The organism is Actinacidiphila alni, assembly GCF_900112845.1.
Taxonomy (GTDB): Bacteria; Actinomycetota; Actinomycetes; order Streptomycetales; family Streptomycetaceae; genus Actinacidiphila; species Actinacidiphila alni.
Window position 1 is genome coordinate 457,893 of sequence record NZ_FONG01000002.1, and the last position, 54,732, is coordinate 512,624.

Consider the following 54,732-nt stretch of genomic DNA (forward strand, 5'->3'; position numbering starts at 1 on the left):
GCACTGGAGGCGTCGCCTAGTCCGGTCTATGGCGCCGCACTGCTAATGCGGTTTGGGTCTTACCGCCCATCGAGGGTTCAAATCCCTCCGCCTCCGCCACCACCCCAGGGAGCCCATGCCGACAGGCATGGGCTCCCTGCGTCGTTTCCCCAGGTCACACGGCCTCCCCCTTATGGATTTCACCTCCCGCCGCACCTCATGTAATGTTGTTCCCGCAACGCCGACCGGCCCAAAACCCCGCGACGCGCTCGCACTCGTAGCTCAACGGATAGAGCATCTGACTACGGATCAGAAGGTTGCAGGTTCGAATCCTGCCGAGTGCACATCCTGCAAAGGCCCCCAGATCTTCCGGGGGCCTTTCGCGTGTTCGCGTGTCTGTGTCCGTATGGCGTGGGGGTCAGCCGCGGCGGGTGAGGACGAAGCGGGTGATCAGGGCCAGGAGGACGCCGGCGACGATGAGGTAGAGGCCGAGGCGGTCCTCGGGGACGTTGGGGGTCCATATGCGCCAGTCGGACGACGAGTAGGTGTCGGCGGCCAGGTAGTCGCTGTAGACCTTGTGGGTTTTGGTGTTGCGGTCCCTTGCCCACAGCAGGGCGCCCAGGGCGACGCTCGTCGCGGACACCGAGTACAGGGCGACGGCGAAGCGCGGGGTGGTGCCGGCCACGGGGTCTCCTCACGTTGACGGTTCTGTGTTGACGGTACAAGTTGTTGGCCCCTGGGCGCTGTTGAGGCGGGCGCGGGTGGGCCGGGGCGGGGCGCGAAATCGGTGGAGGCGGGGCGGGGGGCCGGGTTAGCGTGCTGGTGACCGGGCTTTCCGGGGAGGGTCCGAGGGAGAAGGAGACAGGCCGTTGCACCGCAAGTGAGGTCATCCGGGCGCTGATTGGTTGCGCGTGCGTGCCGTGGACGGCGTGCCGCGCTGTTTTTCGCTGCGGTTTTCTCACGGGAGACGGTGTTCGTCTGTGTCCAGGAACTGGGTGGTCGCGGTCGCGTGGCCGCCGGTCGTCCGTTGTCAGCAGTGCGGTGGCCTTCCCACCGGCTTTCTCCACGGCCTTCCCCATGGCTTCCCCGCGCGCAAGGCGCGCCGGGTGCGCGTCGACCGGCCCGCGTGGCAGTCGCCGTACGGTCCGCCGTCCGCGCGCCGGGCGGGCCGGGGACGCTGGGCGCCCGTGCCGGGGGTGACCGGCGCCCGCGCCGTCGTCCGGCGCGGGTTCCTGTGCGGGAGGTGCGAGAGCTGACGGGGCCGTCGGCCCGGGGATGCCCCGGGCCGGCGGGCCCCCGCGGCCTCAGCGCGGCGCCGCCGCCTCCAGGTCGGCGACGCTGCCCGACATGATCGTCCGGATGTGCGCGGTGAGGTGCTCGGCGGGCCAGTCCCACCAGGCCACCGCCAGCAGTCGGGCGACGTCCTCCTCGTCGTAACGAGTCCTGAGCAGGCGGGCCGGATTGCCGCCGACGACGCCGTAGTCGGGTACGTCGGCGGTCACCAGGGCGCCGGCGCCGATGATCGCGCCGTGCCCGATACGGACGCCGGGCAGCACAGTGGCGCCGTGCCCGAACCACACGTCGTTGCCGACGACGGTGTCGCCGCGCGAGGGCAGGCCGGTGAGCAGGTCGAAGTGCGCGGACCAGGAGCCGCCCATGGTGGGGAACGGGAAGGTGGACGGGCCGTCCATACGGTGGTTGGCGCCGTTCATGACGAAGCGGGTGCCCGTGCCCAGCGCGCAGAATTTGCCGATGACCAGCTTCTCCGGGCCGTAGTGGTAGAGCACATTGCGCGTCTCGAACGCGGTCGGGTCGTCGGGGTCGTCGTAGTACGAGAACTCCCCGACCTCGATCAGCGGCGACGTCACCAGCGGCTTGAGCAGTACGACGCGCGGCTGGTCGGGCATCGGACGGAGGACCGTCGGGTCGGCGGGCACGGGGGCGGGCGCGGGTACGGGCACGGCGGTGGTCCTCGTCGGTCGGGGGCGCGAACCGTCCATGATCGCGGGGCGGCGCGGATCGGGACACCGGTTTACCTCCGGCGGCGACCGGGTGACCGGACGTCCGCGTCGTGGTCGTTGTCAGTGCCGGGCCGTAGCTTCGGCGGACAGGGCCCCGCCTGCCGGGGCGCGCACGACCGGACAGGACGGGACGGGTACGCGATGAAGCTGCTTCTCACCTCCGCGGGGGTCAAGAATCCGAGCATCCGGGCCGCGCTGGAGGATCTGCTGGGCAAACCCGTCGCCGAGTCGACCGCGCTGTGCGTGCCGACCGCGGCGTACGCCATGCGCGGCGGGGCTGCGACGGCGTGGCGCCAGATCACCGGGCGGGCCAGTACCCCCATGTGCGAGCTGGAGTGGAAATCGCTCGGTGTGCTGGAACTGACGGCGCTGCCGAGCGCCGGCGAGGAGGTGTGGCGGCCCGCGGTCGAGGAGGCCGACGCGCTGCTGGTCGGCGGGGGCGATCCGCTCTATCTGGCGTACTGGATGAAGCGGTCGGGACTGGCGGATCTCCTGCCGTCGCTGAGCGCCGGCACCGTCTACCTGGGGGTGAGCGCCGGCAGCATGGTGATGGCGCCGCGCATCGGCGAGGATTTCGTGGAGTGGCGGCCGTCCCCGGACGCGGACGACGGCACGCTCGGCGTCGTCGACTTCGCGCTCTTCCCGCACCTGGACCACGAGATGCTGCCGGAGAACACGATGGCCGACGCGGAGAAGTGGGCGGCCCGGCTGGCGGCGCCGGCGTACGCCATCGACGACGAGACCGCCGTGACGGTGGTGGACGGCCGGGTCGAGGTCGTCTCCGAGGGGCACTGGCGGCAGTTCACCCCCTGAGCCCCGACGGCCCGACCGGCCCGGACGCCGGGTTCAGACCCGGGCGGTCGTGAAGGCCAGGAGCACGGCCGCGGTGCGGTGCGGGTCCTCGATCGGCGGGGTGTGCCCGGTGCGCGGGAGATAGGTGACGGTCGCGGACGGGACGGCGCTGTACGCGGCGGCGGAGGAGGGGCGCCAACGGCGGTCCTGGGCACCGAAGACGACGTGCAGCGGTGTGCCGAGGGGGATGAGGCGGTCCGGGAGCGGGCGCTCGGCCAGATACGCGGTCGACGCCCGCATCGCCGTGGCGACGGCCGGGAAATCCGCGGTGCGCAGCTCGTCGATGAGGCGCTGCGGTATCGCGAACCCGGTACGGAAGGCGCTGCTCGCGAAGTGCCGGAGCACGTCGTCGCCGGGCGGCCACGCGGCCGGATCGAGCCCTGCGGTCTCCGGGCCCGTGAAGGCGTCCAGGCTCGGGCCGGTGTTCACCAGAACGAGCGCGCCCACCAGGGCCGGGCGTTCCTCCGCGAGGGCGGTGGCCACATAGCCGCCGCTGCTGTGGCCGACCACGGTGACGCGTCCGACGCCGAGCCGGTCCAGGGCCGCACCGACCCTGCGGGCCTGCTCGGGCACCGAGTAGTCGCCGTCCGCCGGCGCCGCGGAACCGCCGTGGCCCGGCAGGTCCACGCGGACGACCCGGTGGCATCCGGTCAGCAGCGGCACCATCGCGTCCCACACCCCGAGCGAGGACGCCGAGCCGTGGATCAGCAGCAGCGGCGGCGCGTCCCGCGGGCCGTCCTGGCGTACGCGCAGGCCGCCGCCCGGCAGCGGCAGGACAGTGTCGTCGGGCGTACGGTCGGCGGCTTCCGCGGCGCCGGCATGGGTGTCGGTGTCGGTGTCGTGCTCGTCTCGTGGCGTCATACGGCCACTGTCGGGGGCGGCCGGCTTCCGTGGCTTGGACGAATGTTCCGCGCGCGCCGCCGCGCGTAGCATTTCGGGCATGCGCTCCACCGCTGGTGCAGAGGTCGCCCCGGCCGGGCGCCCGGCCGCGTGGGAGGTCGTACGGCCGCGGCGGCCCGGGCCGGTGGCCGGTGTGGACATGACCGGCTTCCGGGTGCCCGGCGGTCTCGGCGGCGGACCGGCCGACAAACGGGTGGACACCGCTTCCGACGGGCTCCTCGGCGGGCTCGCGGGCGGGCTCCGGGCGGTGCCGCATCCGGCCGTGACGCTGCTGCTCACCTTCGGCGACAGTCTTCCCGTCGTGGACGACGGGACCGGTCCACGGCGGTACGGCAGCCTGGTCGCCGGGCCCGGGTTCGGCGCCGGGGGCGCGGTCCGGGCGTGGGGCGCGGACCTGGCGTGCGTCCAGATCCGGCTGTCCCCGCTGGTCGCCCGTGCCGTGCTGGGCGTCTCCCCGGCCGAACTGGGCGGCGCGATGGTGACCCTGGACGAGGTGTGGGGTCCGGCGGCGGCCCGGGTGCGCGAACGGCTGGGCGCGGCCACGACCTGGGAGGACCGCTTCGCGGTCGTCGACGCGGTGCTCGCCGCCGGGACGGACACCCGGACAGACGCCTGGAAAGGCGCCCCGACCGACGCGCGGACGGCCGCCCTTGCCGATGCCCGGACGGCCGCCCGGTCGGCCCCGCGCGGCGTCGATCCGGAAGTCGCCCGCGCCTGGCACCGTATCCGGACCGCCCGCGGCCTGGTCCGGGTCGACGGTCTGGCGGCCGAGGTCGGCTGGAGCCGCAAGCGGCTGTGGTCCCGCTTCCAGGACCAGCTCGGGGTGGCGCCGAAACGCGCCGCGCGGCTGGTCCGCTTCGATCACGCCGTGCACCGGCTCGTCGCGGGCGACGGCCCCGCGCGTGTCGCCGCCGAGACGGGCTACGCAGATCAGTCGCACCTGCACCGCGAGGTGATGACCTTCACCGGCCTGACGCCGGCCGCTGCCGCGGCCGAACCCTTCCTGACGATCGACGACGTCGCGTGGCCGCGCCGGCCGCTTCCGCTCCGGTCGTCACGGTGACCGTCAACTCCCTTCCTTGAGCCGGGCATTGAGCCGCGCCGCCTGCCGCGTCAGATGGTCGCGTTCCGCCAGGTGCGTGGCTTTGCGGGCTGCCTCCGCGTACAGCCGGGCCGCCGTCGCCGTATCGCCGTCGCGTTCGTGCAGATACGCGGAGACGGCCGCGTACCGGGGCAGGCCGGTGTCGTCGAGGGCGGCCAGGGCGGCGAGTCCGGCGCGCGGGCCGTCCGCCTCGCCGACGGCGACGGCCCGGTTGAGCCGTACGACCGGGCTGTCCGTCAGCCGGGTCAGCTCGTCGTACCACTCCACGATCTGCACCCAGTCCGTCTCGTCGGCGGTGGGCGCGTCGGCGTGCAGGGCCGCGATGGCCGCCTGGGCCTGGAACTCGCCCAACTCGTCGCGGGCCAGGGCGGCCTGGAGGATGCCGACGCCCTCCGCGATCATCGTGGTGTCCCACAGGCTCCGGTCCTGTTCGGCGAGCGGCACGATGGCGCCGTCGGCGGAGGTCCGGCCCGCGCGGCGGGCGTGGTGCAGCAGCATCAGGGCGAGCAGACCGGCGACCTCGGGGTGGTCGACGGCGGCGGCGAGCTGCCGGGTGAGGCGGATCGCCTCGGCCGCGAGGTCGATGTCGCCGGAGTAGCCCTCGTTGAAGACGAGGTAGAGGACGCGCAGCACCGTGGCGACGTCGCCGGGCCGGTCGAACCGTATGCCGGAGACCGTCTTCTTGGCGCGGCTGATGCGCTGGGCCATCGTCGCCTCGGGCACGAGGTAGGCCGCCGCGATCTGACGGGTGGTCAGGCCGCCGACCGCGCGCAGCGTCAGCGCGACCGCCGACGACGGCGTCAACGACGGGTGCGCGCACAGGAAGTAGAGCTGGAGCGTGTCGTCCACGCCGGGCGCGGGGCCGGCCTCCGGCTGCTCCTCGACCAGCTCCTCCCGCCGCCGGCGGGCCGCCTCGGAGCGTGCCGCGTCCAGGAATTTGCGCCAGGCGACGGTGATCAGCCACGCCTTCGGATCGCGCGGCGGGTCCTTCGGCCAGGCGCGGACGGCCTCCACGAGCGCGTCCTGCACCGCGTCCTCGGCCGCCGCGAAGTCCGCGCCGCGGCGGACGAGGACGGCCAGGACGGCCGGGGTGAGGGTGCGCAGCACCAGCTCGTCGCCGGCCGGGAGCGGAGACGGGGGCGGGGTCGGAGGCGGCGTCATTCCGTGATCAGGAGCGACTTGCCCAGGAACGGGCGCAGCTCCAGCCATTCGTGGATCGGCCGTCCGCCCGCGCCCGGGGCGGCCGACAGTTCCGCGGCCAGTTCGAGGGCGCGCTCGTAGGTGTCGACGTCGATGATCATCCAGCCGGCGATCAGGTCCTTGGTCTCGGCGAAGGGGCCGTCGGTGACCGGCGGCCGGCCCTCGCCGTCGTACCGCACGAAGGTCCCCTCCGGGGTCAGCGCCTCCTCGCCGACGAACTCACCCGTCTTCACCAGCCTGTTCGCGAAGTCCCGCATGTACTGCATGTGTGCCGAGATCTCCTCCGGCGTCCACTCCTCCATGGGGACGTCGTTGACCGCGGCCGGGGCGCCCCGGTAGTGCTTCAGCAGCAGGTACTTGGCCATGAGTGTTCATCTCCTCTGTTCCTCTGTCGGTTCGCCGGGCAATCGGCTCATGTCGGTCCGCGGCGTCTCCACCCACTCGACCGCACAGCCGTCCTTTTTGTGAGGTCGTCACGCACCCGTTTTCTGCGGCACCCCGCGTTCCCGCTGTTGCTGCCGCCGCACCAGCTCCTCGATCGCCGTCGGCAGCGTCGTCTCGAAGTCGATCAGCTTCACCCATGTCGGTTTCACGACGACCCGCACCATGCCGTCGTACAGCGACCGCACGTTCGTCTCCCACTCGGCGCGCTGCTCGGGGGTCATCTTGTACGTGCCGTTCCACTGCATGTACTCCTCCGGGATGCCGTCCACGACATCCAGCTCCGCGCGGCCGCGCAGGTGCAGCACCTTCGGCGGGTGGTCCTCGGTGTCGACGGTCAGCGCGATCGCCGGGTTGCGGCGCAGGGCGGGCAGCTTACGGGCGTTCTTCGCGGTGCACATGACGATCTCGGTGCCGTTCCAGAAGAAGCCGGTCGGATAGACGCGCGGCGTCCCGTCCGGCGCCACCAGGGCGACGCGGGCCAGGTCGCGGGCGAGCAGTTCCCTGCTCAGGGGCAGGTTCAGGATGTCGTCGATCTCGTTCTGCGGCATGTCCCGCACGGTGGTCTCCTCTGCCGGTCGGCGGTACCCCTTCGGTACCCGTGCCCCTGGGACGGAGCCGCCTCCGGGATTTCGACACGGCGGGAGTGTCCGACCGTACGGCTACGGTCGGCGGCATGGTCGAACTCGATGCCACTCGTGCTTTCCGTGCCACCCGGGACGGCTACGACGCCGCTGCGGCCGTGTACGCCGAGCGGTTCCGCGACTCGCTGCGGGACCGGCCGTTGGACCGGGCGATACTGGGCGTTTTCGCGGAGGCCGTGGGTGCGGCCGGCGCCGACGGTGAAGGTGGATCCGGAGCCGGACCGGGACGCGAACCCGGAGCCGAACCGGGACCCGGAGCCGAACCCGCATCCGAGGGGGGACGCCTGGTCGCGGACGTGGGATGCGGTCCCGGCCATGTCACCGCCCATCTCCACGGGCTCGGCGTCGGTGCCTTCGGGGTCGACGCCTCCCCCGCGATGATCGGCCTCGCGCGGCAGGCGTACCCCGGTCTGCGGTTCGAGGTGGGCACGATGGAGGCGCTGGCCGTCCCCGACGGGTCGCTCGCGGGCGTCGTCGCCCGCTGGTCGGTCATCCACACCCCGCCGGCCGGAGTCCCGCCCGTCCTGGCGGAGTTCCACCGTGTCCTCGCTCCCGGCGGCCACCTCCTGATCGGCTTCTCGGCCACCGACGGCCCCGGCCACCTCACCCAGGTCTTCGACCACACGGTCGCCCCCGCGCACCGCTGGTGGCCCGACCACCTCGCCGCTCTCCTCCGCGACGCCGGCCTCACCGAGACCGCCCGCCTGATCCGTGAGCCCGAGCCGGAGGACCGCCGCCAGTTCAAGGAGGTCCAACTGCTCGCCCGCAAAGGCGCGGGCCCCACCGGCGGCCCGTCGTAGGAAACGCGGGAAACCGTAGGAAATGGAGGACCCGCGGGCTCAGGCGTTCGGGTCGAACGGGATGCCGGACGGCTTGGAATTGGCCAGGGCCGAGGCGAAGTTGGGGTCGTTGATCTTGATGGTGGCCGCGCCGAAGTCCGCGGTCATCAGCTTGTCGCGGAAGCCGGCCGGGTAGCCCTCCCAGCCGACGAGGCGGGGGTAGAACCAGCCGCCGGTCACGTTCTCCGGGGGGTCGTCGTTGGAGTTGGCGAAGCGGAAGTCGTGGGTGGAGACGCCGTCCTTGTGGTAGACGATCTTGGGGTGGGTGCCGTCGAAGCGGATGGCCGGGGCGGCGGCGATCTGGTAGCCGGTGTGCTGCGAGACCGAGACGTACTGGACCTGGTTGCCGCTGATCCACACCACGACGTGCTCCCAGTCGTGGGTGTGGCCGATCGCGGCCGGGCCGAGGGTGGCCTGGTCCTTCTCGAAGTAGCTGGCGTAGACGACGGCGCACCAGCCGTTGTTGCACTTCTCGCGCGAGTACGTGTTGGCGTTGGCGAGCTGGGCGTAGTCGTGGCAGTGGCCGTTGACGTCGCCGCCGAGCTTCAGGCCCGGGTTGATCGTGCCGTCGGCGCCGATCGCGGCGGTCGCGTAGCAGCCGTCGCCGTCGTAGTCGTACGCCGGGGAGAAGGACTGCTCCAGGCCGTCGGCGTTCTGCGGCAGGAGGGTGAGGACGTTCGCGCTCGCCATCGACGGCAGGGCCAGGACGAGGGCGGCGGCGCCGAGGCCGCTCGCGAGGGCGGACCGTACGTGGGTGCGGCCGCGCTTCGTGTGCCGGTCGGCGCGGGAAGGGGACAGCGTGCTGCGCACACCAACTCCTCAGGAATCGTGGGGAATCGTGGGGGGATGACGGGGCGGTTACTGCCGGCGCGCGCTCAAATTAGCCCGGGGCCGGAAGGCGGGCAAGAAGCCCCGGGAAGGCTTTCGGGCCGTGCCGGAATAAACCCCGGCCGTGTCAACGTAGGCCGATGACCTCGTGAATTCCTGCGGGAGAAGTGTGTCGGGGCGGCGAATACGGCGTGGCCGGCGCAGCGGCCGGCGCTGCCGGAACGTCCGGAAGGCAGCGGCGGATTCGTCCTAGCATCGGCCCATGCGCATTCCCGGCCGAGAACTGACCCCCGCCGACCATGAGTTGATCGAGCACGCCCGCGTCATCGTCGACGCCAACACCGACGGCGAGGACGGTGCCCATACGATGGGCGCCGCCGTACGCGGCGCCGACGGGCGGATGTTCGGCGGCATCAACCTCTACCACTTCACCGGTGGCCCCTGCGCCGAACTCGTCGCCCTCGGCCACGCCCGGGCCTCCGGCGCCCGCGAACTCACCACTATTGTCGCGGTCGGCAACTTCGGCCGCGGCCCGGTCGGCCCCTGTGGCCGCGACCGGCAGATCCTCTTCGACTACCACCCCGCGATCCGCGTCATCCTCCCCACTCCCGACGGCCTCCGCAGCGTCCGCATCCAGGACCTGATGCCGCTGGCCGCCGTCTGGACCCTGGAAGAGGGCACCCAGCCCTTCGACCCCGCCCTCTTCACCCCGGAACCGCCGGCCCCGGAACCGCCGGCCGATCCGGACGCCTGACGCGCGCCCCGGCCCAACCTCCGCACACCGCAGGCCGGTTCGGAGCCGGCTGCGCGACGCCGGCTGTCCGAGGGGTCCGGTCAGCGCGGGGCTGTCACCTCGATGGTCAGGTGGTCCAGGGCCGCCGGGTCGCAGATGTGGAGGATGCGGTGCTGGGCGGGGGTGCAGTGGAGGGTGAGGGGTGGGGGGAGGCGGAGGAGGGCGGCGGCGCAGTGGGCGTCGAGGAAGGACAGGGGGGTGAGGTCGAGGTGGGTGGGCGGGGGGTCGGTGGCGAAGGCGGCGCGCAGGGCGAGGGTGACGTCGGTGCGGGTGGCGAGGTCGGCGGTGCCGACCAGGCGGAGGCGGGGGCCGGCGCGGTCGGCGTGGAAGGCGTCGACGGAGGGGAGGACGGCGAGCGGGTGGGCGGCGGTCATCCGGTCGAGCAGCGGCGCGGGGAAGACGGCGCGGTCGTACTCGCAGATCGCGGTGAAGCCGGTACGGGCGAAGCGCGGCGTCAAGTCGGCCTCGTAGGAGGCGAGTTCGCCGGGGGCCAGGCCGGCCGCCCAGGCCATGTCGGCGGCCACCCGCATACCGGTGAAGCCGCGCCGCCGTGACTCGGCGGACCCGGCGGCGAGCACGGCGGTACGGGCGGCGGGGTCGAAGGCGCCGGTCACCGGGTCGTAGCCGGGGGAGCCCCTGGACAGGGTCAACTGGCCGCTGTGCACGAAGCGTTCGGCGGGCACGCCGTGCGCGGTGAGCCGGTCCAGCGCCTCGGGGGCGGACGTGCCGCGCCCGGTGAAGATCACGACGCGCTCGCCGCGCGCGAATCCCGCGAGGGTGAAGGCGGCACGGACCGCCCACCGGTCGTCATGGCCGCGGAAGCTGAGGCAGGCGTGGTCGCCGGGGCCCATCCGGTCGGCCGCCACCAGTTGGGGCTCGGCCCCGGACCCGGCTCCGTGGGAGGACGACGCCGGCGCCGTACCGCATCCCCCGCCGCATCCGGGGTCGCCGCGGCCACCCCCGCCGCCCGCCGTGCCGCCACCCATGCCCCGAACGTACGCCGCCCGCACCAACCTTCCGGCCCCGCCGCCGCATATCGCCCGCTTGTGACGGAAAGTCGCCGGAAGTGTGCGACACGTGACCGCTTCGATGTCGCTCCCCGCACGCACACGGCAGGTAAAAGGTGTGTATGCCGCACAGATTCTCAGACTTTTCACAGAATCGGGCAAGGCTCCTCTCATAGCGCGCCCACAGGGTGAGCACCATGCCTTCCACATCGACAAGCACCGTCACAAGCTCCGCGAGCAGCGCCGCCCCCCTCGCGGGCGTCGGCGCCGCCACCACCGCCCCCGCCACCGACCTCGCGCGCCCCGACGGCTCGCCGGTGCGCGTCCTCGTCGTGGACGACGAGGCACCGCTCGCCGACCTGCTGTCGATGGCGCTGCGCTACGAGGGCTGGCAGGTCCGTACCGAGGCCGACGGGGCCGGCGCGCTGCGCGCCGCCCGCGAGACCCGCCCGGACGCCGTCGTCCTCGACGTGATGCTGCCGGACATGGACGGCCTGGAGGTGCTGGCCAGGCTGCGCCGCGACACCCCGGACGTGCCGGTGCTGTTCCTGACCGCGAAGGACGCGGTCGAGGACCGGATCGCCGGGCTGACCGCGGGCGGCGACGACTACGTCACCAAGCCGTTCAGCCTGGAGGAGGTCGTGGCCCGGCTGCGCGGTCTGCTGCGCCGCTCCGGCGCCGCCGCCGTACGCAACGAGTCGCTGCTCGTCGTCGGCGACCTGATCCTCAACGAGGACAGCCACGAGGTCAGCCGCGGCGGTGACAACATCCACCTCACCGCGACCGAGTTCGAGCTGCTGCGCTACCTGATGCGCAATCCGCGCCGCGTGCTGAGCAAGGCGCAGATCCTGGACCGCGTCTGGTCCTACGACTTCGGTGGCCAGGCCAACGTCGTGGAGCTGTACATCAGTTACCTGCGCCGCAAGCTCGACGCGGGCCGCTCCCCGATGATCCACACCCGGCGCGGCGCCGGCTATCTGATCAAGCCCGCGGAGCCCGCCGCCTGACCCCGGGAGATCCCCCCTCATGCCCAGCCGTCCCCGTCCCCGTCCACGCAAGTCCCGGTCCCGCTCGCGGAGCTGGTCCCGGCCCTGGTCGCTGCGCCGTCGCCTGGTCGCGTCCTGCGTCGCGCTGGTCGCCGTCGTGTGCGCGGTGATCGGTGCCGTCACGATATTCGCGCTGCACGACTTCCTGTACGGGCAGCTCGACGGCAAGGTGCGGGACGTGGCGATGCGCGCCGCGGGGCCGCACGCCGACGACCAGGGCGCTGTACCGCCGGCCGCCCGCGCCGGACGGCTGCCGCAGAATCTGCTGGACGACCGCCCGTTCGGCTTCCTGGCCGGCGGCGGCCAGCCCGGCGAGACGGTCGGCGCGATCGTCGGCGCCAACGGCGCGATCACCCAGGCCGCGGTCAGCGCCACGCCCTCGGGCGGCGGCCCGCTGGAGGCGGACTCGCTGACCAGGAGCCAGACGGCCGCCTTCGCCGCCGTCCCGCTGGACGGCAAGGTGCACACGCTCACCGTGCCGGGCCTCGGCACGTACCGCGTCGAGTCGGCGCGGCAGTCCGCGGACGGCACCACCGTCCTGGTGGGCCTGTCGACCTCCGGCGTGCAGGACACCCTCGACACCCTGATGTGGGTGGAGTTCTCGGTCGCCGCGGCCGGTCTGGTCGCCGCGGGCCTGGCGGGCGCCGCGCTGATGCGGATCGCCCTGCAACCGCTGCGCCGGGTCGCCGCCACCGCCACCCGTGTCTCCGAACTCCCTTTGCACAGCGGTGAGGTGGCGCTGCACGAACGCGTTCCCGACTCCGACACCGACCCGCGCACCGAGGTCGGCCAGGTCGGTGCGGCGCTCAACCGCATGCTGGGGCACGTCGGTTCGGCGCTGCACGCGCGCCAGGAGAGCGAGACGCGGGTCAGACAGTTCGTCGCGGACGCCAGCCACGAGCTGCGCACCCCGCTTGCCTCGATCCGCGGCTACGCCGAACTCACCCGCAGGGGAACGGAATCCGTCGGCCCCGACACCCGGCACGCGCTCGGCCGGATCGAGTCCGAGGCCGGGCGGATGACGACGCTGGTGGAGGATCTGCTGCTGCTGGCCCGGCTGGACGCGGGCCGCCCGCTGAGCCTGGCCGAGACCGATCTGTCGCCGCTGGTGGTGGACGCGGTCAGCGACGCCCGCGCGGCCGGCCGCGACCACGTCTGGCGGCTCGACCTGCCGGACGACCCAGCGACCGTCAACGGCGACGCGCAGCGCCTGCACCAGGTGCTGACCAATCTGCTGGCCAACGCACGTACCCACACCCCGCCCGGCACCACCGTCACCGCCCGGGTGACGCGCGAGGGCGCCGACATCCTCCTCCAGGTCGTGGACGACGGCCCGGGCATCCCCGCCGACCTGCAACGCCAGGTCTTCGAACGGTTCGCGCGCGGCGACGCCTCCCGTACGCGTGGCAACGCCTCCCGTACGGGTACGGCGGGGGACGGTCCGGCCGGCCGTACGGGTACGGCGGCGGGCGGCAGTTCGGGCCTGGGCCTGGCCATCGTCCGCTCGGTGGTGACCGCTCACGGCGGCGAGGTGACCGTGGACAGCGTCCCGGGCCGCACCGCCTTCACCGTACGGTTGCGCGCGGCGGTACCTCCCGTGTCCCGGAAGACATCACCTGTCCCGCAGGACTCACAGGTACGGCCCAGGCTCAGCACAAGGTCATGACAGCGCCGCCGTCGAGGCTCACAGCATGCGAACCAACCTCGGCAATCTGCCCGCCCGGCAGCACCTGCCGGCCGTGGCCGCAGCTCCGCAGGACCCGGCAGGACCGGGCCCGTCGAGTCCGCCGGCGCGTCCGGTGCTCGACGTCGTCGTCCCCGTGTACAACGAGGAACGCGACCTGGAGCCCAGCGTCCGCCGCCTGCACGCGCACCTGTCGGACACCTTCCCCTACCCCTTCCGGATCACCGTCGCCGACAACGCCAGTACGGACCTGACGTCCGCGGTGGCGAAGGCGCTGGCCGCCGAACTCCCCGAGGTCGAGTCCTTCCGGCTCGAACGCAAGGGCCGCGGCCTGGCGTTGCGCACGGTGTGGTCCGCGTCCGACGCGCCCGTGCTGGCGTACATGGACGTGGATCTGTCCACCGACCTCAACGCGCTGCTGCCGCTGGTCGCGCCGCTGATCTCCGGTCACTCCGACCTGGCGATCGGCTCGCGGCTGGCCCGCTCCTCGCGCGTGGTGCGCGGCGCGAAAAGGGAGTTCATCTCCCGCGCCTACAACCTGCTCCTGCGCGGCTCGCTCGCCGCGCGCTTCTCCGACGCGCAGTGCGGCTTCAAGGCCATCAGGGGCGATGTCGCGCAGCGGCTGCTGCCGATGGTCGAGGACTCCGGCTGGTTCTTCGACACCGAGATGCTGGTGCTCGCCGAGCGCGCGGGCCTGCGCATCCACGAAGTGCCGGTCGACTGGGTCGACGACCCGGACAGCAGCGTCGACATCGTCCGTACCGCCGCCGACGACCTGCGCGGGGTGTGGCGGGTCGGACGCGCCCTGGCCACCGGGCAGTTGGCGCTCGACCGGCTGCGGCGGCCCTTCGGCGACGACCCGCGCGACCGCGAACTGCCCGGCGTCCCCGCGGGACTGGCCCGCCAGCTCGTCGGCTTCTGCGTCGTCGGCGCGCTCAGCACCCTGGTCTACCTGGCGCTCTTCTCGCTCTTCCGGCTCGGCACCGGCTCCCAAGTGGCCAACGCCCTGGCCCTGTTGGTGTCCGCGCTCGGCAACACCGCCGCCAACCGGCGGCTCACCTTCGGCGTACGCGGCCGGGACCGGGCCGTACGCCACCAGGCGCAGGGGCTGGTCGTCTTCGCCATCGGCCTCGCGCTCACCAGCGGTTCGCTGGCCGCGCTGCACGCGGCGTCGGCCCGGCCGGACCACAGCAGTGAACTGGCCGTGCTGATCGCGGCGAATCTCGCCGCGACGGTGCTGCGCTTCCTGCTCTTCCGGGCCTGGGTCTTCCCGGACCCGGAACCCGTATCGGACCCGGACCCGAATCCGGACCCGAATCCGAACACGTACGCGAATCCTGACCTCCGTCCGGCCCCGGCTCCGGCCACGTACGACGTCGGCATCGACCGGAGCCACGGCCTCGACCCCCACGACGACTTGAGGAGGGCGCGATGAGCGCGCCGGGCAACACCACAGTGGACACGGACGTGTTCGGCCAGCCGGTCGTGCCGCGCGACGAACCCGAACGCGGAAAACGGGCGCGGGCACGGGACTTCGGGCGGCGCGCCTGGCGCGGCCGGGCCGAGGACGCGGCCTGGGTGCGCCCGGCCTTCCTCGCCCTGCTGCTCGGCACCCTCGTCCTCTACCTGTGGAATCTGAACTCCGCCGGATACGCCAACTCCTTCTACTCCGCGGCCGTCCAGGCCGGCAGCGAGAGCTGGAAGGCGTTCTTCTTCGGCTCCTCCGACGCCGCGAACTCCATCACCGTCGACAAGCCGCCGGCCGCGCTGTGGCCGATGGCGCTGTCGGTCCGGCTGTTCGGCCTCGGCTCCTGGCAGATCCTGGTGCCCGAGGCGCTGATGGGCGTCGCGACGGTCGGGGTGCTCTACGCGGCCGTACGCCGCAGGTTCAGCGCGGGCGCGGGCCTGCTCGCGGGCGCGGTGCTCGCGCTCACCCCGGTCGCGGCGCTGATGTTCCGCTTCAACAACCCCGACGCGCTGCTGGCGCTGCTCATGGTCGTCGCCGTCTACGGGGTGCTGCGCGCGCTGGAGGACGCGCGGACGAAGTGGCTGCTCCTCGCGGGCGTGGCCTTCGGCTTCGCCTTCCTCACCAAGACCCTCCAAGCGTGGCTGATCGTGCCGCCGCTCGCGCTCGTCTACGCGATGTGCGCGCCGACGACGCTGCGCCGCCGCATCCTCCAACTCCTGGGCGCGGGGGGCGCGATGGTGGTCTCCGGCGGCTGGTGGGTGACGATCGTCGAGCTGTGGCCGAAGTCGTCCCGGCCGTACATCGGCGGCTCGCAGGACAACAGCTTCCTGTCGCTGACCTTCGGCTACAACGGCTTCGGCCGGATCACCGGCAATGAGACCGGCTCGGTCGGAGGCGGTGGCGGCGGGCGCGGGCCCGGCGGTGGCGGGGGCGGCGGCATGTGGGGCGAGACCGGTATCGGCCGGCTCTTCAACTCCGAGATGGGCGGCCAGATTTCATGGCTGCTGCCCGCGGCCTTCGCCCTCCTGGTCGCCGGACTCTGGCTGACCCGGCGCGCCCGGCGCACCGACGCCACCCGGGCGGCGTTCCTGGTGTGGGGCGGCGCGCTGCTGATCACCTTCGCGACCTTCAGCTTCATGTCCGGGATCTTCCACCAGTACTACAACATCGCCCTCGCGCCGTACATCGCGGCGGTCGTCGGCATGGGCGCCGCCCTGCTCTGGGAACGGCGCCGGCACATCGCCGCCGCGGCGACGCTCGCGGCCGTCGTCCTCGGCACGGCCGTCTGGTCCTATGTCCTCCTCGACCGTTCCTCGGACTGGCTTCCCTGGCTGCGCGCGGCCGTCCTCATCGGCGGCTTCGTGGCCGCCGCCGGCCTGATCGCGGGCGCGATGCCGGGCGTACGGATCGCCGCGCGGCTCGGCCTGATCGGCGCGGTCGTCGGTATCGCCGCGGCTCTCGGCGGGCCCGTCGCGTACAGCCTGAACACGGTGAACACCGGGCACTCCGGCTCCATCGTCACGGCAGGCCCCGCCGTCCAGGGCGGCGGCATGGGCGGCTTCCCCGGCGGCGGCCGCGCGCCCGGCGGGACCGGCGGACGCGGCGGCTTCCCCGGCGGCGGGATGCCGCCCGGCATGGGCGGCGGCACCGGCGGTACGGGCACGGGGGGTACGGCCAACGGCGGTACGGGTACCGGCCAGAACGGTCAGCAGCCCACCATGCCGGGTGGCCAGGGCAGCCAGAACGGCCAAGGCGGCCAGGGCGCGCCGAACTTCGGCGGCAACGGAACCGGCACGGGAGACGGCGCCGGTCGCGGCAACGGGGGAGGCGGCGGTATGAGCGGCCTGCTCAACGGCACCCAGGTCTCCGCCGCGATGAAGAAGGCGCTGCTCGCCGACGCGGACACGTACACATGGGTCGCCGCCGCGATCGGCTCGCAGAACCAGGCGAGCTACCAACTCGCCACGGGCAAGCCGGTGATGTCCATCGGCGGCTTCAACGGCAGTGACCCGTCGCCGACGCTCGCCCAGTTCAAGAAGTACGTCTCCGACGGGCGGATCCACTACTTCCTCGGCGGCGGCCAGGGCGGTGGCGGCGGCATGGGCGGCTCCGGCACCGCCTCCGCGATCACCACGTGGGTCGAGGCGAACTTCACCGCCAAGACGGTGGGCGGCACGACCGTCTACGACCTGACGTCGCCCAAGTCCTGATCCTCGGCAAGGGTGCCCGACAAGGGGCGCGGGGAACTGCGCGAGCAACTCACCACCGCGGTGCGGCTTACAGACACGCTTCCAATGGGGCAGACGCTGTCTGTTCCGCGACCACCGGCCGGTGGGGGCTGAGCGCGCAGTTCCCCGCGCCCCTGTCGGGCACCCATTTCCCGCAAGGCGCCCCGCCAGGAGCCGGTCAGGCCAGGCGGGCCGGGAAGCCGCCGGTGGCGATGGGGCCCCAGCGTTCCGGGGTGACGCGGATCAGGGACTTGCCCTGGCGGACCATCGCTTCGCGATACTCCGCCCAGTCGGGGTGCTCGCCGGAGATGTTGCGGAAGTACTCGACGAGGGGCTCGACGGACTCGGGGCTGTCGATGACCTCGGCGGTGCCGTCGACCTGGACCCAGGGCCCGTTCCACTCGTCGGAGAGGATCACGAGCGAGGTCCGCGGGTCGCGGCGGGCGTTGCGGGTCTTGGCCCGCTCGGGGTAGGTGGAGACGACGATGCGCCCGGAGTCGTCGACCCCGCAGGTGAGCGGGGACGCCTGGGGCCGCCCGTCGGCGCGGGTGGTGAGCAGGATCGCCCGGTGCCGGGGCCGGACGAAGTCCAGCAGCTCGTCGAGCGAGACGGTCGTGTTCGTGGCGATGTTGGGAGCCATGCCAGCACCCTACGACCTACGCCGGACCCCGGCCGGAGGCGAAACCTCGGACGGACCCGACCGAAGACAGAATCCCGGCCTGAGGCGGAGTCTCGGCCGAAGACAGAACCCCGGCCGAAGGCAGAACCGGCCGACAACAGAACCTCAGCCGGAGGCGAAACGTCGGGCGGCCGCCGTGCCGTGATCCGGCTCCGGCGGCACACCCTTCGTGCTGGGCCCCGCGGACGGCCTCGGCCGTCCCCTGCTCCGGCCGTCCGCCGGGGCCCGGTCCCGCGCCGCCGTCCTGGACCTCTCCGCAGTGGAACAGGACGGCCTGCGCGGGAAACCCGTTACCGGTCCGGCGACCGGTCACGCAGCGCGCGGGCCTCGGGCGTACCCGCCTGCGTCGCGGCGATCTCCGGGGCACCGGTCTCGGCCGCGGCGACCTCGGCCGCGGCCACTTCCGCTGCCCGGCCCGTACCCGCCTCCGCCTGCTGCAAACCGCTGCGGGTCCGCAGAGCGACCTCCTTGACGAACACCACCAGCAGGAAGGAGATCAGGGCGAAGGGCGCGGCGTACAGGAAGACGTCGCCGATGCCGTGGCCGTACGCGTTCTCCACCACGCCCCTCACCGGCTGCGGCAGTTGGGAGACGTCCGGGATGCCGCCGCCGGTCCCGGCACCGGAGATGTGGTGCTCGGCCAGGCCGGTGGAGACGAAGTGCGTGACGCGGTTGCCGAGGACGGCGCCGAGCGCGGTGACGCCGACGGCGCCGCCGAGCGACCGGAAGAAGGTCACCAGGGAGCTGGCCGAGCCGAGGTCCGCCACGGACACCTGGTTCTGCACGGCGAGCACGAGATTCTGCATCATCATGCCGACGCCGAGGCCCAACAGCGCCATGTAGACGGCGACTTCGGCGTACGGGGTGTCGTCGCGGATCATGCCGAGGGTGGCCGCGCCCGCGGTGAGCAGCACACCGCCGGAGACCAGGAACGCCTTCCAGCGGCCGGTGCGGGTGATGATCTGGCCGGAGACGGTCGAGGCGACGAACAGCCCGCCGATCAGCGGGATCGTCATGATCCCGGACATCGTCGGGGTCTTGCCGCGGGCGAGCTGGAAGTACTGGCTCAGGAAGACGGTGCCGGCGAACATCGCGACGCCGACGAAGAGGCTGGCGACGGAGGCCAGCGAGATCGTCTTGTTGCGGAACAGCCGCAGCGGGACGATCGGTTCGGCCGCGCGGGACTCGGCGACGACGAAGAGCAGGCCGAGGACGAGCGCCAGCGGCACCATCACACAGGTCTGCCAGGACAGCCACGGGTAGCTCTCGCCGCCGAGCGAGACCCACACCATCAGCAGCGAGACGGCCGCGGTGATCAGGAAGGCGCCGGTCCAGTCGATCCGCACCTTGCGCCGGGTCAACGGCAGGTGCAGCGTCTTCTGCAGCACTATCAGCGCGGCGACCGCGAAGGGCACACCGACGTAGAAGCACCAGCGCCAGCCGAGCGTGGAGTCGACGATGACGCCGCCGATCAGCGGGCCGCCGACGGTGGCGACGGCGAAGGTCGCGCCGAGGTAGCCGCTGTACCGGCCGCGCTCCCGCGGCGAGATCATCGCGGCCATGATGACCTGCGACAGCGCGGACAGGCCGCCGGCGCCGACCCCCTGCACGAGGCGGCAGGCGATCAGCATGCCGGGGCTGGTGGAGAAGCCGGCCACGATCGAGCCGACCACGTAGATCACCAGCGACAGCTGGATCAGCAGCTTCTTGCTGAACAGGTCGGAGAGCTTGCCCCAGATCGGGGTGGTCGCGGTGACCGCGAGCAGCGAGGCGGTGACCACCCAGGTGTACGCGCTCTGCCCGCCGCCGATGTCGGCGAGGATGCGGGGCAGGGCGTTGGAGACGATCGTGGACGACAGGATCGCCACGAACAGGCCGAGCAGCAGCCCGGACAGCGCCTCCATGATCTGCCGGTGCGACATGGGCGCGGACGCCTCGCCGCCGTGGCCCGGTGCCGGGGACTGCCCGTCCCGCGTACCGGCCTGGGTTGTCGATGCCATCGTCAGTCCTCTTCAGCCTTTCTGAGCGCTCAGCCCTGGTGGGCGGGCGGTATGGAGTGCGGGTGCGCGCCGGCCGTCGCGCGGTCCGCCGTACCGGCGCGGTGCGCGGCGGTACGGCAGTCGCCGAAGCTGACGCGCAGCCGCGCGAGCAGTTCGGAGAGCCGGGCCACGTCGGCGTCCGGCCAGTCGGCCAGGTGGTCGGCGACCACGGCGGCGGCCCGGTCGGAGGAGGCGCGCAGGGTCGCGGCGCCGCGTTCGGTCAGCCGTAGCAGCCGGGACCTGCGGTCCAGCGGGTCCGGGGCCCGGTCGATCCAGCCGTGCTCGACGCCGAAGGCGACATGGCGGCTGGTCACGGACATGTCGACGTCCAGCAGCTCGGCGAGGCGGCTCATCCGCAGCTCGCCGTGCCGGTCGAGGACGCCGAGCACCATCACGGCGGTGAGCGGGGTCTGCGGCGGCATCCCGCGGGAGATCTCCCGGCTCACGACGAAGGTGGCGCGCAGCTGGTGGGCGAGTTCGACGCACTGTTCGCGATCGGCCATGCCGTACGGTCACCCGCCTCTCCGCCTGCTGTGCGCCCGCTGTCCCGTGACTGTGCCGCACCTGTGATGATTGGTTGCCTGAAGCAACCGTAAAGTATTTGGTTGTAGCAGGCAAATTTTCAGGGGCGGACCGGCGGCAAAGATTCGGCAAAGGAAACGCCCGCTTCCGATCAAGAAGCGGGCGTACGGGACGGAGGGCCAGGAATCAGGCGAGGGCCTGGAATCAGGCGGAAGCGGCCGTCAGCGCGTCCAGCTCCTCCCCGGTCAGCGTCAGCGTGGCGCCCGCGATCAGCGCGGGCAGCTGGTCGGTGGTCCTGGCGCTGGCGATCGGCGCCACCACCGTCGGCCGCGACCGCAGCCAGGCCAGCGCCACCGAGGCCGGCTCCGCGCCGTGCGCGGCGGCCACCTCGTCCAGCACGGCGAGCGCCCGCAGCGCCCGCCCGTCCTCCAGATACTGCGCCGCCCGGTTCGCCCGGACGCTGTCCACCGCGGCCCCCGGCCGGTACTTGCCGGTGAGGAAGCCCGCCGCCAGCGCGAAGTACGGCGCCGCCGAAAGACCGCGCTCCGCCACCAGGTCCGCGAGCGCGCCCTCGTACGTCGCGCGCTCCACCAGGTTGTAGTGCGGCTGCACGATCTCGTAGCGGGCCAGGCCCTCGCGCTCGGCGAAGTCCAGCGAGGCGGCCAGCCGCTCGGGGGAGATGTTGGAGGCGCCCAGGGTGCGGACCTTGCCCGCCGTCACCAGCTTGTCCAGCGCGGTGACGATCTCCTCCACCGGCTGGTCGAGGTCGTCGAAGTGCGTGTAGTAGAGGTCGATCCTGTCGGTGTCCAGCCGGCGCAGCGAGTCGTCCGCGCCGCGCGCGATGGTCGCCGGGGCCAGGCCCTTGAGTTCGGGGTGGGCGCCCACCTTGGTGGCGACCACGATGTCGTCACTGCGGCCGCGGCGCTTGAGCCAGCGGCCGACGATGGTCTCCGAGCCGCCACCGCCCCCGTAGGAGTCCGCGGTGTCGATGAAGTCGCCGCCGGCCGCCGCGTACGCGTCGAGCACCGCGAAGGACTGCTCCTCGTCCGCGGTCCAGCCGAAGACATTGCCACCGAGTGACAGAGGGAATACGTCGAGTTCGGACCTGCCGATACGTGCCATGTGGACGGAACCGGGCCGGGGGTGCGGGGTATTCCGTCGAGACGCTAGGGTCAGGCGGCATGTCGAACCCGAACCCCGAGAACAACTACGACCCGGCCGGCAACACCCAGATGTTCCGTGCCTTCGTCGACGAGCAGCCGCCCGCCGCCGAGGTGCAGCGGGCGCAGGGCCGCAGCAGGGCCGGACTGGTGATCGGCGTGATCGTCGCGCTGGTCGTGATCATCGGAGTCGTCGCGCTGGCGATGAAGTAGCCCGGCGGCGGTTTCCACTCTCACTGACGGGGTGAGCCACAGGTCACCACCCCGTCAGTGCCACCTCATGCCTCGGCGGTGAGGCCGTCGCGGAGCTGCGCCAGGGTGCGGGTGAGCAGCCGGGAGACGTGCATCTGCGAGATGCCGACCTCCTCGCCGATCTGCGACTGCGTCATGTTCGCGAAGAACCGCAGCATGATGATCTGGCGCTCGCGCGGCGGCAGTTGGGCCAGCAGCGGCTTCAGCGACTCGCGGTACTCGACGCCCTCGAGCGCGGTGTCCTCGTAGCCGAGGCGGTCCGCGAGGGTGCCCTCGCCGCCGTCGTCCTCGGGCGGCGGGGAGTCCAGCGAGCTGGCGGTGTACGCGTTGCCGACGGCGAGGCCGTCGACCACGTCCTCCTCGGACACCCCGAGGCAGACCGCCAGTTCGGCCACCGTCGGCGACCGGTCGAGCTTCTGCGAGAGGTCGTCGCTGGCCTTGGTGAGCGCCAGCCGCAGTTCCTGGAGCCGCCGCGGCACCCGTACCGACCAGGAGGTGTCGCGGAAGAATCGCTTCACCTCACCGACGATCGTCGGCATCGCGAAGGTCGGGAACTCCACCCCGCGCTCGCAGTCGAACCGGTCGATCGCCTTGATCAGGCCGATCGTGCCGACCTGGACGATGTCCTCCATCGGCTCGTTGCGGCTGCGGAAGCGGGCGGCGGCGTACCGCACCAGAGGCAGATTCAGCTCGATGAGCGTGTCACGTACATAGGTGCGTTCCGGGCTGTCGACCGGCAGTTCCGCGAGGCGCAGGAACAGCGATCGGGACAGCGTACGGGTGTCGATGGCCTCGCCGTGAAGAGCATCGTGCGGTGCGGTCGCCGTATCGGGCTTGAGCACCTTGGGACTGCCCACCTGTACGGACATGCCACCCCCTTGAGGTCGCGGACGGGTGTCGCGAGCGACGGTTGTTCCTCCTCTGGAATACCGGAGGCCGCCTCGCGACAAACGCGGTATCCGCAGAATGTCACATGTCGGCAACACGCTGTAGCGCCATGTCGACATATCTTCGCAGGTGACTTAATCCGCTTCAGCTACGATTCGAGCTGGTTTGCGGACCGCAGGCGCGCGAAGCTCCGGGACAGCAGGCGCGACACATGCATCTGCGAGACCCCCAGTTCCGCACTGATCTGCGACTGGGTGAGATTGCCGAAGTAGCGCAGCAGCAGGATCCGCCGCTCCCGCTCGGGGAGTTGGACCAGGAGGTGCCGTACGAGGTCGCGGTGCTCGACGCCGGACAGTGCCGGGTCCTCGTACCCCAGCCGGTCGAGCAGGCCGGGGGCGCCGTCGCCCTCCTGCGCCGCCTCCAGTGAGGTCGCGTGATAGGCGCGGCCGGCCTCCAGGCAGGCCAGCACCTCCTCCTCGGCGAGCTTGAGCCGCTCGGCGATCTCGGCGGTCGTCGGCGACCTGCCGTGCAGCACGGTCAGGTCCTCGATCGCGCCGCTGACCTGGACCCACAGCTCGTGCAGCCTGCGCGGGACGTGGACGGTCCTGACGTTGTCCCTGAAGTAACGTTTGATCTCGCCGACCACGGTCGGCATCGCGAAGGTCGGGAACTGCACGCCGCGCTCCGGATCGAACCGGTCGATGGCGTTGATCAGGCCGATCGTGCCGACCTGGACCACGTCCTCCATCGGCTCGTTGCGGCTGCGGAAACGGGCCGCGGCGTACCGCACCAGCGGCAGGTTGACCTCGATCAGCGCGGCCCGCACCCGGGCGTGCTCGGGGGTGCCGGGCGTCAGCGCGCCGAGCTGCTCGAAGAGCACCTGCGTCAGCGCCCGCGCGTCCGCCGCGTTGGCGCTGGGCGTACGGGTCCTGCCGCGGGGATACGTAGTTGACGCCGTATGGGCCGACATCGGCACACCACACCCCTTATCGGTCCACTCATCCGGCAAAAGCGGTCATAGCATCACAATTCATGCCCACTTTGTGCAAGCACCGCATATTGCCGTGTTGTACGAACCGGAGAGGCGTCCGTCTTCTGTTCGTCACCCGTCCGGCGGCGCGCACGGGGCGCGTGGAGGCATCCGTGGGGCGCAGGACGGCGGGCGTACCGGCGGAAAACGGGGGGTAAGGGGGCGGAAATGACGAAGCCCCCCACCGTGCGGTGAGGGGGCTCCGGCCGGGCGCGAGGAAGGGTCAGATCTCGTAGTCCGCGACCACCCAGGTGGCGAACTCCTGCCAGGGCGCGACCGCCGCCTGGTGCTCCGGGTGTTCCAGATACGCCGTCAGGGCCGCCTGGTCCGCGACCGACGAATTGATGGCGAAGTCATAGGCGACCGGGCGGTCCGTGAGGTTCCAGCCGGTCTCCCAGGACAGCACCCCGGGGACCTTCGCGCCCAGCTCCGCGAAGCCCCGCGCGCCCGCGGCCACGCGCGGCTCGTCCTTGCTCACGCCCTCGTTGAGCTTGAACAGCACCAGATGCCGGATCATGCCACTCCCTCGCCGAATCCCGTGCCGCGCGGCTCAGTTGGCCAGGTCGTGCATGAACTTCCCGATGCTCTTCGCGGCGTTCGATATGCCCTCGAAGCCTACCTGGACCAGGTCGGCGGCCCGGGCCGGCTGATTGATGATCGTGTAGAGCACGAAGATCACCAGGCAGTACATGGTGATCTTCTTCGCCTGCGCCATGCTCCTTTGCCCTCCCCAGCCCGCAGCTCCCGCACTGACGGTCACAAGTGTGCAATCAAGGAAGTCTATCCATCAGATGGCGTAATCAGATGGCCTGTTGTCCCAATCATCCGCTTAGACGTCGAAGGTCTGCCTCAGGTCAGGGCCGTCAGATAGCCGGTGATCGCCTCGTCGCTCCAGCGGCCCGCCTCGCGCAGACCGGCCGCCAGGTGTGCGAGATACGCCGGGGACGGCGGGACGTGGGGGACGGCGCCGGCGGCCCAGGGTGCGGTGAAGGTGAGCAGCGGGAGGCCGTCGAGATCGCCCGCGTGCACCAGCGTCTCGTAGCGGCCGGGGCCCAGCTCCTCGCGGCCCTCCGCGAGGACCCGGGTCAGGCCCAGATCGCGGCCGGGCGCCGCGTACATCTCCTGGGCGGCGACGTCCGAGAACTGACCCACCGTCAGCAGATGGGCCCGCGCCCATACCCGGCCCTTCGCCCCCGGGTCGTAGAAGGCCCGCCCGCCGCCCCACACCGGCGACCTCGTCGCGAAGTACACCGCCCCCGGCAGCTCCACCCCCACCGACCGCTCCGGCATCCGCCGGTCCCGGCACCCCGGATACTCCCGCCCCCCGCCCGCGACCCCCCGCCCGCCCTCCACATAGCACCGCAACCGCGCCATGTGCGTGTTCGACCCGTACGCCACGTACCAGACCCGGCGCTCCGCGGACTCCGCCGTCGCGGACGGCTTCGGCTTCGGCGGCACGGGCACCTCCGGGGTCCTCGGGATCTTCGGGCGGCATACGCGAAGAGGGCGACCGCGGTGGGTCGCCCTCTTCGTCCTGCTGCTGGCGGTAGCGGTGGGATTTGAACCCACGGAGGAGTTGCCCCCTCACACGCTTTCGAGGCGTGCTCCTTAGGCCGCTCGGACACGCTACCGAGACAGATCCTAGCCCACGCGGGGGTGTGCTCAGAAATCGTTTGGGCGGAAGAAGCGGGTGAGGAGGTCGGCGGCGGGCGCGGGCAGGACGTCCGCGACGACTTCGGGGCGGTGGTTGAGGCGGCGGTCGCGGACCACGTCCCACAGCGAACCGGCCGCGCCGGCCTTCTCGTCGGCGGCGCCGTAGACGACCCGGTCGAGCCGGGACAGCACGATGGCGCCCGCGCACATCGTGCAGGGCTCCAGGGTGACCACCAGTGTGCAGCCGGTCAGCCGCCACTTCCCGACGGCCTCCGCCGCGCGGCGGATCGCCAGGACCTCGGCGTGGGCCGTGGGGTCGCCGGTGGCCTCGCGTTCGTTGCGGGCGCGGGCGAGGACGGTGGCGCCGTCGGAGGCGAGCACGACCGCGCCCACCGGTACGTCACCGGTGAGCGGGGCGTGCGCCGCCTCCTCCAGCGCCAGCCGCATCGCCGGGGCCCAGGGGTCGCGCAACGGGTCGGGTGCGGTCAGCGGACCGCCTCCAGCACGTCCCCGCAGCCCAGGGCGTCGGCGATCTCGCCGAGCGCCTCACCGGTCAGCGCGCCGTCACCGCTGAGCGCCAGCAGTTCCTTCGTGCTCATGCCGAGATCCGTGAGGATGTCGGTGTCGCCGAGCGGACCGGCCGGCACATGGTCCTCCGAGGGGCCCGCCACGGCCTCCTCGTCCTCGTCGTCCTCCTCGCCGTCCTCGGTGCCGTCGAGGTCGACAAGTTCGTCCAGGTCCTCCGGGTCGCGGCCCAGCACTTCGTCGGTGAGCAGGATCTCCCCGTACGAACTGCGTGCGGCCGAGGCCGCGTCGGACACATAGATCCTGGGATCCTCTTCACCGTCGACGCGGATGACGCCGAACCAGGCGTCCTCCTGCTCGATGAAGACCAGAACCGTTTCCTCCTCGTCGCCGGCCGCGCGGGCCAGATCGCTCAGATCGGCGAGGGTTTCCACATCGTCGAGATCGGGTTCGCTCGCTTGCCAACCGTCCTCGGTGCGCGCGAGCAGTGCGGCGAAGTACACCGTGACTCTCCCACTGGGTCTCAGGCCGTCCGGACCGGGCGGGGGCCGCTTTCGACTTCTGTTGGCCCCACCCATCGGCATCGTGGCAGAAACATGGCCGTCGCGAAGGGTCTTCGGCACCGCGACGTGCCAGGTCTTCGTCACTTCTCGGGAAAGTCGGGGTCCGCGGGGGCCCGCGCCGGGGTGTCGCGGCGTGGCGGTGCCCCCCCTCGCGGGTCACCAGCGGAAGGTGCGCATCCGCATCTGCTGGCGCATCCGGGCCACCCGGGCGCGTCGCGGCTGCACACGGTCGCGCAGCTCCTTGGCCTCGTTCAGCTCGCGCAGGAACAGGGCGCGCTTGCGGCGCCGCTCCAGGTCCGTGTCGCGGTCCGCGGTGTCGTCGCCCGCGTTCTTGGCGTGGTCGGCGTCTCGATCGGGCTCCGGCATCTCGGGCACCATCCCTGGGGCTCGGTTCACCCGGCCGGCGCACCGGGCGTATGTGCCCAGTTTCCCTCGTTCGCGCGGTTTACCCCACAGCGGACGCAGAAGGTGCGGGCAAGGGGCCTGGTAGAGGCGGCCGGGGACGCGTGGTGACGGGCACCCGTACCCGCCGGATACAGTCGTATTCATGCGTCTCCATGTTGTCGACCACCCGCTGGTCGCGCACAAGCTCACCACCCTGCGCGACGAGCGCACCGACTCGCCGACCTTCCGCCGGCTGGCCGACGAGCTGGTCACCCTGCTCGCCTACGAGGCGACCCGCGACGTGCGGACCGAGCAGGTCGACATCCGTACGCCGGTCGGGCCGACCACCGGCGTCCGGCTCTCCCACCCGCGCCCGCTCGTGGTGCCGATCCTGCGCGCCGGGCTCGGCATGCTCGACGGCATGGTGCGGCTGCTGCCGACCGCCGAGGTGGGCTTCCTCGGCATGGTCAGGGACGAGGAGACGCTGGAGGCGAAGACGTACGCCACCCGGATGCCGGACGACCTGTCCGGCCGCCAGGTGTACGTGGTCGACCCGATGCTGGCGACCGGCGGCACCCTGGTCGCCGCGATCGACCTGCTGATCGAGCGCGGCGCCGACGACGTGACGGCGCTGTGCCTGCTGGCCGCGCCCGAGGGCGTCGAGGCGATGGAGCGGGCGCTGGCGGGCAAGCCGGTCACGGTGGTCACCGCGGCCGTCGACGAGCGGCTCAACGAGCGCGGCTACATCGTCCCGGGCCTCGGCGACGCGGGCGACCGGATGTACGGCACGGTCAGCTAGCACCCGCTCGGGCGCGGCGGGGGCCGGGTCAGTGCTCGGCCGCGCCCTTGTCGCCCTTGGCGGCCTTGTCCTTCGCGGCGGGCGCCTTCGCGCCCGTCTTCGCGTTCCCGCCGGGCGTCGCGCTCGGCGTGACGCACACCGGCTTCGGCGGCGGCGGGTTGGCCGCCACGACCCGGGCCTTGGCGACGTCGGCGGGACCGGCGAGCGCCGTGAAGGCCGAGCCGATCATCACATCGACGGTCTTGCCGGTCCGCTTGGGATCGATCTTCACCGTCGACCCCGCCACCTGGGTGCCCGCCTCGCGGGCCGCCGCCTCACCGGCGGGACCGGCGACGATCAGGGCGGCCTGGCCGACCTTCTTGTCGTACGGGTCGGGCGCGTTCCCGAACTTGTTCACCTTGAAGCCGCGCTTGGCGAATTCGTCCGCGGTGGACTTGGCCAGGCCGCCGCGCGCGGTGGCGTTGTAGACGTTCATGGTGACGCCCGCGGGCTGCGGCAGCGGCGCCGGCTTGCCCGTGGGGGCGGTGGGCGGCACGGTGACGCAGGGGCGGTCCTGCGGGGCCGCGTTCGCCTTGGTGTCACCCTTGTCGTCGCCCCGGAAGACATGGACGAGCTGAAGGGCCCCGTAGCCGAAGAGGCCGAGCACGACGACCGAGGCGAGCACGGCGGCCACGACGCGGCCGCGGCGGCGCGGTCGGCGCATCCTCGGGTACTGCTTGCCGGTGACCCGGTACTTCCCACCCATACCGGAAGGCGTCAGCATGCTCATGAGCGCAGCGTAAGCGGATTGTCAGTCCATCTCCAGGACCCGGGCGTGCAGCACCTGGCGCTGCTGGAGCGCGGCGCGTACCGCCCGGTGGAGTCCGTCCTCAAGATAGAGGTCGCCCTGCCATTTCACGACATGGGCGAAGAGGTCGCCGTAAAAGGTGGAGTCCTCGGCGAGAAGTGTCTCCAGGTCGAGCTGTCCCTTGGTGGTCACCAACTGGTCCAGCCGCACGGGACGTGGGGCGACGTCGGCCCACTCGCGCGTACTCACCCGGCCGTGGTCGGGGTACGGCCGCCCGTTTCCGATGCGCTTGAAGATCACACGGAAAGCCTACCGGCCCCGTCTGTGCGGGCGCAGCACCGCTGCCGGGATGCGATGGTGGCAAAAGCCTCATAGTCGTACAGAGCGGGAGCCTGCGATGACGGAACCTCAGCCGAATAATCCCGCCGGTTCACCCGCCGCGCCCGGCTCCGCGCTGCCCGCCCCCGCCGCGGAGATCGCCGCGGGTTACGCCTTCACCGGCCCCGCACTCGATCTCGGCGCCCTGCTCTGGGAGGGTGACTGCCACGCCGACGCGCCCGTCCGCATCCCCTTGGGCATGCTCAACCGGCACGGACTGGTGGCGGGTGCCACCGGCACCGGCAAGACCAAGACGCTCCAGCTCATCGCCGAGCAGCTGTCCGCGCAGGGCGTCCCGGTCTTCCTCGCGGACGTCAAGGGCGACATCTCCGGCGTGTCGGCGCCCGGCGAACCCGGCGACAAGGTCCGGCAGCGAGCGGCGGAAGTCGGCCAGAATTGGACGGCCACCGGATTTCCCGCCGAGTTCTACGCGCTCGGCGGCATCGGCCCCGGTATCCCGCTGCGGGCGACCGTCACGTCCTTCGGGCCCGTCCTGCTCTCCAAGGTGCTCGGCCTGAACACCACCCAGGAGCAGTCGCTCGGCCTGATCTTCCACTACGCCGACACCAAGGGCCTGGAGCTGTACGACCTCAAGGACCTGCGCGCGGTCATCGGCTTCCTGACCTCCGCCGAGGGCAAGGAGGAGCTGAAGGGGATCGGCGGGATCTCCACGGCGACGGCCGGGGTGCTGATGCGCACCCTCACCGCCTTCGAGGCGCAGGGCGCCACCGACTTCTTCGGCGAACCGGAATTCGACACCAGCGAGCTGTTGCGTACGGCCGCCGACGGGCGCGGGCTCGTCTCCGTCCTGGAGCTGCCGGCCGTCCAGGACAAGCCGCAGCTCTTCTCGACCTTCCTGATGTGGCTGCTCGCCGACCTCTTCCAGGACCTGCCCGAGGTCGGCGACCTCGACCGGCCCAAGCTCGTCTTCTTCTTCGACGAGGCGCATCTGCTCTTCAACGGCGCCTCGAAGGCATTTCTGGACGCGATCACGCAGACCGTGCGGCTGATCCGGTCCAAGGGGGTCGGCGTCTTCTTCGTCACGCAGACGCCGAAGGATGTCCCGGGGGACGTCCTCGCCCAGCTCGGCAACCGGGTGCAGCACGCCTTGCGGGCGTTCACACCCGACGACGCGAAGGCGCTGCGCGCGACCGTGTCGACCTTTCCCCACTCCGCTTACGATCTCGGGGAGTTGCTCACCGCTCTCGGCACCGGTGAGGCGGTGGTCACCGTTCTCAGCGAGAACGGGGCGCCCACGCCGGTGGCCGCGACGCGCCTTCGGGCGCCGGAGTCCCTGATGGGGCCGATCGAGGGCGGCGCCCTCGACACCGCCGTCACGTCCTCGTCCCTGTACGGGCGGTACGCCGAGGCCGTCGATCGCGAGTCCGCCTTCGAGAAGCTGGCTGCCGCCACGGAGAAGGCCGGGCCTGTGCCCGGGCCCGAGCCGGGGCCCGCCCCGGCGAAGGCGTCCCGGGAGGACGCCGGGATCGTCGAACAGGTCGTCCAGAGCGGGATGTTCAAGTCGCTCGCCCGGTCGGTCGGGACCCAGCTCGGCCGCGAGATCAGCCGAAGTCTCTTCGGAGTACGCAAGCGGTGACCCGCTCCTCGCGGAGGAGGGTGCGTGATCTCCTGCGGAGTGCGGTGCGTGATCCCCTGGCGGGGGTGCGTGATGTCTCCTGCGGAGTGCGGTGAGTCAGGTCTTTTAGGGGCGCGGGGAACTGCGCGGCCCGCCCCCACCGGCCGGTGGTCGCAAAACAACAGCGTCTGCCCCGCTGGGGGCGGTTTTTTGCCTGAAGGCGCGTTGCGGCTGGGCGCGCAGTTCCCCGCGCCCCTATCGGGCACCCTTCTCCGCCAGCGCAGCGCCGCGTCCCCGCGCCCCTAACAGGGCACCCCCCTACGCCGGGGCGGCGTACGTGTCGAGGGCGGAGAGGAGGGCGGCGGACATGGTGGGGCCGCCCTTGTGGCCGGCGTCGTCCATGACGCGCAAGGTGGCCCGAGGCCAGGCGGCGGCGAGGTGCCAGGCGGTGTCGAGAGGGGAACTGAGATCGAGCCGCCCGTGCAAGAGAGTGGCGGGGATCTCCCCGAGGAGGGGAGCGCCGCGGAGGAGGGCGCCCTCGGGGAGCCACGCGCCGTGGGCGAAGTAGTGGGCGGCGATGCGGACCATGGCGAGCCGGGCGGCGGAGGGCCGGTCGCCGTAGGGGCGGGCCGACCCGCTGGGTTCGAGGGAGAGGACGGCGTCCTCCCAGGCGCACCAGTCCTCGGTGGCCCTGGCCCGTACGGCCGGGTCGGCGGCGGAGGTGAGCCGGGCGTACGCGGCGACGAGGCCGCCCGCGATGCCGTCGCCGGTGTCGGCGTAGGGCCCCGCGGCCGAGCGGAAGGCTTCCCACTGGGCGGGGAAGAAGCGGGCGACACCGCGGTAGAGCCAGTCGATCTCAGCGCGCCGGGTCGTGGTGACCCCGCTGATCACGATCTCCGAGACGCGCTCGGGGTGCCGCTGCGCGTACGCGAGGATCAGCGTCGAGCCCCAGGAGCCGCCCATCAGCAGCCAGCGGTCGATGCCGAGCCGGACGCGGAGGCGTTCCATGTCGGCGATCAGGTGGTCGGTGGTGTTGTGCGTGAGGTCGGTGGCCGGGTCGGCGGCGTGCGGGGTGCTGCGTCCGCAGCCGCGCTGGTCGAACAGGACGGTGCGGTAGCGGGCCGGGTCGAACCAGCGGCGCCACCCCGGCCCGCAGCCGGAGCCGGGGCCGCCGTGCACGACGAGCGCGGGCTTGCCCGCGGGATTGCCGCAGGTCTCCCAGTACACGTGCTGGCCGTCGCCGACATCGAGCAGGCCCTGGTCGTACGGCTCTGTGGGTGGGTACATCCGCGGCTCCCCCGTCAAGGCGTCAAAGGCGTCATGGGCGGTCCGGCCGCCCGGTCGGACGCAATCTAACAGCGCTGTTAGATTAACCCTCATGAGCCCCACGAGCACGGACCTCCTCGGCACCCGCCTGCGCCACCTCCTGGAGCTGCTGGACGGCGACCTCGCCTCGCTCTACCCCGCCCTCGGCCTCCCCGACGGCTTCCGGCCGCGGTTCACCCCCGTGGTCCGTACGCTCGCCGCGTCCGGCGCGCTGTCGATCCGGGACCTGGCCGTACGGCTCGGCGTCACGCATTCGGCCGCCAGCCAGACCGTTGCCCGGATGACCGCCCAGGGCCTGGTGGAGCTGGCGCCCGGCGCCGACGCCCGGCAGCGGATCGTCCGGCTCACGCCCGCCGCCCGCGAGCTGCTGCCCGCGCTGGACACGGAGTGGGCCGCCGCCCGCGCGGCGGCCCACGCGCTGGAGACGGAGCTGCCGTATCCGCTCGGCCGCCTCGTCGACGAGGCGCTGGCGGCGCTGCGCCGCCGGCCGATGCGGGAGCGGATCGCCGCCGAGCTGTCCCCCGACCAGGGTCGGGCACGCGACCCGGGACGTACGGGCGATGGCCCGGCCGACGGAACCCGGCTCGCCGATTCGCCCCCCGGCGGGCACCGTGGAACAGGTGAACCGCGATGACTGGCTGTGGCGCGCGCTGCTGGAGGGGACGGAGGTCGGGATCGCCGCCCTGGACACCGAGCTGCGCTTCGTCTGGGTCAATCCGTCGCTCGCCCGCACCAACGGCCTGCCGGCCGCCGACCACGTCGGCCTGACCATCGCGCAGAGCGTGCCCGGGGTCGACGTCGACCACGGCATGCTGCGGGCGGTGCTCGCCGACGGCCGGCCGCGCGTGCTGCATTCCAGCGGGCAGACCCGCGCGGACTCCCCGCACCGCAAGCGTTACTGGCAGGGCGGCTGCCACCGGCTGGAGACCGCGGACGGCCGGGTCGCGGGCGTCGGCCTGGTGATCCTGGAGGTCAGCGAGGACCGCGAGTCGCAGCGCGAGCTGGAACGGGCCAGGGAGCGGCTGCTGCTGCTCGACGCCGCGAACGTCAGGATCGGCTCCACGCTGGAGATGGACCGCACCTGCCAGGAGCTGGCGGACCTGCTGGTCGAGGTGATCTCGGACGTCGCGACCGTGGCGGTGCTGGACGACGGCACGCGCGCCGGGCACCGGCCGCCGCCGCCGGACACGGTGCGGCTGCGCCGCGCGGCGATCGCGGCACGGCCCGCGCTGCGCGACCGGGCGGAGGACTTCGGGGTGCAGGGGGAGTACGTGGACTACGGTCCCGGCACGGCGATCCCGGACTGCCTGGAGTCCGGACGGCCGGTGCTGCGGGACGTGCCGCACGGCGCGGGCCTCGGCCTGTCGGCGCCGCTCGCCGAACGGGCCGCCGCCTACCGCGCCGCCGGCCTGCACTCGGTGCTCGTCGTCCCGCTGACCGCGCGCGGCGACCGGCTCGGCACGGTCACGCTGGTACGGGCGGAGGACTCGCCCGGTTTCGGCTCCGAGGACATCGCGGTCACGCAGACACTCGCCGACCGCGCCGCGATCAGCCTCGACAACGCCCGCCGCTACAGCCGCGAGCACGGCATCGCGGTGGAGCTGCAACGCGCCCTGCTGGCCGCGCCCGGCACCCCGCACCCCGGGCTCGACGTCGCCACCCGCTATCTTCCGGCCGGCGCCACCGACCTGGTCGGCGGCGACTGGTACGACGCGATGGCGCTGCCCGGCGGGGTGACGCTGCTGGCCATGGGCGACGTGATGGGGCACGGCGTGGACGCGGCCGTCGAGATGAGCCACTACCGCTCGATGCTGCGGGCGGTCGCGGGCGAGGGCGACGCGCCCGACCGCATCCTGCGCCGGATGGACGCGCTGCTGGCCGCGGCCGGCGCCCAACGGCCCGCCACCTGCCTGCTCGGGCTCGCCGATCCGGCGCGCGGCGGCTGCTGGTTCGCCAGCGCGGGCCATCTGCCGCCCGCCGTCGTGACGCCCGCGGGCCGGATCGGACTGCTGCCCGTACCGCCGGGGCCGCCGCTGGGCGCGGACCTGCGGGGCGAGTACGAGACGGTGTACGTGCCGTGGCGGGCCGGCGAGACGCTGCTGCTCTACACCGACGGCCTGGTGGAACGCCGTACCGAGGACATCGACCGCTCCCTGGCCCGCCTGGCCGGCCTCATCCTGCCGCACGCCGCCGGCCCCCTGGACGCGCTCCTCGCCCGTATCGTCCACCGCCTGGCCCCGGCCGCCACCGAGGACGACGTCGCCCTGCTGGCGGCCAGGGCGTGTCCGTGAGGCCGCGGCCTCACGGACACGCCCGGAGAGCGGATCCGTAACCTGGTAGGTGCGGACGGCGGCTTCGGACGCCGTCGGCGGACCCGCGGCGGGTACGGACGGAGGAGCGTGTCATGACCGAACGCAAGCCGCCCGGTGTCTCCTTCGAGACCTGGGCCGACCAGCAGATCCGTGAGGCCGAGGAACGCGGGGACTTCGCCCGGCTGCCGGGCGCGGGCAAGCCGCTGGCCTCGCTGGACGCGCCGTACGACGAGGCGTGGTGGATCAAGGACAAGATGCGGCAGGAGGGCCTGGCCGCGCTGCCGCCGTCGCTGATCGTGCGCAAGGAGGCCGAGGACGCGATGGCGGCCGTCGCCGCCGCCCGCTCCGAGCAGCGCGTGCGGGAGATCCTCGCGGAGATCAACGACCGCATCCGCGAGACGCTGGCCCGCCCGCAGGAGGGGCCGCCGCTGAACATGGGCCTGTTCGACGTCGAGCGGACGGTGACGCAGTGGCGTGAGCAGCAGGCCGGGCGCGAGGCGGCGGAGGCCGCCGCACGGGAAGCCGTACCGGAGGCTGTAGCGGAAGAGGCGGCCGAACTCCCGTCCCGCCGGGCCGGGTTGGGGCGGCTCTTCCGCAGGCGCCGGGCGTCCTGACAGGCTGACGGCCGTGCGCTTCGACTCCGTTCCCATGCCGCCGCCGGTCGCGGCCAGGCCCAGCGACCCGCGCGGCTATCCGGTGCCCGCGATCACCCCGTGGCAGGACGACCAGCCGCAGTTCGCGCTGACCGACTACGGCCGCAGCGCCAACTGCGCGCGGCGGCGGCTGTGTTCGGTGTGCGGCACGCTGATGCCGCGCGGCCCGGTGTGGCGGGTGGTGGGCGCCGGTGAGAGCGCCGCGATCGGCGACGCGCTGGCCGCCGGGCGCCCGTACCGGAACATGACGCCGACCCTGGAGGGCCCGGGCCACCGCGCCTGCATGCTCTACGCCTCGATGGTCTGCCCGTACCTGGCCCGGCCCAACGCGCGCCGCGGCCTGGACGCGCGGCAGCCGGACGAGCTGACCGAACACGTCGTGCGCGGCGCGGTGCGCGGCACGACGGGCGCGGTGGTCGGCTTCGCGGACTACGAGTTCGGGATCACCGCGTCCCAGGTGCTCTTCCGCTTCCTGGACGTCGTGGAATTCCTGCCGCACGACACAGCCGACGCCCATCTGGCCGAGCTGCGGGCGGAGTTGGACCGTGCTTCCGGTACGGAGGACCGCGCCCGCTGACAACTACCCCCGGTAGGCGGGCAGTCCGGTGTAGTCGGAGACCTTGACCGGCGGCCGCGAGCCGTCGGCAGGCAGCGTCACGATGCCGGCCGGGGTGCGTGCGGCGATGGTGCCGCCGTCGTGCGAGTAGGCGGGCTCGGTGTAGTCGGTGGCGGCGTTCGGGGTGAGGTCCTTGTACAGCGCGTGGCCGTTGCCGTCGGACTTCTCCAGGAACAGGTGGTCGTGGCCGCCGACCGACCGGACGAAGACGACACCGCCTTCCTGCACCGGCGAGGTCGCGGGCTCCGAGCCCTCGGTGAGCGCGAAGCCCTGCTGCCGCAGGTAGTCGTCGCGGATGTAGACCTTGCCGTCGTCACTGTTGGCGTAGACGGCGTCGCCGTACTTGCCCGCCGCGTTCGGCCAGACGTTGCCGGTCTTGGGCAGCGGCGTCGGATTGTCGTCGAAGAGCCGGTTCAGCGGCAGTTCGGCGGGGGTCGCGCCGTGCGCGCCCGCCGGGACGAGGTAGAGCCGCGAGACGCCGCCCGCGCGGCCGGCGAAGAAGAGGTTGTTCGTGGCCGGTACGCCGTTGCTCGCGTCGTTCGCGCGCACCTGCCAGGTGGGGTGCGACCAGTTCTGGTTGCCGGGGTTCTTGGCGACGACCGTACGGCCACTGCCGTCCGGGCCGCTGACCACGAGGTCGCCGTCGCCGTCGATGAAGGCGGCCTTCGCGCCGTCCGGCGACCAGGCCAGGTCGCGGACCTCGGTGCCGAAGTCCACGCGGGTGCCGTTCATCACCACATAGCGGCTGCCGTCGCTGATCGTGAGGCCGTTGTGCGCGGTGCCGTTGACCTTGGGCGCGGCCGGGGTGCCGGTCGACACCGGCTTGGCGCCCGAGCCGTTGGCGCCGTCGTCCCCGCCCGAGTCGCCCTTCTGCCCGCCCTGCCCGCCCTGCCCGCCCTGCCCGCCGCTGGTCGCCGACGGCGCAGGGTCGGTCGCCGTGCCGTCCGTGGGACCGCAGGCGGACAGCAGCATCGTGGCGCCCGCGGTGACGGCGGCGGTGAGCGCGATGGCGGCGGCGGTGCTGCGGCGGCGGGCGCGAACGGTCATGACGGGTTCCCCCCAAGGAACGGACACGGTGGCCTTCGCCGGCCTCCCCGGGCCGGTGCCGCCAGCCTGCGCGCCCAACGTCCGTCCCGTGTCAGCCTGTTGTCACGTGAGTGCAACAGCCGGTCGGGGCCGTACGGGCGCGGACCGGCCGGTACGGGCGCGCCCCGACCCGGACCGGGACGGTCCGCGTGCCCTGCGGGCGGTTCACGCGTTGTATCGATCATGAACGCAAGCCGAATCCTCACCGCCGCCGCCGCGGGCTCCTTCCTGCTCGCTGCCGCCGCCCCCGCCGCCATGGCCGCCGAGCAGTCCGCGGACCTCGGCTCCACCCTGAGCAGCACCGCGATCACCGCCGCCACCACGGGCGAGCAGGTCAAGGGCGCCACCTCCAGCGTGCTGGGCGACTACAAGGTCGACCAGAAGGTCCAGGACGTGCAGAACGTCGCCCAGGCCGGCACCGACGCGGTCAACGCCGCCAACGACCTGGTGCACTGACCCGAGCCCGACGCACGAGGGGCGCCTCACCCGAACGGGTGAGGCGCCCCTCGTGCGTCGGGCTCGGGAGCGGGTCAGCCCTTGAGGGTGCCGACCGGCACCAGGCAGTGCGCGGCGGTGCCGAGCACGTCCACGTTCCCGGCGAAGGACTGGAGGGTCTCCTCGGTCACCGGGGTGCCCGGCTTGGCCTCCGGCCAGGCGCGGGTGGCGAGGATGAAGTAGACGGCGCCGCGGTCCTGCGCCGCGTTCACCCACTGCTCCGGCACCGGGCAGGCGGCGTGCAGATACGGCATGGTCAGCACGACCTGGCCGCCCTCGACCAGGATCTTGACGGGCACGTTCGGCGCCTGCTTGACGTCGAGGACGGCGCCGCCGACGGGCAGCCCGACCTCTTCCGCGACGGCCAGCGCCGCCTCCTGTCCCGACTCGGGACCGTCGGGCCCGTCGCCGAGCGAATAGGCCATCAGGAACGGCATGTCGCGGCCGTCCTCATGGTGTTCCCCGGCCCAGGGAATCACCACAAGGGTGCCGAGCCGGCGCTGGAGGGTGGAATTCACGGCGGTATTGGTCTGGCTCATGCGCCGGACCCTAACGGCCGCCGGAGCCCGGCCGGGCCGGATATCACCTCGGCGGGCGACACCCGGCTCCCGGATTCGTCCGTTCGTGGAGATCCCGGCGGTGCGTACGCACCCTAACGGCCCATCAGCGGGATTTCCGTCGGCGGCGGCGCGGCGCGGAAATCGCGCAGTTCACGCGGGACCGTACGGCGGGCGCGTTCACTCTCAGCGGTTGCGGTCCTACTGTCCGCTTTTCACGGTGGTGGAGTAGTTGTTCATCCACGAAGGGAATTCCTTTCCATGCGTACCCACCGGATCACCGGCGTGGTCGTCGCCGGCGCGCTCGTCGCGACCCTCGCGGGCGGCGCGCTCTCGACGACCGCCGCTGCCGCCGCCCCCGCGGACACCAAGCCCGCGGGCACCTCGGCGACGCAGGCGGCGCCGGACGCGACCGCGCTGCTCGCGCAGGCCAAGTCCCTGGGAGACATGGCAGGCGTCATCACGCCGGTCACGAAACTGGTCCAGGACGTACTCGCCAAGCCCGGCACCGTCACGCCCGAGACCGTCACCGCCGACGCGGCCGCCGCCAAGTCGGCGATCGACGCCGCCAAGGCCGCCGCCCCGGCCGCCCCGGCCGCCCCCGCGGCCCCGGCCGCGCCCGCCGTGCCGAGCCTGGGCACCCCGGGCAAGGCCGCGACCGTGCCGGCCAAGCCGACCGCGACGCGTGACGTGAAGGCCGACGCCCTCGCCGCGCTCCAGACGGCCGTCGACAACCTGGTCAAGGCGTCCAAGGCCGGTGACGCGGCGGGGCTGCTGACCGCCGCCACCGGCGTCGTCACCGGCCTGGTCAACGTGGCCGTCGCCACCGTCCTGTCCGGCGGCCTGCCCGCGCCGAACCTGCCGGGCCTGCCCGCACTGCCGTCCCTGCCGTCCGTCCCCGGGGCGCCGTCCGTCCCGTCGCTGCCCGCGGCTCCGGCGCTCTGACGCCGTAACGCACCGGGGCAACACCGGCCGAAGGGGTGAACGCCAATCGGCGTTCACCCCTTCGGCCCATTCGGGTGCGACGTCACCGGTTCAGCCCAACCTGCGTGACCATTGGTGATCCCGTCCCGTTGCGCACAGCGTCAACGCCGCAGGTATTGCGGTTGAGTTTCGTCTCAAGGAGATCTTCATGTCGCGTATCGCAAAGGCGGCGGCTGTCACCGCCGCGGCGGGTGCCGTTCTGGCCGCCGGTGCCGGTATGGCTGTTGCCGACTCGGGCGCGCAGGGTGCCGCTGTCGGTTCCCCGGGCGTTCTGTCCGGCAACCTGGTCCAGGTCCCCGTGCACGTGCCGGTCAACGTGTGCGGCAACACCGTGGACGTCATCGGCCTGCTGAACCCGGCGTTCGGCAACACCTGCGCGAACGTCTCCGGTGACAACGGCGGCGAGTGGTAATTCCGCACCACCGCGGCCTCCCGTCACCTTGTGCGTGTACGGGAGGCCGTTTTCATGCCCGCGTGCCTCATGCCCGCTGGTGGGCTGCCGCCGGGCTCAGCTCTCCTCGTACCGGTAGTAGCGGCGGTGGTCGAACCACTGCGACGGCTTCTCGTTCCACGGCGGCATCGGCTCGTCGGCGCTGATCACCCGGCCGTGCTCGGGGACCTTGGCCGACAGCGGCTTGGCCGGCAGGTACGAGGACCGCGGGTGCTTGCGCTGCCAGCGGTCCCAGACCAGGTCGAGGAAGGCGTGGTGCAGCCAGAACACCGGGTCGTTGGGCGAGGTGCCGCCGACCATGTGGCCGCCGACCCACTGGTGCACCCGGTTGTGCAGATAGCCGCCCTTGGTGTCGCTGACGGTCCAGCCCTCGATGGTGTTGCGGAAGCCCTTGGTCGTCGGCGCGGAATTCCACGGCGCGACGTCGTAGACCGGATTGCCGAGCGCGTTGCTCAGCTCCGTCCTGGTCGGCAGCTTGATCGGGTGGTACGGCCGCCCCAGATTGCGGGTCAGGAACTTCTCGTCGGTGACCCCGTACCGGATCGGCCAGTCGCCGGTCTGGTACGCGAACGGCCCGGTCATCACCTGGCCGTCGCTGTCGCGCCCGTCGCCGCCCATGAAGTCCGGGCCCCACAGGGGCGAGTCCTTGGAGTTGTCGACCGTCCAGTCCCAGTAGGGCAGCGAGACGCCCGGGTCGAGCATCCGCAGGTCGGACTCGAACTGGAGCAGGAAGCGGCGGTGCCAGGGGAAGAAGGTCGGCGCCATGTGGGCGACCCGCAGTCCGCTCTCGCCGTCCGCGGCGAAGTATTTGGCGTGCGTGACGACGTACTGGTCGTAGCTGCCCATGCGCTTGAGTTCCAGCACGGCCTCGACGAATCTGGCGCGCTGTGTGCTGGTCAGGTGCCGCTGATTGATTCGGGTGTACACAGGAGCTGACCCCTCGGCGGTCGTACGGCGCTGGGCCGTCAGTGGTGGTGCTCGGCGTTCGCGGACAGCTGGGCGCGGCCGATCTGGTCGACCGCGGCGCGCGCGGTGCCGAGCGCGGTGGGGAACGGCTGGTAGTGGTTGGCCATGCTGATGAAGCTGCCGTCCACCCGCCGCATCACCCCCAGCGCGCGCCCGTCGATCCGGATGTCCACGCCGGCGTCCCCGGCCGAGCTGAAGCCCTGGATGCGGCGCCCGCGGTAGACCTCGTCGAAGAGGGCGGCGCCGGCGCCGGGCACGGGTGCCGCCTCGACGGCGGCGGGCGGTTCCGCGAGCGCGGTGGCGTCGCCGCCGGCCCGCGCGGTCAGCATCGGGCGCAGTGCCGCGGCGGTGCCCGACACGGCGGCCACGGTGCCCAGGCCCCGTCTGATGACCCGTCGGCGGGTCGAGCCGCGGGGGCGCGAAGGCTTGTCGTTCTCGTTCCGCAGGGCATCGCTCATGTCCGACACACTCCTCTCCTCCGGCCGTTTCCGCGGTTCATCATGCCGCCGTAGGGGTGAGGCGGACCGGATAATCAGTGGGCCATGCAAGGAAATTCATCCGCCCGAGTGATGTCGCGATCGGCTCGGTGCCGGTATTGATGGCCTTTCGGAAACCGCGATGGGGCACGGAGGCCGTATCGATTCTTTTGGCCTACGCCGAAGAGCGCGCCAATTACTCATACGTTATGACTGGTCGTTAGGTGCGTGGTGACGCCACGCCGCTGACGGCGCATTGACGGTGAATGAGGAGTGACCATGGCCAACCGACGCCAATGGCTGACAGGTGCGGGCGTCGGGGTCGTCGCCGCGGCCGTGATCGCCACGGGTCTGTCCGGCACGGCCGGGGATTCGCCGTTCGCCGGGCGCTCGCTGTTCACCGCGCTCGCCGGGTCCGCCGCCACCGGCGCGCCCGCCGCGGGCAGCCCGGGCGCTCCCTCCGCCACCCCCACCTCTTCTTCCGGAACCTCCTCCCCCACGCCCCCGCCGCACGCCTCGTACGCCCCCATGGGCGCGTTCACCGACTCCGGCGCCGAGGGGGTGCAGCGGATCAACGGCCTGGAGAACTGGCTCGGCGGCACCGAGGCGACGGTCGGCCACACCTATCTGCCAGGCGACGACTGGTCGGGCATCGAGGGCGCGGGCGGGCTGCTCAAGCCGTGGGCCGCCTGGAAGCGCGCCAAGCAGGACCGGCTCTTCGTGCTCAACGTGCCGATGCAGGAGCACAACGAGGACCACGTCCCCGACAGCGAGGTGCGCGGCCTCATCCGGCAGGGCGCGCGCGGCGACTTCGACGCCCACTTCACCAAGCTGGCCATGCGGCTGGTCGACCTCGGCGTGCCCGACACCGTGATCGTCCTCGGCTGGGAGATGAACGGCACCACGTACACCCACCGCTGCGGGCCCGACCCGGAGGGCTGGAAGACGTACTGGAACCGGATCGTCGCCGCCATGCGCGCCGTCCCCGGCCAGCACTTCCGCTTCGACTTCACGCCCAACCGCGGCCAGGACGCCATCGGCTGGACGGAGTGCTACCCCGGCGACAAGTCCGTGGACATCGTCGGCATGGACTCCTACGACCAGCCGCCCGGCGAGACCTTCAACGACCAGATCACCGAGCCGTACGGGCTCCAGGCGCAGGTGGACTTCGCCGCGCAGCACGGCAAGGCGATCTCGTACCCGGAGTGGGGGCTGTTCCGCAACGGCGACAACCCCGACTACATGCGGAAGATGCTGCAGTGGATCGACGACCACGAACCGATGTACCAGACCATCACCGACTACTGCCCGCACGGCGTGTGGCAGTGCACGGAGAACCCGAAGTCGTCGAAGGTCTACCGCAGCGTCCTCTTCGGCCGTAAGCCGGCCCCGGAGCCGACGCCCACGCCGACGCCTACTCCCACGGAGACGGGTACACCGACGCCTTCGGGTACGCCCACGCCGACCGTCTCCCCGAGTGCGACGCCGACCACGCCGATTCCGACCACGCCCGTCCCGACCACGCCTACGGTGACGCCGAGTGTGCTGCCGCCCGTGACGCCGACCCCGGCGCTCACTCCGGTGGCGGTGCCGACGGTGTCGCCGTCCGGGTCGCCGACGGCCACGCCGAATCCGCAGGCCGGGCCGACGCCGTTGCCGCCGCCGGTGGAGGCGTGCCTGCCGATCCAGCTCACCGAGGAGCAGAAGAAGCAGTACGCGAGCGGCGAGATCTGCATCCGGCTTCAGCCGAAGGCGCCGCCCGCGTCCTCGACACCGACACCGAAGCCGAAGCCGACGACGGCGAAGCCGGCTCCGACGACACCGACGCCTCAGGCGACGACGCCGGCCCCGTCGCTCAGCCCGACGCCCGCACTGTCCCCGACACCCGCGCTCTCGCCGACCCCGACACCGTAGGAGTCGGGACTACGACCGGCTCCGGCGCGCGAGCCGGTCGTTGAGGCGGGCCCGCCAGGCGCGCAGCGCCGGGAGGCGGCGCTTGGCGGTGGCGGCCAGCCGGGTGCGGGCGCCGGCCAGCGCGGCGCGGGTGAGCAGCAGGCCGGCCAGCGGGCGGCCGGACAGCAGCAGCCGCCGGTTGGTGACGTACTCGGGCCGCCAGTGGAATTTGTGCGGCTCGGCCCCGCGCAGCAGGCTCAGGGCGGCCCGGCCGCCGCCGTACGTCTGCTGGACGCCGTGCCGCATCAGCAGCGTCGTGACGTCCACCTTCGTGGAGCGCAGGTCCGGATGGGCGCCGTAGAGATAGCCGCCGGTCAGCGCCGGGCAGAGCACGGTGAGGTTGGCGGCGACGACCTCGCCGCCGAGCCGGAATTCGGTGACGGCCGCGTCGCCCGAGGCGACCATCTGCCGGGCGGCACGCGTCAGGTGCTCGGCGAACCGCGGCCGTACGTGCTCGGGTGTCACCCCGCGGCCCTCCCACTGGAGCAGGTGCAGCCGCAGCATCGTCTCGACGGCGGCGGGCACCTCCAGCGGCGGCACGGCGCGTTCCTCGACGCCCGCCGCGTCGAGCTTGCGCAGATTGGAGCGGATGCGCTGGCCGCGCGAACTGCCGACCCTGGCGATCAGCTCGTCCATCGGCAGCCCCGGCAGTTCCAGGCACACCGAGTCCGCGAGCTGCCTGCGCGGCCCGGGCCAGGCCGCGTACACCCGCTCGGCGGCGGCCCCCGGCCGCACCTCGCGCAGGTCGATCAGCGCGGTGCGCGCCAGCCGGCGCAGCCCGTCGGTCAGCGCGGCGGCGTGGGCCGGGTCCGACTCGTCGACCAGGACGTCCGTGTAGTCGGTGATCGCCCCGCCGAGCCCGGTCAGCACCGGCCACGGCCGGTACGTCACCATCAGTGGCGCCGCCGCCACCAGCTCCCCGCCCCGGCGTACGGTCACCACCCGCAGCCGGCCGCGCCGCCCGTCCCCGTACGACAGCCACCACGAGTACAGCCACGCGTGGCTCTGGAACGGCGTCACCTCGGCGCACCGGCCGTACAGCCGGTCCCACTGCGCTCGCAGCGCGCCGAATCCGGCGGTGTCCCGGCACACGGACACGGTGAGCGGGGGCGTGCCGGGCGCGGCGGGTGACGCGTCCCGCGGTACGCGGATGTCCGTGAGCCCGGGCGCCGGCCCGGACCCCGGCCGCGCGGGTGGCGCGCCGTCCGCGCTCGGGGGCGCCGTCGTCCCCTGCCCCTGACGGGCCGTCACACCGCTTCCCTGGCCATCGCGGTCGGGGCGTGGCCCTGGGCCGGGGTGTGGGCGGGGGCCGGGACGACGGGCGCCGCGGGACCGTCGCGGCGGTCGCGCGGGCGGACCAGGAGGATCAGGGCGCCGAGGAGGCCGCCGGCGCTGGCGCCGACCGCGGTGGACAGCGCGGCGGACGGCGAGGCGGGGGAGGTGGGCACGGCGGCGGGGGAGAAGACCAGCAGGCGGACGCCGGTGCTCGCGGCGTTGCGGTTGCCGGTGGCGGCGAGGGAGTCGGCCACGGCGTTGGCGATCTTCGCGGCGGACGCGCCGCGCGAGCCGCTGCCGGTGATCGAGATCATCGGCGCGTCCGGCGAGGTCGCCGCCTGCACCTTGCCCTTGAGGTCGTCCACGGCGATCCCGGCGGTGGCCTGCGCCCCCGCGAGGACGGCGGAACCGGTGACGATCCGGCCGTACGCCTGCGCGAAGCCGGTGACGGTCGTCGAATCGCCGTCGCCGTGCTGCGGCACGACGATGACGTAACTGGTGGCGCTGTACTGCGGGGTCGCCGTAAGCCCGTAGCCGAGGCCGCCGAGCAGCCCGACGCCCAGGCAGAGCGGCAGCGGCAGCCAGCGCGGCGCGTTGCGCCAGGAGGAGCGGCGGGCGGCGGCGCGCTGCCCCCTGCCGCTTCCGCTCCCCTTCCCGCTTCCGGTCCTGTTCCCGCCTCCGTTCCCGCTGGAACCTGCGGTACGGGTCGTGTCCTTCGTCGCGGTGTCCTGCATGGGTCGTCTCATTTCTTCAGTCCTGCCGGGGAGGCGGTGACCGCCGGGATGTCCTCGGATACGTGCGCGCCGGAGTCGGGCCCGGGCCCGGTGCCGGTCGCGGCGGCGTACAGCGCGTGCACCCGCTCGGCGGTGCGGGCGATGTGGTAGCTGTCGACGGCGGCCGGCACCGGCAGCCGCCGCGCCCCCGCGTCGGGGCCCGCGTGCGGGCCGGTGTGCCGGGCGTAGTGCGTGTGCAGCGCGGCGACCAGGTCGCGGACGTCGGTGCCGATCCGCCGGGCGCCGGGCGCGGCGGCCGACGGCAGGTCCTCGATCGCCGGGCACGCCATGTGCAGTACGGGCAGCCCGGCCGCCAGCGCCTCGACCATCGCGAGCCCGAAGGACTCCTCGCGCGAGGCCGACACGAAGACGTCCATCGCGGCCAGCAGCGCGGGCAGTTCGGGCATTACGCCCGCCCCGTCCCGGCCGCCCGCCGCGCCCACCAGGTGCACGCGCGGTGCGACGCCGAGGGACCGCGCCAGCCGCAGCAGATGGTCGTGCTCGGGCCCGGTGCCGACGATCAGCAGCCGCGCGGCGGGCACGGCCGGCAGTGCCCGTACGAGCACGTCGACGTTCTTGCCCGGCACCAGGCGGCCGACCCCGCCGATCACGAACGTCCGCTCGGAGAAGCCCAGTTGAGCGCGCGCGGCGGCCCGTACGGCCGGGTCGAAGCGGAACCGGTCCGGGTCGATGCCGTTGGGCACCACATGGATGCGCTCTTCGGGCACGCCCCATTCGCGCAGCCGGCGCGCGACCGTCGCGGAGACGGCGACGGTGCCGACACCGAGGCGTTCGGTCCCCCGGTAGAGCGCCCGGGTGCCGCGGGTCAGCGGGCGGCCCTCGATCTGCGAGTCGCCGAGCGAGTGCTCGGTCGCCACGACCGCGCGGACCCCGGCCAGCCGGGCGGCGATCCTGCCGTACACGCAGGCCCGGTAGAGGTGGGTGTGCACCACGTCGTAGCGGCCCGCGCGGATCAGCGAGGTCAGCCGGGGCAGCGCGGCCAGGTCGCGGTTTCCGCCCATGCCGAGGTGCGTGACGCGCACGCCGTCCGCGCGCAGGCCGTCCGCGACCGGGCCCGGATTGGTCAGCGTCACCACCTCGCTCTCGCAGGTGGCGGGCAAGTGGCGTACGAGCAGCCGCAGTTGCTGCTCGGCGCCGCCGATGCCGAGGCCGGTGACGATGTGCAGCACCCTCATCGGTCCGCCCCTCCCCCGCCGGCGGCGCCCTTCGCCGTCCGCAGCCGGTGCAGCAGCCGTTTGGCGTTCAGCCGCCCCGCCGCGTCCCGCTGGCCGATGTACGCGCGCGGCAGCGCGAAGGTCCCGGCGAGCGGACCCGGGTCGACCGAGCACGCGTAGCCGTATCCGGCGCGGCGGGCCGCGGCCACCGCGCGGGCGTCGGTCGCGCCGTACGGATAGCAGAAGCCGGTCGGCGTCCGTCCGGTGATGTCCGCCAACCGGCTGCGGCTCTCGGTGAGTTCGGCGGTCAGTACGTCGTCGTCGGCGGCGGTCAGGTCCAGGTGCAGCAGGCCGTGCGAGCCGACCTCCATCCCGGCCGCGGCGGCCGCGCGGATGCCGTCCGCGGTCAGCAGCGGCTTGCGCGGGCCCTTCTCGTCCCAGGCGTTGACGCCGCCGAGCCTGCCCGGCAGCACGAACACCGTCGCGGTGTGGCCGTACCGCAGCAGCGCGGGCACCGCGTGCTCCACGAAGTCGGCGTAGCCGTCGTCGAAGGTCAGCCCGACCAGCCGCCGCGCCCGCCCGGCCGCGTGCGCCCGCAGCAACTCCCGTACGCCCACGCCGGTCAGCCCGCGCCGCCGCAGCCACGCCAGCTGCCGCCGGAGGCGCTCAGGCGTCACCGTCACCAGATACGGGTCGTCCCGGCACTCGTCCACGGAGTGGTACATCAGCGTCCAGGGCAGCGGGCCGCCGGCGGGCGGGACGGCATCCGGCTCCGACGCGGTGTCCGGCTCCGACGCGGTGTCCGGCGCCGGTGCGAAGTCCCGCGCCGGTGCGAGGTCGTGTGCCGGTACGGACCCGGCGGCCGCTCCCTCCGGGCCGGCCGGGCGCACGGAGCCGGAGGGGCCGGACGTATCGGAGGCGGCGGAGGCGCTGGACGTACTGGAGGTCGTGGAGGCGCTGGACGTGGCGGAGCCCGGCCTCGGGGGGTGCGCGGCTCTGCGCAGGGAGTCGCGGGCGGCGGCGGAGGCGGGTCCCGCCGCGGAGCCGGGCGACCGTCCGGGCGCGGTGCCGGACGGGCGGTGGTCCGTGGCGCGGCCGGCCGGGGACACGGCGTCGCGCGCGGAGTGGGGCACAGGGTTCGAACTAGGCATGGGACAGCCTTCGTTTCGCGGTGGCGAGCAGATGCGGTACCTCCGGCACCCGCACCGCGACGGCCGCCGCGGCGAAGGTGACCGGCACGGCGATGCAGCACACCGCCGTCGCGGCCAGCGGATCGGGGATCAGCGATCCGAGGGCCCAGCCGGCGGCGGTGGCGACCGCCGCGGCGAGAGTGATCCGGCCCACGCCGGTGAGGAGTTGGCGGGCGCCGATGCCGATGGTGTGCGCGGCCAGGCCGCGGGCCAGCAGGGCGGCGGTCACGGTGATCCCGGCGGCGTTGCCCGCGGCGATCCCGTACGCGCCCCACGCCGTGGCCGTCGCCGCGTCCACGGCGACCGTCAGGAGCAGGCCCGCGCCCATCGCGGCGGCCGGGTACCAGGTCGGCCGCGCGGCCGAGAAGTACGGGCGGATCAGCGCGCCCACCAGGCTCTGGCCGAGCAGCCCGAGCGCGTACACGCGCATGACGGCGGCCGTCGCCGCGGTGTCGGAGGCGTCGAACGCGCCCCGCTGGAACAGGACTTCGACGATCTGCGGGGCGCAGCCGATGATGTACGCGGTGCCGAGCAGCACCATCACGCACACCACCGTCAGGTCCCGCTGCACCTGCCGCCTGGCCCGCTCCCGGTCCCCGCGCGCCAGCGCCTGCGACACCACGGGGAAGGTGACCGTGCAGATCATCACCGACAGCACCATCGGCATCTGCGCGACCTTCTGCGCGTAGTTGAGGTGCGAGATCGCCCCGGACGGCAGCGGCGCGGCGAAGAACCGCTCGATCAGCACCTGGGCCTGGCGGCCGACCGTGAACACGATCACCGGCGCCACCAGCGCCAGCCCCAGCCGCCCCTCCCGGTACGCATGCGCCCCCCGCCGCGCCCGCGGCACGGGCCACCTCCCACCGGGCGCCGCGGGTGCGGTCGGCGGGAGGTGATCGTCGTCGCTCTCCGGTACGGACCACACGTCGGCCGTCGGCCCGAAGTCGGCGGGGTATCCGCCGGTCCCCGGCGCGAACGCGGGTGACGTGGTCCGCCGGCCGGTGTCGGCGCCCTGCGTGGGCCAGGCGGTGGGGCTGCTGTCGGCGGCCGCGACGGGTGCGGTCGGTGTGTGGTGATCGTCGTCGGTCCCCGGCGCGGACCACACGTCGGGGATCACGCCGAGTCCCGGCGCGGGTGACCGTGTCCTGTGGTTGCCGACGGGCTGCGTGGGCCACGTCGTCGCTCGTCGTGGACGGCTCGCGCGGGCCCGCGGGCGGGGCCCTTCTCCCCGGTCTCTCCTGGGGGAGTCGGTGCGGCGCAACTCCGCCAGGAAAGCCGGGAGTTGGACGAGGACCATCAGCAGGCCGCCGATGGCGACACCCGCGGCGGCGGCGCGGGCGCCCCAGTGGGCGTGGAGCAGGAAGAGGGTGGCGACGATGCCGACGTTGTAGGCGATGTAGATGGCCGCGGGCGGCAGGAAACGGCGGTGGGCGCGGAGCGCGGCGCTGAGGTAGCCGGCGAGGCCGAAGGTGAAGACGGTGACGGCGGTGAGCCGGGTGCAGTCGACGGCGAGGCGGTGGTCGGTCAGGCCGGGGGCGAGGACGTCGACCACGTAGGGCGCCGCGAGGGCGAGGACGGCCGTCGCGGCGGCCAGCAGCAGCGTCAGCCGGGGCAGCGTCGCCCCGAGCAGCACCCGTACGGGGTCGCGGCCCCGGCGGCCCGCGGCTGCCTCGGTCCTGCGGGCGACCGCCGCCGCGAAGGCGGGTACGAGCAGCAGCGCCATCGCGTCCTCGATGAGGACGGTCGCGGCCAGTTCCGGCACCGTCCACGACACGAGGAAGGCGTCGCTGGCCGCGCCGGCGCCGAAGAGGTGCGCGATCGCCTGGTCGCGGACCAGGCCGAGCACCGAGCCGGCCACCGACAGCACCGCCGTCACCAGGGCGGCCCGCGCGAGGCCGTTGGACCCCTTGTCCTCCTGGCCCTCCCGGTCCCGCTGGTCCTCCCGGCCGGGGCCGCTCCCGCCGGCACCGCCGGCACCGGCGGCACCGTCGGCGGCGGACGCGTCGAGCGCCGCCGGCACCGTACGGCCGGCCGGCGCGTCCTCCTCGTCCTCGGCGGTCGCCGCCCCCGCGGTCATCAGCGAGGCCCGCCCGGACCCGCATCCGTACCCGCGCTCGTGCCCGTACCCGGACCCGTACGCGGACCCGGACCTGTACGCGGCCCCGGGGTCGAGCCCACGCCCGTAGCCGTAGCCGTGCACAGGGCCGAGCCCACTCGCCCGCTTGCGTCCGTACCCGTGCCCGTACCCGAATCCGGGGCCGTCGCCGCGGGTGACAGTGCCCACCACGCGGCCAGCCCGATCAGGACGGCGGTCAGGACGGTGGAGGGGCCGCCGATGTCGGCGTACAGGAAGTCGACGCAGCTCCAGATGAGCAGGCCGACCGCGGCCAGGCCGCACGCGGCGGCGCCCGGCGCGCGCGGGCCGGGGGAGCGGCGCACCCGCAGCAGCCGGTCGGTGCCGCGCGCGAGATAGGCGGCCCAGCCGCCGACCAGCAGGGTGAAGCCGATCAGCCCCTGCTCGCTGAGGGCGAGCAGATACATGTTGTGCGGCGACAGCAGCGGTTCACGGGTGAAGCGCTGCCCGGCCCCCGCGGTGTCGCTGCCCGACGACAGGGCGAGCGAGGCGTGCCCGTCCCGCTCGTCGGGGAACCGCTTGAGCCCGACGCCGGTCGCCGGGTGCTCGCGCCACATGCCGAGCGCCGCGGCCCACAGCGTGTACCGGTCCGTCACCGACGGGTCGGGCGCGGCCTTGACCTGCGTGATGCTCGCGACCCGCTCGCTGATCATCTGCGAGCCGACGCCGAGGCCGCCGACCAGCAGCACCGAGGACGCGGCGAGCACCCCGAACACGCGCAGCGCCTGCCGCCGCCCGGACAGCACGATCATCGCCGCGCACGCGACGGCCGTGGCGATCCACGTACCGCGGCTGAAGGACACCACCAGCGGGACGACCAGCGCGGCGGCGCAGGCCAGCGCGGCGGGCCGCAGCCAGCGGGGCGCGCCCGCGGCGGCCGGGACGAGGGCGCAGCCGGTCGCGACGACCAGGCCGTACGCGACGACCGTCGCCATCCCCATGATGTCGGAGGGGCCGAAGGTGCCGACCGCCCTGATGTCCTCGCCCATGTACGAGGCGCCGGTGCCGGTCGCGTACTGCCAGACGCCGATCGCGCCCTGGACCAGCGCGACGGCGACGACCGCGCCGGCGACGACGGCGAAGTCCCGGCGGTCGCGCAGCAGCAGCACCAGCGAGGCGGGCACCAGCACGAACACCTGGACGTAGCGCAGGAATCCGGCCAGGCCCGCGCCCGGGTCGGCCGAGGTCATCGCGGACAGCGCGAAGCCGACGGTCGGCGCGCCGAGCAGCAGCGCGGCGGTCGCGGTCAGCGGCCGGGCGCGGTGCCGCAGCAGCCGTACGGCGACGGTGAGGATCATGACCGCGGACGCCGCGTCGGCCGGGGTGACCTTGCCCGACGTGCTGACGTCGCCCGTGCTGACCGGCGCGGCCAGCAGCAGGACGGTGGCGAGCGCGGGCAACAGCGGTGCCAGCCAGGCGTATTGGCGCAGCCGCGACGGTACGCGGTCCTGCCTCGGCGCCGGGGCGGGCGCCGGTCCGCGCGCGGGGGCTTCCGGGGTCGTGACGATGGTGGCCATGGCGCCGCTCAGCTCCCGCCGAACCGGAACAGTGAAGTCGCCGTGCGGAGCAGGATTCTGACGTCCTGCCAGAGCGACCAGCTGTCGATGTAGTGGTTGTCGAAGCGCGCGCGGTCGGCGATCGAGGTGTCGCCGCGCAGGCCGTGCACCTGGGCGAGCCCGGTGATGCCGACGGGCATCCGGTGCCGGTCCCGGTAGCCGGGGTGGGTCTGGCTGAACTGCTCGACGAAGAAGGGGCGTTCGGGGCGCGGCCCGACCAGGCTCATGTCGCCGCGCAGCACGTTCCAGAACTGCGGCAGCTCGTCCAGCGAGGTGCGGCGCAGCAGCCGGCCGACGCCGCTGACCCGGCGGTCGTGGGCGATGCTCCAGCGGGTCGCGGACTCGCCGGGGTCGCTCGGCCGCAGCGTACGGAATTTCAGCAGCGTGAAGGGCCGGCCGCCCAGGCCGATGCGTTCCTGGCGGAACAGCACGCCGGGGCCGTCGGCGAGGCGTACGGCCAGCGCGCACACCGCGAGCACCGGGGCGAGCGCGAGCAGCGCGGCCGAGGCGAGCACGACGTCGAGCGCGCGCTTGCCCCAACGGCCGTGCGGCGGACGCGGATACGGGTCGAGGCGGCGGCACGCGAAGCCCCACAGGTGGCCGGGGGCCACCGTGCCGGGCCGGCCGCCGGGAGTGGGTCCGACCTGCCACACGCAGGCGCCCTGCGCGGCCAGCAGCCGCACCGTCGCGGTGGTCCGCGCGTCGGGGGTGCGCGGGCCGGTGACGACCGCGTACCGCACGGAATTCTGGATGACGGCGCGCGTGATGTCGCCGTGGCCGGTCAGTACGGGCAGCGGGAAGTCGTCGGGCGCCGTGCCGTGACCGGGTCCGGGGCCCTGCTCCTGGCCCGGGACCTGGCCGGTGGCGGCGATGCCGACGGGGTGCATGCCGTATTCGGGGTGCGCGTGCAGCACCGCCACGACCTGGCGGACGGCGGCGTCGCCGCCGACGATCAGGGTCGAGCCGGGGTGCAGCCGGGCGTGCCGCCGCCGGGCGCCGTACACGAGGGCGCGCAGCATGCACTGGCCGAGCACCGTCACGGCCACGGCGGTCAGCAACTCGGCCCAGCCGAAGGCCCGTCCGGGCGCCCGCGCGGCCGCCGCCACCGCGACCAGGCCCCATGCGGAGGCCGCGGCCGGCGCCAGCGCGGGCACCTCGTCGAAGGCCGCGGGCGCGAAGCCGGGCCGGTACAGGCCCTGCCGCCGTACCACCGCCACCAGGCACACCACCAGCGGCACCAGCAGCCACGGCGCCATGCCCGGCCGCCCCACCAGCGCCCCGACGACGGCCGCCGCCGCGTCCGCCACCACCAGCGGCCCGGCCGCCCGCGGCCGGAACGCCTTGTGCCGCGGCCTCCCCGCCCTGGGCGAGGCCCCGCCTGCGGCGGCCTGACGAATCTCCGGCGCCGCCCCGGCCCCACCGCCCGCCGTGCGTACGACCGACGCCTCGTCGCCGCCCGCCTTCCGGGCAACCGACGCCCCGCCGCCCGCGACCGGCCCGCGCCCCGCACGACCCGCACCCGCACCCGAACCCGCACTCCGGGTCACCGCCCCGGCCCGACCCGCACCGACGGCGGGGCTCCGCGTCGCCGACCCCGTACTGCCCGCACCCACAGCCGGGCCCCGCGTGACCGAGCCACTATTGCCGCCGGCGCCAGCTTGTGCCCGCGTGACCGTCCCGCCGTTGCCGCTGCTGCCGGCTTGTACCCGGACGACCGTCCCGCCGTTCCCGCTGCCCGCCTCCAGCCCGAACGGCACCGAAGTGGCGCCGCTGTTCGCGGGTGATGCCCCGAGCGCGGCCGTACGCGCGCTGCCGTTGTCGGTCGCGGTGGTACGGCTGCCCGCGCCGGCGCTGACGGTTGTCGTCGCGCGGACGACCGCTCCTGTGCTGCCGTTGGCAGCCGGCGTCCCGCGGGCGCCCGCTGCCGCGGCGGCGCTGGTCGGGTTCGGGGACAGGACGGGGGGCCGGGGCGTGCCGTTGGTGCGGCTGCCCTGCTCGGGTGCCCGCGGGGACAGGGCGGCGGTGTGGTCGGCGGCGGCCGGCGGGTGGGCGAGCGAGCGGGTGCCTTGGCCGGGGGTCCGGGCGGCCTCGGGGGGCGACTCCGGCGGGACGCCGACGGGGACCGTACGCTCGGCCGGCCGCTGACCCTCCTCGCCGCCGGGGGCGTCGGACGCGGCGCCGTCCGGCGCGTGCCCGATGACCGTTCCGCGGCCGCGCGCGGGGGCGCTGTCGGTCGTGGGGCCGAGGGGGCCGTGCTCACCCGAGGTCATGTCGGTGGTCTGGCCGAGGACGAAGCCGGGACCGGGACCGGGGCCGGGGCCCGGGGTGGGATCCGGGGGCTGGGGCGGCGGCATGCGCGCGCTCTCCCAGGTCATCGGGCGACCCGGTCGCCGCGACGGGCCGGCCGTGGAAGCGGGGGGCGGGGCCGCGGCCCCGGGAGCGCGAGCACCTCGCCGTACAGTTCGGCCACGGCGGCAGCCGTTCTTCGTACGTCGTGCCGTTCGCGTACGTGCGCCAGCGCGCGCCGGCCGGCGGCGGCCCGCCGTACCGGATCGGTGAGCAGGGCCAGCAGGGCGTCCGCGAGGGCGCGTTCGTCGCCGACGGGCACGACGGCCGAGGCCGCGTCCGCGGCCGGCACGCTCTCCCGCGCGCCGCTGACGTCGGTGAGCACCACCGGCCGCCCGCAGGCCATCGCCTCCAGCGGCGCGAGCGCCATCCCCTCCCAGCGGGAGGGCAGCACCGCGACGTCGGCGGCCCGGTACCAGGGCGCGGTGTCGGCGGCGCCGCCCGCGAAGAGCACGCCGGGCGGCGCGTCCCGCAGCAGTGACCGCAGCGCGGGCCCGTCACCGACCAGGACGAGCCTGGCCTCCGGCAGCGCCGCGCTCACACGGGGCCACGCCCGCAACAGCACGTCCTGCCCCTTCTGCGCGCAGAGCCGGCCGACGCAGACCACCAGCGGGGCGTCGTCGGCGACGCCGGAGAGTCCGGGCGGCGAGGGCAGCGCGGGCAGTCCGCCGCGCCGGACGCCTTCGCCCCGGCCGCCGTCCCCGACGTCCCCGCCCTCGCCCGGGGCGAAGCGGTCGAGGTCCACACCGTTGGGCACGACCGCCCACCGGCCGGGGACACCCGCGTCCTGCCCGGCCCGCCGCTCCGCCTCGCTCACGCACAGCACCCGGTCCGCCCAGCGCGCCGCGTACCGCTCCCAGCGCAGCGCGGCCCGCGCGGTCGCCCCGCCGACGGCGTCGAACGACCAGGCGTGCGGCTGGAAGACGGTCGGCCGCGTACCGCGTACGGCCAGCCGTACCGCCAGGCCCGCTTTGGCGCTGTGCACATGCAGCAGGTCCGGCCGTACCGCCCGGATCAGCCGTCCGACGGCGCGGGTCTCGTGGGCGAGCCCGGGACCGGGCGAGCGGCCGGCCGGCCACCGTACGACGCGGGCGCCGGCCGCCGCCGCGGCCTCGGGCAGCGCGCCGTCCGGCGGGCAGGCCACCACCGGCCGCATGCCGTCGTCGAGCTGGGCCCGCACCAGGTCCGTGACGACGCGGGCGACTCCGCCCTCGACGGGCTGGGACACATGAAGCACCGTCAGCCCGGCGAGTTCGTACAGGTGTTGCGGCATCGCGCGCCGTTCCCTCTCTCCGGAGCCGTGTTCTGCGTTCTGCGTGTCATGTGCGCGCCCGCGTATTCGACGGGCTGCGTGGAGTCAACGAATACCGTGCCTGTCAGGTAATCCTCGGGAAACAGGAATGCACGGTCGCAGACCTCGGCACGCGATTCACGTAAGGCGCGCGGCCCGCCGAGCAGGACGAATGTCTTATGACGATCACATGAGCGCGAGTGACGAGGCGTCAACCCACGTCACCCGCGTCACTCTTTCGATACCGCCCCGGGCGGCGCCGCCGACCCTTCTAGCCATTCGGGTGAAACAGCATGACTATTCGTCCGGGGGCCTGTTGGTCAGTGCGACCCATGTAGACCCATGTACAGGGCACTCTCTCCCAAGAAGGACCAACCGTGATCAAGAAGTTCCTCGCCACGGCCGCCGTCGCCGTCTCCATCGCGGGCGTCTCGGCGTCGGTGGCCCCCTCCGCGATGGCCATCGGTGACGACCACGGAACCACCACCGCCAACGGCAACGGTTCCGAGCAGAGCTACGGCAACACGTACACCAGCGGCTACATGAGCCCGTCGTTCGCGCTGGTCCAGGGCTCGCTGAACAAGCCCTGCCTCGCGCTGCCGCTCAAGGGCAACGTCGGCTCGCTGGTCGGCGTCGTGCCGGTCACCGTCCAGGACATCAACGTGCTGTCCTCGCCGCAGAACCAGCAGTGCACCGAGAACTCCACCCAGGCCAAGGGCGACGAGCCGCTGTCGCACATCCTGGACAACATCCCGGTGCTCTCCGGCAACGGTGCGGGCAACCACTGAGGCTCGCCTCTTGAGGCCGTAACCGGCTTCCCCGCGGCCCCGGCCGCCGGCATCGCGCCGGC

Annotated in this window: 54 protein-coding genes, 3 tRNA genes and 1 pseudogene; 22 read left to right on the forward strand and 36 right to left on the reverse strand. The window is 73.3% G+C overall.

The genetic code is table 11. The features are described 5' to 3' along the window. The first annotated feature begins 5 nt into the window (after positions 1-5). Both BM076_RS04860 and BM076_RS04865 read left to right on the forward strand, forming a co-directional pair. Positions 6-99 (forward strand) — tRNA-Ser (locus tag BM076_RS04860). A gap of 151 nt (positions 100-250) precedes the next feature. Next, positions 251-323: transfer RNA gene (locus tag BM076_RS04865), tRNA-Arg, on the forward strand. 74 nt (positions 324-397) lie between these two features. On the opposite strand, the gene BM076_RS04870 is transcribed toward BM076_RS04865, so the two are convergent. Beyond that, a complete protein-coding gene (locus BM076_RS04870; protein ID WP_093712066.1) occupies positions 398-664 on the reverse strand; it encodes a hypothetical protein in 267 nt (88 codons plus the stop codon). Positions 665-1,283: 619 nt separating this feature from the next. Next, complete coding sequence (locus BM076_RS04875; RefSeq protein ID WP_407640624.1) at positions 1,284-1,886, reverse strand: CatB-related O-acetyltransferase; 603 nt, start codon at positions 1,884-1,886, stop codon at positions 1,284-1,286. Between the two features lie 255 nt (positions 1,887-2,141). On the opposite strand from BM076_RS04875, the gene BM076_RS04880 reads away from it, so the two are divergent. Further along, a complete protein-coding gene (locus tag BM076_RS04880) occupies positions 2,142-2,813 on the forward strand; it encodes a Type 1 glutamine amidotransferase-like domain-containing protein (RefSeq protein WP_093712068.1) in 672 nt (223 codons plus the stop codon). Between the two features lie 33 nt (positions 2,814-2,846). On the opposite strand, the gene BM076_RS04885 is transcribed toward BM076_RS04880, so the two are convergent. Further along, positions 2,847-3,713 (reverse strand): alpha/beta fold hydrolase, encoded by an 867-nt coding sequence (locus BM076_RS04885; protein ID WP_093712069.1) that lies wholly within the window; start codon positions 3,711-3,713, stop codon positions 2,847-2,849. A gap of 79 nt (positions 3,714-3,792) precedes the next feature. Between BM076_RS04885 and BM076_RS04890 the strand changes: the two genes are divergently transcribed. Continuing rightward, positions 3,793-4,815 (forward strand): helix-turn-helix domain-containing protein, encoded by a 1,023-nt coding sequence (locus BM076_RS04890; RefSeq protein WP_093712070.1) that lies wholly within the window; start codon positions 3,793-3,795, stop codon positions 4,813-4,815. 3 nt (positions 4,816-4,818) lie between these two features. On the opposite strand, the gene BM076_RS04895 is transcribed toward BM076_RS04890, so the two are convergent. The 3 genes from BM076_RS04895 to BM076_RS04905 all read right to left on the reverse strand — a co-directional run bounded on the left by BM076_RS04895 (position 4,819) and on the right by BM076_RS04905 (position 7,046). Then, complete coding sequence (locus tag BM076_RS04895; RefSeq protein WP_093712071.1) at positions 4,819-6,015, reverse strand: RNA polymerase sigma factor; 1,197 nt, start codon at positions 6,013-6,015, stop codon at positions 4,819-4,821. Then, positions 6,012-6,419, reverse strand: coding sequence for a YciI family protein (locus BM076_RS04900; protein ID WP_093712072.1), 408 nt, complete (start codon positions 6,417-6,419; stop codon positions 6,012-6,014). The genes BM076_RS04895 and BM076_RS04900 overlap by 4 nt, the downstream gene beginning before the upstream one ends. A 108-nt stretch (positions 6,420-6,527) precedes the next feature. Next, positions 6,528-7,046: a pyridoxamine 5'-phosphate oxidase family protein gene (locus BM076_RS04905; RefSeq protein ID WP_093712246.1), complete on the reverse strand. Its 519-nt coding sequence runs from the start codon at positions 7,044-7,046 to the stop codon at positions 6,528-6,530. A 125-nt stretch (positions 7,047-7,171) separates the two neighbouring features. Between BM076_RS04905 and BM076_RS04910 the strand changes: the two genes are divergently transcribed. Further along, positions 7,172-7,939: a class I SAM-dependent methyltransferase gene (locus tag BM076_RS04910; RefSeq protein ID WP_093712247.1), complete on the forward strand. Its 768-nt coding sequence runs from the start codon at positions 7,172-7,174 to the stop codon at positions 7,937-7,939. Between the two features lie 39 nt (positions 7,940-7,978). Here the strand turns inward: BM076_RS04910 and BM076_RS04915 are convergent, their stop codons facing one another. Continuing rightward, positions 7,979-8,668: an NPP1 family protein gene (locus tag BM076_RS04915; RefSeq protein WP_093712248.1), complete on the reverse strand. Its 690-nt coding sequence runs from the start codon at positions 8,666-8,668 to the stop codon at positions 7,979-7,981. Positions 8,669-9,068: 400 nt separating this feature from the next. Here BM076_RS04915 and BM076_RS04920 point away from each other — a divergent pair, with 400 nt between their 5' ends. After that, positions 9,069-9,560: a cytidine deaminase family protein gene (locus BM076_RS04920; protein WP_177246324.1), complete on the forward strand. Its 492-nt coding sequence runs from the start codon at positions 9,069-9,071 to the stop codon at positions 9,558-9,560. An 80-nt stretch (positions 9,561-9,640) separates the two neighbouring features. On the opposite strand, the gene BM076_RS04925 is transcribed toward BM076_RS04920, so the two are convergent. Next, positions 9,641-10,585, reverse strand: coding sequence for an MEDS domain-containing protein (locus tag BM076_RS04925; RefSeq protein ID WP_093712073.1), 945 nt, complete (start codon positions 10,583-10,585; stop codon positions 9,641-9,643). Between the two features lie 218 nt (positions 10,586-10,803). Here BM076_RS04925 and BM076_RS04930 point away from each other — a divergent pair, with 218 nt between their 5' ends. The 4 genes from BM076_RS04930 to BM076_RS04945 are packed head-to-tail and all read left to right on the forward strand — an operon-like array spanning position 10,804 to position 17,014. Further along, positions 10,804-11,613: a response regulator transcription factor gene (locus BM076_RS04930; RefSeq protein WP_093712074.1), complete on the forward strand. Its 810-nt coding sequence runs from the start codon at positions 10,804-10,806 to the stop codon at positions 11,611-11,613. A gap of 19 nt (positions 11,614-11,632) precedes the next feature. Then, complete coding sequence (locus BM076_RS04935) at positions 11,633-13,318, forward strand: sensor histidine kinase (protein ID WP_093712075.1); 1,686 nt, start codon at positions 11,633-11,635, stop codon at positions 13,316-13,318. A gap of 25 nt (positions 13,319-13,343) precedes the next feature. Further along, positions 13,344-14,771, forward strand: a complete 1,428-nt coding sequence (locus BM076_RS04940; protein WP_093712076.1) for a bifunctional glycosyltransferase family 2/GtrA family protein — start codon at positions 13,344-13,346, stop codon at positions 14,769-14,771. After that, positions 14,768-17,014 (forward strand): ArnT family glycosyltransferase, encoded by a 2,247-nt coding sequence (locus BM076_RS04945; protein WP_093712077.1) that lies wholly within the window; start codon positions 14,768-14,770, stop codon positions 17,012-17,014. Before BM076_RS04940 ends, BM076_RS04945 begins: the two co-directional genes overlap by 4 nt. Positions 17,015-17,210: 196 nt before the next feature. Here the strand turns inward: BM076_RS04945 and BM076_RS04950 are convergent, their stop codons facing one another. The 4 genes from BM076_RS04950 to BM076_RS04965 form a co-directional block, all read right to left on the reverse strand. After that, entirely contained in the window at positions 17,211-17,672 is a 462-nt protein-coding gene (locus BM076_RS04950; RefSeq protein ID WP_093712078.1) for a PPOX class F420-dependent oxidoreductase, read from the reverse strand. A gap of 329 nt (positions 17,673-18,001) precedes the next feature. Next, positions 18,002-19,633, reverse strand: coding sequence for an MDR family MFS transporter (locus tag BM076_RS04955; protein WP_245795752.1), 1,632 nt, complete (start codon positions 19,631-19,633; stop codon positions 18,002-18,004). A 107-nt stretch (positions 19,634-19,740) separates the two neighbouring features. Continuing rightward, entirely contained in the window at positions 19,741-20,253 is a 513-nt protein-coding gene (locus BM076_RS04960) for a MarR family winged helix-turn-helix transcriptional regulator (protein WP_093712080.1), read from the reverse strand. A gap of 223 nt (positions 20,254-20,476) precedes the next feature. Next, the gene (locus BM076_RS04965; protein WP_093712081.1) at positions 20,477-21,394 is read right to left on the reverse strand and encodes an aldo/keto reductase; all 918 of its coding nucleotides are present in this window, start codon (positions 21,392-21,394) and stop codon (positions 20,477-20,479) included. Between the two features lie 59 nt (positions 21,395-21,453). On the opposite strand from BM076_RS04965, the gene BM076_RS04970 reads away from it, so the two are divergent. Then, positions 21,454-21,645 carry a hypothetical protein gene (locus BM076_RS04970; RefSeq protein ID WP_093712082.1) on the forward strand — a complete coding sequence of 64 codons (192 nt, stop codon included), beginning with the start codon at positions 21,454-21,456 and terminating at the stop codon, positions 21,643-21,645. 65 nt (positions 21,646-21,710) lie between these two features. On the opposite strand, the gene BM076_RS04975 is transcribed toward BM076_RS04970, so the two are convergent. The 9 genes from BM076_RS04975 to BM076_RS05010 all read right to left on the reverse strand — a co-directional run bounded on the left by BM076_RS04975 (position 21,711) and on the right by BM076_RS05010 (position 26,709). Next, the gene (locus tag BM076_RS04975; protein WP_093712083.1) at positions 21,711-22,553 is read right to left on the reverse strand and encodes an RNA polymerase sigma factor SigF; all 843 of its coding nucleotides are present in this window, start codon (positions 22,551-22,553) and stop codon (positions 21,711-21,713) included. Between the two features lie 167 nt (positions 22,554-22,720). Next, positions 22,721-23,542 carry an RNA polymerase sigma factor SigF gene (locus tag BM076_RS04980; protein ID WP_407640617.1) on the reverse strand — a complete coding sequence of 274 codons (822 nt, stop codon included), beginning with the start codon at positions 23,540-23,542 and terminating at the stop codon, positions 22,721-22,723. 283 nt (positions 23,543-23,825) lie between these two features. Further along, positions 23,826-24,119, reverse strand: a complete 294-nt coding sequence (locus BM076_RS04985; RefSeq protein WP_093712085.1) for a Dabb family protein — start codon at positions 24,117-24,119, stop codon at positions 23,826-23,828. 33 nt (positions 24,120-24,152) lie between these two features. Then, the gene (locus tag BM076_RS36465) at positions 24,153-24,317 is read right to left on the reverse strand and encodes a hypothetical protein (RefSeq protein WP_177246325.1); all 165 of its coding nucleotides are present in this window, start codon (positions 24,315-24,317) and stop codon (positions 24,153-24,155) included. A 134-nt stretch (positions 24,318-24,451) separates the two neighbouring features. After that, positions 24,452-25,066 (reverse strand): histone deacetylase, encoded by a 615-nt coding sequence (locus BM076_RS04990; RefSeq protein ID WP_407640618.1) that lies wholly within the window; start codon positions 25,064-25,066, stop codon positions 24,452-24,454. A gap of 77 nt (positions 25,067-25,143) precedes the next feature. Then, positions 25,144-25,233, reverse strand: a tRNA-Ser gene (locus BM076_RS04995). Between the two features lie 31 nt (positions 25,234-25,264). After that, on the reverse strand, positions 25,265-25,702 hold the full coding sequence (locus tag BM076_RS05000) for a nucleoside deaminase (RefSeq protein ID WP_093712250.1): 438 nt from the start codon (positions 25,700-25,702) through the stop codon (positions 25,265-25,267). 38 nt (positions 25,703-25,740) lie between these two features. Next, a complete protein-coding gene (locus BM076_RS05005) occupies positions 25,741-26,283 on the reverse strand; it encodes a tRNA adenosine deaminase-associated protein (protein WP_093712086.1) in 543 nt (180 codons plus the stop codon). Positions 26,284-26,499: 216 nt separating this feature from the next. Further along, entirely contained in the window at positions 26,500-26,709 is a 210-nt protein-coding gene (locus tag BM076_RS05010) for a hypothetical protein (RefSeq protein ID WP_093712251.1), read from the reverse strand. Between the two features lie 181 nt (positions 26,710-26,890). On the opposite strand from BM076_RS05010, the gene upp reads away from it, so the two are divergent. After that, positions 26,891-27,526 carry a uracil phosphoribosyltransferase gene (upp, locus tag BM076_RS05015; RefSeq protein WP_093712087.1) on the forward strand — a complete coding sequence of 212 codons (636 nt, stop codon included), beginning with the start codon at positions 26,891-26,893 and terminating at the stop codon, positions 27,524-27,526. Positions 27,527-27,554: 28 nt separating this feature from the next. Here the strand turns inward: upp and BM076_RS05020 are convergent, their stop codons facing one another. Then, positions 27,555-28,295 carry a LytR C-terminal domain-containing protein gene (locus tag BM076_RS05020; RefSeq protein ID WP_093712088.1) on the reverse strand — a complete coding sequence of 247 codons (741 nt, stop codon included), beginning with the start codon at positions 28,293-28,295 and terminating at the stop codon, positions 27,555-27,557. Positions 28,296-28,316: 21 nt separating this feature from the next. Continuing rightward, positions 28,317-28,613 carry a type II toxin-antitoxin system VapB family antitoxin gene (locus BM076_RS05025; RefSeq protein ID WP_093712089.1) on the reverse strand — a complete coding sequence of 99 codons (297 nt, stop codon included), beginning with the start codon at positions 28,611-28,613 and terminating at the stop codon, positions 28,317-28,319. A gap of 97 nt (positions 28,614-28,710) precedes the next feature. On the opposite strand from BM076_RS05025, the gene BM076_RS05030 reads away from it, so the two are divergent. Beyond that, on the forward strand, positions 28,711-30,288 hold the full coding sequence (locus BM076_RS05030) for a helicase HerA-like domain-containing protein (protein ID WP_093712090.1): 1,578 nt from the start codon (positions 28,711-28,713) through the stop codon (positions 30,286-30,288). Positions 30,289-30,585: 297 nt separating this feature from the next. Here the strand turns inward: BM076_RS05030 and pip are convergent, their stop codons facing one another. Beyond that, positions 30,586-31,554 carry a prolyl aminopeptidase gene (pip, locus tag BM076_RS05035; RefSeq protein ID WP_093712091.1) on the reverse strand — a complete coding sequence of 323 codons (969 nt, stop codon included), beginning with the start codon at positions 31,552-31,554 and terminating at the stop codon, positions 30,586-30,588. Between the two features lie 91 nt (positions 31,555-31,645). On the opposite strand from pip, the gene BM076_RS05040 reads away from it, so the two are divergent. From BM076_RS05040 to BM076_RS05055, 4 genes and pseudogenes are all read left to right on the forward strand, one after another. Continuing rightward, a complete protein-coding gene (locus BM076_RS05040; RefSeq protein ID WP_093712252.1) occupies positions 31,646-32,227 on the forward strand; it encodes a MarR family winged helix-turn-helix transcriptional regulator in 582 nt (193 codons plus the stop codon). Beyond that, positions 32,214-33,884: a SpoIIE family protein phosphatase gene (locus tag BM076_RS05045; RefSeq protein WP_245795722.1), complete on the forward strand. Its 1,671-nt coding sequence runs from the start codon at positions 32,214-32,216 to the stop codon at positions 33,882-33,884. The genes BM076_RS05040 and BM076_RS05045 overlap by 14 nt, the downstream gene beginning before the upstream one ends. A gap of 113 nt (positions 33,885-33,997) precedes the next feature. Continuing rightward, positions 33,998-34,393 (forward strand): annotated as a pseudogene (locus tag BM076_RS05050) (DnaJ family domain-containing protein); the annotation flags it as partial. Positions 34,394-34,532: 139 nt separating this feature from the next. Further along, the gene (locus BM076_RS05055) at positions 34,533-35,135 is read left to right on the forward strand and encodes a hypothetical protein (RefSeq protein WP_245795723.1); all 603 of its coding nucleotides are present in this window, start codon (positions 34,533-34,535) and stop codon (positions 35,133-35,135) included. 3 nt (positions 35,136-35,138) lie between these two features. Here the strand turns inward: BM076_RS05055 and BM076_RS05060 are convergent, their stop codons facing one another. Beyond that, a complete protein-coding gene (locus tag BM076_RS05060; RefSeq protein WP_093712094.1) occupies positions 35,139-36,221 on the reverse strand; it encodes a TolB-like translocation protein in 1,083 nt (360 codons plus the stop codon). A 222-nt stretch (positions 36,222-36,443) separates the two neighbouring features. Between BM076_RS05060 and BM076_RS05065 the strand changes: the two genes are divergently transcribed. Next, complete coding sequence (locus tag BM076_RS05065; RefSeq protein ID WP_093712095.1) at positions 36,444-36,716, forward strand: hypothetical protein; 273 nt, start codon at positions 36,444-36,446, stop codon at positions 36,714-36,716. A 74-nt stretch (positions 36,717-36,790) separates the two neighbouring features. Here the strand turns inward: BM076_RS05065 and BM076_RS05070 are convergent, their stop codons facing one another. Beyond that, positions 36,791-37,294 carry a DUF5949 family protein gene (locus BM076_RS05070; protein WP_093712096.1) on the reverse strand — a complete coding sequence of 168 codons (504 nt, stop codon included), beginning with the start codon at positions 37,292-37,294 and terminating at the stop codon, positions 36,791-36,793. A gap of 279 nt (positions 37,295-37,573) precedes the next feature. Here BM076_RS05070 and BM076_RS05075 point away from each other — a divergent pair, with 279 nt between their 5' ends. Both BM076_RS05075 and BM076_RS05080 read left to right on the forward strand, forming a co-directional pair. Further along, the gene (locus BM076_RS05075; RefSeq protein WP_093712097.1) at positions 37,574-38,257 is read left to right on the forward strand and encodes a hypothetical protein; all 684 of its coding nucleotides are present in this window, start codon (positions 37,574-37,576) and stop codon (positions 38,255-38,257) included. Positions 38,258-38,444: 187 nt separating this feature from the next. Next, positions 38,445-38,708 carry a chaplin gene (locus BM076_RS05080; protein WP_093712098.1) on the forward strand — a complete coding sequence of 88 codons (264 nt, stop codon included), beginning with the start codon at positions 38,445-38,447 and terminating at the stop codon, positions 38,706-38,708. A gap of 96 nt (positions 38,709-38,804) precedes the next feature. On the opposite strand, the gene BM076_RS05085 is transcribed toward BM076_RS05080, so the two are convergent. Next, positions 38,805-39,674, reverse strand: a complete 870-nt coding sequence (locus tag BM076_RS05085) for a tyrosinase family protein (protein ID WP_093712099.1) — start codon at positions 39,672-39,674, stop codon at positions 38,805-38,807. Positions 39,675-39,712: 38 nt separating this feature from the next. After that, positions 39,713-40,171, reverse strand: coding sequence for a tyrosinase family oxidase copper chaperone (locus tag BM076_RS05090; protein ID WP_093712100.1), 459 nt, complete (start codon positions 40,169-40,171; stop codon positions 39,713-39,715). Positions 40,172-40,468: 297 nt separating this feature from the next. On the opposite strand from BM076_RS05090, the gene BM076_RS05095 reads away from it, so the two are divergent. Continuing rightward, positions 40,469-42,103 carry a glycoside hydrolase family 26 protein gene (locus tag BM076_RS05095; protein ID WP_107416933.1) on the forward strand — a complete coding sequence of 545 codons (1,635 nt, stop codon included), beginning with the start codon at positions 40,469-40,471 and terminating at the stop codon, positions 42,101-42,103. A gap of 9 nt (positions 42,104-42,112) precedes the next feature. Here BM076_RS05095 and BM076_RS05100 read toward each other — a convergent pair whose 3' ends face one another. From BM076_RS05100 to BM076_RS05140, 8 genes are all read right to left on the reverse strand, one after another. Continuing rightward, the gene (locus tag BM076_RS05100) at positions 42,113-43,294 is read right to left on the reverse strand and encodes a GNAT family N-acetyltransferase (protein WP_093712254.1); all 1,182 of its coding nucleotides are present in this window, start codon (positions 43,292-43,294) and stop codon (positions 42,113-42,115) included. 95 nt (positions 43,295-43,389) lie between these two features. After that, positions 43,390-44,163: a YveK family protein gene (locus BM076_RS05105; protein ID WP_177246326.1), complete on the reverse strand. Its 774-nt coding sequence runs from the start codon at positions 44,161-44,163 to the stop codon at positions 43,390-43,392. Further along, entirely contained in the window at positions 44,160-45,386 is a 1,227-nt protein-coding gene (locus BM076_RS05110; RefSeq protein WP_093712101.1) for a glycosyltransferase, read from the reverse strand. The genes BM076_RS05105 and BM076_RS05110 overlap by 4 nt, the downstream gene beginning before the upstream one ends. After that, the gene (locus BM076_RS05115) at positions 45,383-46,090 is read right to left on the reverse strand and encodes a polysaccharide deacetylase family protein (RefSeq protein WP_093712102.1); all 708 of its coding nucleotides are present in this window, start codon (positions 46,088-46,090) and stop codon (positions 45,383-45,385) included. The genes BM076_RS05110 and BM076_RS05115 overlap by 4 nt, the downstream gene beginning before the upstream one ends. Before the next feature lie 418 nt (positions 46,091-46,508). Next, a complete protein-coding gene (locus tag BM076_RS37270; RefSeq protein WP_245795724.1) occupies positions 46,509-48,632 on the reverse strand; it encodes a lipid II flippase MurJ in 2,124 nt (707 codons plus the stop codon). Continuing rightward, positions 48,632-50,206 carry an O-antigen ligase family protein gene (locus BM076_RS05130; protein ID WP_093712103.1) on the reverse strand — a complete coding sequence of 525 codons (1,575 nt, stop codon included), beginning with the start codon at positions 50,204-50,206 and terminating at the stop codon, positions 48,632-48,634. Before BM076_RS05130 ends, BM076_RS37270 begins: the two co-directional genes overlap by 1 nt. An 8-nt stretch (positions 50,207-50,214) precedes the next feature. After that, positions 50,215-51,501, reverse strand: coding sequence for an exopolysaccharide biosynthesis polyprenyl glycosylphosphotransferase (locus BM076_RS38280; protein ID WP_093712256.1), 1,287 nt, complete (start codon positions 51,499-51,501; stop codon positions 50,215-50,217). 1,115 nt (positions 51,502-52,616) lie between these two features. Next, the gene (locus BM076_RS05140; protein ID WP_093712104.1) at positions 52,617-53,864 is read right to left on the reverse strand and encodes a glycosyltransferase; all 1,248 of its coding nucleotides are present in this window, start codon (positions 53,862-53,864) and stop codon (positions 52,617-52,619) included. A 395-nt stretch (positions 53,865-54,259) separates the two neighbouring features. Here BM076_RS05140 and BM076_RS05145 point away from each other — a divergent pair, with 395 nt between their 5' ends. Beyond that, on the forward strand, positions 54,260-54,670 hold the full coding sequence (locus tag BM076_RS05145) for a rodlin (RefSeq protein WP_093712105.1): 411 nt from the start codon (positions 54,260-54,262) through the stop codon (positions 54,668-54,670). Positions 54,671-54,732 lie beyond the last annotated feature (62 nt).

Bases quoted from the DNA above. Each gene is read 5' to 3' on its own strand.
- BM076_RS04875 (WP_407640624.1), bottom strand. From the start codon at position 1,886: ATGCCCGACCAGCCGCGCGTCGTACTGCTCAAGCCGCTGGTGACGTCG.
- BM076_RS04880 (WP_093712068.1), top strand. From the start codon at position 2,142: ATGAAGCTGCTTCTCACCTCCGCGGGGGTCAAGAATCCGAGCATCCGG.
- BM076_RS04885 (WP_093712069.1), bottom strand. From the start codon at position 3,713: ATGACGCCACGAGACGAGCACGACACCGACACCGACACCCATGCCGGC.
- BM076_RS04890 (WP_093712070.1), top strand. From the start codon at position 3,793: ATGCGCTCCACCGCTGGTGCAGAGGTCGCCCCGGCCGGGCGCCCGGCC.
- BM076_RS04895 (WP_093712071.1), bottom strand. From the start codon at position 6,015: ATGACGCCGCCTCCGACCCCGCCCCCGTCTCCGCTCCCGGCCGGCGAC.
- BM076_RS04900 (WP_093712072.1), bottom strand. From the start codon at position 6,419: ATGGCCAAGTACCTGCTGCTGAAGCACTACCGGGGCGCCCCGGCCGCG.
- BM076_RS04905 (WP_093712246.1), bottom strand. From the start codon at position 7,046: ATGCCGCAGAACGAGATCGACGACATCCTGAACCTGCCCCTGAGCAGG.
- BM076_RS04910 (WP_093712247.1), top strand. From the start codon at position 7,172: ATGGTCGAACTCGATGCCACTCGTGCTTTCCGTGCCACCCGGGACGGC.
- BM076_RS04915 (WP_093712248.1), bottom strand. From the start codon at position 8,668: ATGGCGAGCGCGAACGTCCTCACCCTCCTGCCGCAGAACGCCGACGGC.
- BM076_RS04920 (WP_177246324.1), top strand. From the start codon at position 9,069: ATGCGCATTCCCGGCCGAGAACTGACCCCCGCCGACCATGAGTTGATC.
- BM076_RS04925 (WP_093712073.1), bottom strand. From the start codon at position 10,585: ATGGGTGGCGGCACGGCGGGCGGCGGGGGTGGCCGCGGCGACCCCGGA.
- BM076_RS04930 (WP_093712074.1), top strand. From the start codon at position 10,804: ATGCCTTCCACATCGACAAGCACCGTCACAAGCTCCGCGAGCAGCGCC.
- BM076_RS04935 (WP_093712075.1), top strand. From the start codon at position 11,633: ATGCCCAGCCGTCCCCGTCCCCGTCCACGCAAGTCCCGGTCCCGCTCG.
- BM076_RS04940 (WP_093712076.1), top strand. From the start codon at position 13,344: ATGCGAACCAACCTCGGCAATCTGCCCGCCCGGCAGCACCTGCCGGCC.
- BM076_RS04945 (WP_093712077.1), top strand. From the start codon at position 14,768: ATGAGCGCGCCGGGCAACACCACAGTGGACACGGACGTGTTCGGCCAG.
- BM076_RS04950 (WP_093712078.1), bottom strand. From the start codon at position 17,672: ATGGCTCCCAACATCGCCACGAACACGACCGTCTCGCTCGACGAGCTG.
- BM076_RS04955 (WP_245795752.1), bottom strand. From the start codon at position 19,633: ATGTCGCACCGGCAGATCATGGAGGCGCTGTCCGGGCTGCTGCTCGGC.
- BM076_RS04960 (WP_093712080.1), bottom strand. From the start codon at position 20,253: ATGGCCGATCGCGAACAGTGCGTCGAACTCGCCCACCAGCTGCGCGCC.
- BM076_RS04965 (WP_093712081.1), bottom strand. From the start codon at position 21,394: ATGGCACGTATCGGCAGGTCCGAACTCGACGTATTCCCTCTGTCACTC.
- BM076_RS04970 (WP_093712082.1), top strand. From the start codon at position 21,454: ATGTCGAACCCGAACCCCGAGAACAACTACGACCCGGCCGGCAACACC.
- BM076_RS04975 (WP_093712083.1), bottom strand. From the start codon at position 22,553: ATGTCCGTACAGGTGGGCAGTCCCAAGGTGCTCAAGCCCGATACGGCG.
- BM076_RS04980 (WP_407640617.1), bottom strand. From the start codon at position 23,542: ATGTCGGCCCATACGGCGTCAACTACGTATCCCCGCGGCAGGACCCGT.
- BM076_RS04985 (WP_093712085.1), bottom strand. From the start codon at position 24,119: ATGATCCGGCATCTGGTGCTGTTCAAGCTCAACGAGGGCGTGAGCAAG.
- BM076_RS36465 (WP_177246325.1), bottom strand. From the start codon at position 24,317: ATGGCGCAGGCGAAGAAGATCACCATGTACTGCCTGGTGATCTTCGTG.
- BM076_RS05000 (WP_093712250.1), bottom strand. From the start codon at position 25,702: ATGCGGCTGGCGCTGGAGGAGGCGGCGCACGCCCCGCTCACCGGTGAC.
- BM076_RS05010 (WP_093712251.1), bottom strand. From the start codon at position 26,709: ATGCCGGAGCCCGATCGAGACGCCGACCACGCCAAGAACGCGGGCGAC.
- upp (WP_093712087.1), top strand. From the start codon at position 26,891: ATGCGTCTCCATGTTGTCGACCACCCGCTGGTCGCGCACAAGCTCACC.
- BM076_RS05020 (WP_093712088.1), bottom strand. From the start codon at position 28,295: ATGAGCATGCTGACGCCTTCCGGTATGGGTGGGAAGTACCGGGTCACC.
- BM076_RS05030 (WP_093712090.1), top strand. From the start codon at position 28,711: ATGACGGAACCTCAGCCGAATAATCCCGCCGGTTCACCCGCCGCGCCC.
- pip (WP_093712091.1), bottom strand. From the start codon at position 31,554: ATGTACCCACCCACAGAGCCGTACGACCAGGGCCTGCTCGATGTCGGC.
- BM076_RS05040 (WP_093712252.1), top strand. From the start codon at position 31,646: ATGAGCCCCACGAGCACGGACCTCCTCGGCACCCGCCTGCGCCACCTC.
- BM076_RS05060 (WP_093712094.1), bottom strand. From the start codon at position 36,221: ATGACCGTTCGCGCCCGCCGCCGCAGCACCGCCGCCGCCATCGCGCTC.
- BM076_RS05065 (WP_093712095.1), top strand. From the start codon at position 36,444: ATGAACGCAAGCCGAATCCTCACCGCCGCCGCCGCGGGCTCCTTCCTG.
- BM076_RS05070 (WP_093712096.1), bottom strand. From the start codon at position 37,294: ATGAGCCAGACCAATACCGCCGTGAATTCCACCCTCCAGCGCCGGCTC.
- BM076_RS05075 (WP_093712097.1), top strand. From the start codon at position 37,574: ATGCGTACCCACCGGATCACCGGCGTGGTCGTCGCCGGCGCGCTCGTC.
- BM076_RS05080 (WP_093712098.1), top strand. From the start codon at position 38,445: ATGTCGCGTATCGCAAAGGCGGCGGCTGTCACCGCCGCGGCGGGTGCC.
- BM076_RS05090 (WP_093712100.1), bottom strand. From the start codon at position 40,171: ATGAGCGATGCCCTGCGGAACGAGAACGACAAGCCTTCGCGCCCCCGC.
- BM076_RS05095 (WP_107416933.1), top strand. From the start codon at position 40,469: ATGGCCAACCGACGCCAATGGCTGACAGGTGCGGGCGTCGGGGTCGTC.
- BM076_RS05105 (WP_177246326.1), bottom strand. From the start codon at position 44,163: ATGAGACGACCCATGCAGGACACCGCGACGAAGGACACGACCCGTACC.
- BM076_RS05110 (WP_093712101.1), bottom strand. From the start codon at position 45,386: ATGAGGGTGCTGCACATCGTCACCGGCCTCGGCATCGGCGGCGCCGAG.
- BM076_RS05115 (WP_093712102.1), bottom strand. From the start codon at position 46,090: ATGTACCACTCCGTGGACGAGTGCCGGGACGACCCGTATCTGGTGACG.
- BM076_RS37270 (WP_245795724.1), bottom strand. From the start codon at position 48,632: ATGACCGCGGGGGCGGCGACCGCCGAGGACGAGGAGGACGCGCCGGCC.
- BM076_RS05130 (WP_093712103.1), bottom strand. From the start codon at position 50,206: ATGGCCACCATCGTCACGACCCCGGAAGCCCCCGCGCGCGGACCGGCG.
- BM076_RS38280 (WP_093712256.1), bottom strand. From the start codon at position 51,501: ATGGCGCCGTGGCTGCTGGTGCCGCTGGTGGTGTGCCTGGTGGCGGTG.
- BM076_RS05140 (WP_093712104.1), bottom strand. From the start codon at position 53,864: ATGCCGCAACACCTGTACGAACTCGCCGGGCTGACGGTGCTTCATGTG.